The organism is Polaromonas sp. OV174, assembly GCF_900112285.1.
In the GTDB taxonomy this organism is placed as follows: Bacteria; Pseudomonadota; Gammaproteobacteria; order Burkholderiales; family Burkholderiaceae_C; genus Polaromonas.
This window is the reverse complement of the sequence record NZ_FOKZ01000017.1, coordinates 1-57,671: the sequence shown is the minus strand read 5'-3', so window position 1 is coordinate 57,671 and position 57,671 is coordinate 1. Positions and strand designations below refer to the sequence as shown.

At 61.2% G+C, this 57,671-nt stretch carries 45 protein-coding genes and 6 tRNA genes (1 of these 51 running past the window's edge); 31 read left to right on the top strand and 20 right to left on the bottom strand.

Annotation, left to right across the window (positions count from 1 at the left end):
* A protein-coding gene (locus tag BM160_RS15320; RefSeq protein WP_092007047.1) for a transporter substrate-binding domain-containing protein crosses the window boundary here: on the top strand, positions 1 to 516 show its 3' portion. The gene continues 369 nt to the left of window position 1, outside the view; 516 of the gene's 885 nt are visible here — the last part of the coding sequence; its start codon lies off the left edge, out of view; it ends in the stop codon at positions 514 to 516.
* Between the two features lie 101 nt (positions 517 to 617).
* Here BM160_RS15320 and BM160_RS15315 read toward each other — a convergent pair whose 3' ends face one another.
* The 3 genes from BM160_RS15315 to BM160_RS15305 are packed head-to-tail and all read right to left on the bottom strand — an operon-like array spanning position 618 to position 3,147.
* Positions 618 to 1,022 (bottom strand): RNA-binding S4 domain-containing protein, encoded by a 405-nt coding sequence (locus BM160_RS15315; protein ID WP_092007046.1) that lies wholly within the window; start codon positions 1,020 to 1,022, stop codon positions 618 to 620.
* Positions 1,022 to 2,458 (bottom strand): sensor histidine kinase, encoded by a 1,437-nt coding sequence (locus BM160_RS15310; RefSeq protein ID WP_092007045.1) that lies wholly within the window; start codon positions 2,456 to 2,458, stop codon positions 1,022 to 1,024. The genes BM160_RS15315 and BM160_RS15310 overlap by 1 nt, the downstream gene beginning before the upstream one ends.
* Positions 2,455 to 3,147, bottom strand: coding sequence for a response regulator transcription factor (locus tag BM160_RS15305; protein WP_255368937.1), 693 nt, complete (start codon positions 3,145 to 3,147; stop codon positions 2,455 to 2,457). The genes BM160_RS15310 and BM160_RS15305 overlap by 4 nt, the downstream gene beginning before the upstream one ends.
* 98 nt (positions 3,148 to 3,245) lie before the next feature.
* Between BM160_RS15305 and BM160_RS15300 the strand changes: the two genes are divergently transcribed.
* From BM160_RS15300 to gudD, 7 genes are all read left to right on the top strand, one after another.
* The gene (locus tag BM160_RS15300; protein WP_092007044.1) at positions 3,246 to 4,205 is read left to right on the top strand and encodes a Bug family tripartite tricarboxylate transporter substrate binding protein; all 960 of its coding nucleotides are present in this window, start codon (positions 3,246 to 3,248) and stop codon (positions 4,203 to 4,205) included.
* Between the two features lie 94 nt (positions 4,206 to 4,299).
* A complete protein-coding gene (locus tag BM160_RS15295; protein ID WP_092007043.1) occupies positions 4,300 to 4,848 on the top strand; it encodes a tripartite tricarboxylate transporter TctB family protein in 549 nt (182 codons plus the stop codon).
* A 91-nt stretch (positions 4,849 to 4,939) separates the two neighbouring features.
* Positions 4,940 to 6,445, top strand: coding sequence for a tripartite tricarboxylate transporter permease (locus BM160_RS15290; protein WP_092007042.1), 1,506 nt, complete (start codon positions 4,940 to 4,942; stop codon positions 6,443 to 6,445).
* A gap of 27 nt (positions 6,446 to 6,472) precedes the next feature.
* Positions 6,473 to 7,474 (top strand): Bug family tripartite tricarboxylate transporter substrate binding protein, encoded by a 1,002-nt coding sequence (locus tag BM160_RS15285; protein WP_092007041.1) that lies wholly within the window; start codon positions 6,473 to 6,475, stop codon positions 7,472 to 7,474.
* A gap of 37 nt (positions 7,475 to 7,511) precedes the next feature.
* Complete coding sequence (locus BM160_RS15280) at positions 7,512 to 8,558, top strand: LacI family DNA-binding transcriptional regulator (RefSeq protein ID WP_092007040.1); 1,047 nt, start codon at positions 7,512 to 7,514, stop codon at positions 8,556 to 8,558.
* A gap of 150 nt (positions 8,559 to 8,708) precedes the next feature.
* Entirely contained in the window at positions 8,709 to 9,665 is a 957-nt protein-coding gene (locus tag BM160_RS15275; protein ID WP_092007039.1) for a Bug family tripartite tricarboxylate transporter substrate binding protein, read from the top strand.
* A gap of 26 nt (positions 9,666 to 9,691) precedes the next feature.
* A complete protein-coding gene (gene gudD, locus BM160_RS15270; RefSeq protein WP_092007038.1) occupies positions 9,692 to 11,017 on the top strand; it encodes a glucarate dehydratase in 1,326 nt (441 codons plus the stop codon).
* Between the two features lie 51 nt (positions 11,018 to 11,068).
* On the opposite strand, the gene hemH is transcribed toward gudD, so the two are convergent.
* Complete coding sequence (gene hemH, locus BM160_RS15265) at positions 11,069 to 12,166, bottom strand: ferrochelatase (RefSeq protein ID WP_092007037.1); 1,098 nt, start codon at positions 12,164 to 12,166, stop codon at positions 11,069 to 11,071.
* Between the two features lie 19 nt (positions 12,167 to 12,185).
* Here hemH and BM160_RS15260 point away from each other — a divergent pair, with 19 nt between their 5' ends.
* Both BM160_RS15260 and BM160_RS15255 read left to right on the top strand, forming a co-directional pair.
* A complete protein-coding gene (locus BM160_RS15260) occupies positions 12,186 to 12,881 on the top strand; it encodes an HAD family hydrolase (RefSeq protein WP_092007036.1) in 696 nt (231 codons plus the stop codon).
* A 29-nt stretch (positions 12,882 to 12,910) separates the two neighbouring features.
* On the top strand, positions 12,911 to 13,543 hold the full coding sequence (locus BM160_RS15255) for a glutathione S-transferase family protein (RefSeq protein WP_092007035.1): 633 nt from the start codon (positions 12,911 to 12,913) through the stop codon (positions 13,541 to 13,543).
* 51 nt (positions 13,544 to 13,594) lie between these two features.
* Here BM160_RS15255 and hpnE read toward each other — a convergent pair whose 3' ends face one another.
* From hpnE to BM160_RS15220, 7 genes are all read right to left on the bottom strand, one after another.
* Entirely contained in the window at positions 13,595 to 14,881 is a 1,287-nt protein-coding gene (gene hpnE, locus BM160_RS15250; protein ID WP_092007034.1) for a hydroxysqualene dehydroxylase HpnE, read from the bottom strand.
* Positions 14,882 to 15,020: 139 nt separating this feature from the next.
* Positions 15,021 to 15,872: a presqualene diphosphate synthase HpnD gene (gene hpnD / locus BM160_RS15245; RefSeq protein WP_092007033.1), complete on the bottom strand. Its 852-nt coding sequence runs from the start codon at positions 15,870 to 15,872 to the stop codon at positions 15,021 to 15,023.
* A gap of 94 nt (positions 15,873 to 15,966) precedes the next feature.
* Positions 15,967 to 16,782 carry an amino acid ABC transporter substrate-binding protein gene (locus BM160_RS15240; RefSeq protein WP_092007032.1) on the bottom strand — a complete coding sequence of 272 codons (816 nt, stop codon included), beginning with the start codon at positions 16,780 to 16,782 and terminating at the stop codon, positions 15,967 to 15,969.
* Positions 16,783 to 16,939: 157 nt separating this feature from the next.
* Entirely contained in the window at positions 16,940 to 18,328 is a 1,389-nt protein-coding gene (locus BM160_RS15235) for an L-serine ammonia-lyase (protein WP_092007031.1), read from the bottom strand.
* A 70-nt stretch (positions 18,329 to 18,398) separates the two neighbouring features.
* The gene (locus BM160_RS15230; RefSeq protein ID WP_092007030.1) at positions 18,399 to 19,382 is read right to left on the bottom strand and encodes an ABC transporter substrate-binding protein; all 984 of its coding nucleotides are present in this window, start codon (positions 19,380 to 19,382) and stop codon (positions 18,399 to 18,401) included.
* Between the two features lie 25 nt (positions 19,383 to 19,407).
* Positions 19,408 to 21,054, bottom strand: coding sequence for an ABC transporter permease (locus tag BM160_RS15225; protein WP_092007029.1), 1,647 nt, complete (start codon positions 21,052 to 21,054; stop codon positions 19,408 to 19,410).
* An 11-nt stretch (positions 21,055 to 21,065) separates the two neighbouring features.
* Positions 21,066 to 22,148, bottom strand: coding sequence for an ABC transporter ATP-binding protein (locus BM160_RS15220; protein ID WP_092007028.1), 1,083 nt, complete (start codon positions 22,146 to 22,148; stop codon positions 21,066 to 21,068).
* A gap of 277 nt (positions 22,149 to 22,425) precedes the next feature.
* On the opposite strand from BM160_RS15220, the gene BM160_RS15215 reads away from it, so the two are divergent.
* Together BM160_RS15215 and serB are read left to right on the top strand one after the other, a co-directional pair.
* A complete protein-coding gene (locus BM160_RS15215; RefSeq protein ID WP_092007027.1) occupies positions 22,426 to 23,331 on the top strand; it encodes a LysR substrate-binding domain-containing protein in 906 nt (301 codons plus the stop codon).
* The gene (gene serB / locus BM160_RS15210; protein WP_092007026.1) at positions 23,328 to 24,059 is read left to right on the top strand and encodes a phosphoserine phosphatase SerB; all 732 of its coding nucleotides are present in this window, start codon (positions 23,328 to 23,330) and stop codon (positions 24,057 to 24,059) included. Before BM160_RS15215 ends, serB begins: the two co-directional genes overlap by 4 nt.
* 22 nt (positions 24,060 to 24,081) lie before the next feature.
* Here the strand turns inward: serB and hpnC are convergent, their stop codons facing one another.
* The gene (hpnC, locus tag BM160_RS15205; RefSeq protein ID WP_255368934.1) at positions 24,082 to 24,927 is read right to left on the bottom strand and encodes a squalene synthase HpnC; all 846 of its coding nucleotides are present in this window, start codon (positions 24,925 to 24,927) and stop codon (positions 24,082 to 24,084) included.
* 129 nt (positions 24,928 to 25,056) lie between these two features.
* On the opposite strand from hpnC, the gene BM160_RS15200 reads away from it, so the two are divergent.
* The 13 genes from BM160_RS15200 (at position 25,057) to BM160_RS15140 (ending at position 37,273) form a co-directional block, all read left to right on the top strand.
* On the top strand, positions 25,057 to 26,223 hold the full coding sequence (locus tag BM160_RS15200; protein ID WP_092007024.1) for an efflux RND transporter periplasmic adaptor subunit: 1,167 nt from the start codon (positions 25,057 to 25,059) through the stop codon (positions 26,221 to 26,223).
* A gap of 7 nt (positions 26,224 to 26,230) precedes the next feature.
* Positions 26,231 to 29,431, top strand: a complete 3,201-nt coding sequence (locus tag BM160_RS15195; protein ID WP_092007023.1) for an efflux RND transporter permease subunit — start codon at positions 26,231 to 26,233, stop codon at positions 29,429 to 29,431.
* A 122-nt stretch (positions 29,432 to 29,553) separates the two neighbouring features.
* Positions 29,554 to 29,640: transfer RNA gene (locus BM160_RS15190), tRNA-Leu, on the top strand.
* Positions 29,641 to 29,757: 117 nt separating this feature from the next.
* On the top strand, positions 29,758 to 31,068 hold the full coding sequence (gene tig, locus BM160_RS15185; protein ID WP_092007022.1) for a trigger factor: 1,311 nt from the start codon (positions 29,758 to 29,760) through the stop codon (positions 31,066 to 31,068).
* Between the two features lie 91 nt (positions 31,069 to 31,159).
* The gene (clpP, locus tag BM160_RS15180; protein WP_092007021.1) at positions 31,160 to 31,816 is read left to right on the top strand and encodes an ATP-dependent Clp endopeptidase proteolytic subunit ClpP; all 657 of its coding nucleotides are present in this window, start codon (positions 31,160 to 31,162) and stop codon (positions 31,814 to 31,816) included.
* Positions 31,817 to 31,937: 121 nt separating this feature from the next.
* Positions 31,938 to 33,203 carry an ATP-dependent Clp protease ATP-binding subunit ClpX gene (gene clpX / locus BM160_RS15175; RefSeq protein ID WP_092007020.1) on the top strand — a complete coding sequence of 422 codons (1,266 nt, stop codon included), beginning with the start codon at positions 31,938 to 31,940 and terminating at the stop codon, positions 33,201 to 33,203.
* Positions 33,204 to 33,320: 117 nt separating this feature from the next.
* Positions 33,321 to 35,744 carry an endopeptidase La gene (gene lon, locus BM160_RS15170; protein ID WP_092007019.1) on the top strand — a complete coding sequence of 808 codons (2,424 nt, stop codon included), beginning with the start codon at positions 33,321 to 33,323 and terminating at the stop codon, positions 35,742 to 35,744.
* Between the two features lie 66 nt (positions 35,745 to 35,810).
* Positions 35,811 to 35,886 (top strand) — tRNA-Gly (locus BM160_RS15165).
* Between the two features lie 90 nt (positions 35,887 to 35,976).
* Positions 35,977 to 36,050 (top strand) — tRNA-Cys (locus BM160_RS15160).
* Between the two features lie 134 nt (positions 36,051 to 36,184).
* Positions 36,185 to 36,260 (top strand) — tRNA-Gly (locus BM160_RS15155).
* Between the two features lie 87 nt (positions 36,261 to 36,347).
* Positions 36,348 to 36,421, top strand: a tRNA-Cys gene (locus BM160_RS15150).
* A gap of 67 nt (positions 36,422 to 36,488) precedes the next feature.
* Positions 36,489 to 36,581 (top strand) — tRNA-Leu (locus tag BM160_RS15145).
* A gap of 56 nt (positions 36,582 to 36,637) precedes the next feature.
* Positions 36,638 to 37,273 (top strand): DUF6806 family protein, encoded by a 636-nt coding sequence (locus tag BM160_RS15140; protein ID WP_092007018.1) that lies wholly within the window; start codon positions 36,638 to 36,640, stop codon positions 37,271 to 37,273.
* On the opposite strand, the gene BM160_RS15135 is transcribed toward BM160_RS15140, so the two are convergent.
* On the bottom strand, positions 37,270 to 37,941 hold the full coding sequence (locus tag BM160_RS15135) for a TetR family transcriptional regulator (RefSeq protein ID WP_092007017.1): 672 nt from the start codon (positions 37,939 to 37,941) through the stop codon (positions 37,270 to 37,272). The genes BM160_RS15140 and BM160_RS15135 overlap by 4 nt on opposite strands.
* A gap of 174 nt (positions 37,942 to 38,115) precedes the next feature.
* Here BM160_RS15135 and BM160_RS15130 point away from each other — a divergent pair, with 174 nt between their 5' ends.
* Genes BM160_RS15130 through BM160_RS15120 form a run of 3 tightly spaced genes read left to right on the top strand, consistent with a single transcriptional unit; the run spans position 38,116 to position 43,996 of the window.
* On the top strand, positions 38,116 to 39,369 hold the full coding sequence (locus BM160_RS15130) for an efflux RND transporter periplasmic adaptor subunit (protein ID WP_092007016.1): 1,254 nt from the start codon (positions 38,116 to 38,118) through the stop codon (positions 39,367 to 39,369).
* A gap of 12 nt (positions 39,370 to 39,381) precedes the next feature.
* Positions 39,382 to 42,561, top strand: a complete 3,180-nt coding sequence (locus tag BM160_RS15125; protein WP_092007015.1) for an efflux RND transporter permease subunit — start codon at positions 39,382 to 39,384, stop codon at positions 42,559 to 42,561.
* Entirely contained in the window at positions 42,554 to 43,996 is a 1,443-nt protein-coding gene (locus tag BM160_RS15120) for an efflux transporter outer membrane subunit (protein WP_092007014.1), read from the top strand. Before BM160_RS15125 ends, BM160_RS15120 begins: the two co-directional genes overlap by 8 nt.
* 137 nt (positions 43,997 to 44,133) lie before the next feature.
* Here the strand turns inward: BM160_RS15120 and murI are convergent, their stop codons facing one another.
* Together murI and BM160_RS15110 are read right to left on the bottom strand one after the other, a co-directional pair.
* Positions 44,134 to 44,958, bottom strand: coding sequence for a glutamate racemase (gene murI / locus BM160_RS15115; RefSeq protein WP_092007013.1), 825 nt, complete (start codon positions 44,956 to 44,958; stop codon positions 44,134 to 44,136).
* Positions 44,959 to 45,142: 184 nt separating this feature from the next.
* On the bottom strand, positions 45,143 to 46,705 hold the full coding sequence (locus tag BM160_RS15110) for a fumarate hydratase (RefSeq protein ID WP_092007012.1): 1,563 nt from the start codon (positions 46,703 to 46,705) through the stop codon (positions 45,143 to 45,145).
* A 358-nt stretch (positions 46,706 to 47,063) separates the two neighbouring features.
* Between BM160_RS15110 and BM160_RS15105 the strand changes: the two genes are divergently transcribed.
* The gene (locus tag BM160_RS15105) at positions 47,064 to 48,791 is read left to right on the top strand and encodes an ABC transporter ATP-binding protein/permease (RefSeq protein ID WP_092007011.1); all 1,728 of its coding nucleotides are present in this window, start codon (positions 47,064 to 47,066) and stop codon (positions 48,789 to 48,791) included.
* A 181-nt stretch (positions 48,792 to 48,972) separates the two neighbouring features.
* Positions 48,973 to 50,364: a class II fumarate hydratase gene (gene fumC / locus BM160_RS15100; RefSeq protein ID WP_092007010.1), complete on the top strand. Its 1,392-nt coding sequence runs from the start codon at positions 48,973 to 48,975 to the stop codon at positions 50,362 to 50,364.
* Between the two features lie 189 nt (positions 50,365 to 50,553).
* Here the strand turns inward: fumC and proX are convergent, their stop codons facing one another.
* The 4 genes from proX to BM160_RS15080 form a co-directional block, all read right to left on the bottom strand.
* On the bottom strand, positions 50,554 to 51,570 hold the full coding sequence (gene proX, locus BM160_RS15095; protein ID WP_092007009.1) for a glycine betaine/L-proline ABC transporter substrate-binding protein ProX: 1,017 nt from the start codon (positions 51,568 to 51,570) through the stop codon (positions 50,554 to 50,556).
* Between the two features lie 39 nt (positions 51,571 to 51,609).
* Positions 51,610 to 52,851, bottom strand: a complete 1,242-nt coding sequence (gene proW, locus BM160_RS15090) for a glycine betaine/L-proline ABC transporter permease ProW (protein WP_092007008.1) — start codon at positions 52,849 to 52,851, stop codon at positions 51,610 to 51,612.
* A gap of 19 nt (positions 52,852 to 52,870) precedes the next feature.
* On the bottom strand, positions 52,871 to 54,133 hold the full coding sequence (gene proV, locus BM160_RS15085; RefSeq protein ID WP_092007077.1) for a glycine betaine/L-proline ABC transporter ATP-binding protein ProV: 1,263 nt from the start codon (positions 54,131 to 54,133) through the stop codon (positions 52,871 to 52,873).
* A gap of 443 nt (positions 54,134 to 54,576) precedes the next feature.
* On the bottom strand, positions 54,577 to 55,179 hold the full coding sequence (locus BM160_RS15080) for a YqhA family protein (protein WP_092007007.1): 603 nt from the start codon (positions 55,177 to 55,179) through the stop codon (positions 54,577 to 54,579).
* Between the two features lie 149 nt (positions 55,180 to 55,328).
* Here BM160_RS15080 and acs point away from each other — a divergent pair, with 149 nt between their 5' ends.
* Positions 55,329 to 57,323: an acetate--CoA ligase gene (gene acs / locus BM160_RS15075; protein ID WP_092007006.1), complete on the top strand. Its 1,995-nt coding sequence runs from the start codon at positions 55,329 to 55,331 to the stop codon at positions 57,321 to 57,323.
* A gap of 47 nt (positions 57,324 to 57,370) precedes the next feature.
* Here acs and BM160_RS15070 read toward each other — a convergent pair.
* Positions 57,371 to 57,671: integrase core domain-containing protein (locus tag BM160_RS15070; protein ID WP_143093269.1), on the bottom strand; the 301-nt coding region annotated here is incomplete at its 5' end.

The window sequence follows — 57,671 nt, the reverse complement described above, 5'->3', positions numbered from 1 at the left end:
TACACCGGCACGCGTTTGCTGACCAAAAAGACTTCTGGCGTCAAAAACTACGCCGACCTGGCCAAGAAAACCGTCGCCACCACCACCGGTACCACCAACGCACAGGTGATCCGCAAATACAGTGCCGATAAAAACCTCGACATGCAAATCATCCTGGGCAAAGACCATGACGATTCGCTGCTGCTGGTGGAAAGCGGCCGCGCCCTGGCTTTTGCCATGGACGACATCCTCTTGTTCGGCCTGATGGCCAACTCCAAGGACCCGGCCTCGCTGCAGGTGGTGGGTGACTCGCTGCAAGTCGAGCCCTACGCCTGCATGTTGCGCAAGGGCGACCCGGAATTCAAGGCGCTGGTCGATGGCACCATCTCGCGCCTGATGAAGTCGGGTGAGTTCACCAAGATGTATACCAAGTGGTTCATGTCACCGATTCCGCCCAAAGGCGTGAACCTGAATCTGCCCATGAGCGAGCAACTCAAGGCCAACTTGAAAGAGCTGAGCGACAAGCCGGCCATGTAAACGCAGCTCGGCGGTGGCTGGGGGCGTTTTTGAAAATTTGAATCAAATCGGCCCCTAGCCCAATAACCACGTCCACCGCCTGCTATTGAAATGGGAGCTGTCTAGTGATCTATCGAGGCGCTCCAGCGACTGTTCCAGGCCTTGTCCAGGCTGCGGCGGTCACGCTTGGTGGGTCGGCCGTGCTCCAGGCTGCTGGCCGGCTCGCTGTTCAACTGGCGTTGCTCGGCGGCCTGCGCCCTGAGCGCCAGGCTGGCTTCGGTTTCTTCGTAGAGCTGCTGTGCCACCGGTGCGGCGCCGCGCTGGCTGCTGATGCCGCGCACCACCAGCGTGCGTAGCAGCGGGCCCTGCCGCAGGCTCACCGTGTCGCCCGCCTTGACCTCGCGGGCAGGCTTGGCCTCCAGGTCGTTGATGCGTACCCGACCCTTGTTGATTTCTTCCACGGCGAGCGAGCGCGTTTTGTAAAAGCGGGCGGCCCACAGCCACTTGTCTATGCGTAATTTATCCATCAGCTGTCATTGTGAACCAGTGGCAAACGCACGGTGGCGTCCAGGCCTGTGACATGGCCCCGATGCAGCCGGTTTTCCAGCGAGATGCTGCCATTGAGCGCCAAGGTGATTTCCCGGCAAATGGCCAGACCCAGGCCTGAGCCGTGGCGCACATTGCCGGCCGAAAAAGGCTGATACAGGCGCGCCGCCAGTTCCGCCGAAATGCCGGGGCCGCCATCGCTGATGGTTAGGGCGGCGTAGTTGGCATCGCAGACGATGCGCACCGACAGCGTAGCGCCGGCCGGCGTGTGTTTGATGGCGTTGTGCAGCAGGTTGCGCGCCAGCTCGCCCAGCATCCATTCATGCGAACGAATCGGGGCGGGGGCGGTTTCAATCTCGAAATCCAGGTCTTTTTCGGCAATCAGCGGCGACAGGTCAAGCGCTACCGAGCGCAGCACCTGCGCCAGATCAATCAGTGGCAGGTCGGCCTGTTGGCGCAGCTGCTCCACCTTGGCCAGCGCCAGCATCTGGTTGGCCAGCAAGGTGGCGCGGTCCACGGTCTGCCGGATGTCGACCAGGGCTTCGCGCGCATCCATGTCGCCGCGCAGCGCCGACTGCACTTGCACCTTCAGCACGGCCAGCGGTGTGCGCAACTGGTGCGCGGCATCGCGCACAAAGCGGTTTTGGTTATCTAGCAGGTGGTTGAGCCGGCCCATCACGGCGTTGGTGGCGTCTACCAGCGGCAGCAATTCACGCGGCGCATCGGGTGCGCTCAGGGCCGTCAGGTCGCCTTCGGGGCGTGTCTGCAACTCGGCGCTGAGGCGCCGCACCGGCCGGGTCGCACGCTGCACCACCACGACCACCACCAGCGCAATCACGGCCAGCAGCATGGCTTGCCGCCACAAGGTATCGACCAGGATTTTGCGTGCCAGAGTTTTGCGCAGCTCCAGCGTTTCCGCCACCTGGATCACCGCGATGGCACGCCCCCCGGGGCTGGCCACCGGCTGCAGCAGCACGGCCACGCGCACGGCGTCGCCATCAAACTCGTCGTCGTAAAAGTCCACCAGCGCCGCGTAAGGCGGTTTGGCCGGGATGCTGCCGCGCCAGAAGGGCAGCTGCGCAAAGCCCGAGACCAAGTCGCCCTTGAGGCTGGACACCCGGTAAAACAGCCGGCTCTGGTTGTCGGCCTCGAAGGCTTCCAGCGCTGCATAGGGCACGGTCACGCGCAGCTCTGACTGATCGTCGTAGCCGCTCACGTCGAGTTCTTCGCCTATCGATTTGGCCGAGGCCAGAAGGGTTCTGTCATAGGCAGTGTTGACGGCGCCCAGCGTCTGGCTATAGAGGCTGATGGTGTTGATGATGACCAGCAGACCCACCGGCAGCAGTATGCCCAGCAATAAATAGCGTCTAAGGGAGATGGCTTGGCTGGGCGTCTGTGGCGGCTCACTGCGGCTCATGCATCTACCTTCAGCAAATAGCCCAGGCCGCGCAAGGTGACCAGGGTGACGCCGGTATGCGAGAGTTTTTTGCGCAGCCGGTAGACCACCACTTCCACCGCCTCGTATTGCACGTCGGTCTCGCCGGGAAACACCAGCTCGAACAGCCGCTCCTTGGATACCGCATGGCCGGGCTTGACGATCAGGGTCTGCAGCAAGGCCAGCTCGCGCGGCGTGAGTTCCAGCACCTGGTCGCGGTGGTAAATCGCGCCGCTCTCTTTTTCATAGCGAAGATCGCCCACTAGCTGCTGGCTAGGTCCGGTTTCCGTGCTTGGTGCGGCGCGTCGGCGGCTGAGGGCGCGCAGCCTGGCCTCCAGTTCGTCGAGGTCAAAGGGTTTGGGCAGGTAGTCGTCGGCCCCCAGGTTCAGGCCCATGATTCGGTCGCCCACGGTGCCGCGCGCCGTCAGGATCAGCACCGGCGTGAGCAGGCCCTGGCGCCGCGCCAGCTCCAGCACCTGCAGGCCGTCCAGGCCGGGCAGGCTGAGGTCGAGCACCACCACATCGGGCTGGGCCGTGCTCCATTGCGCCACGGCCTGCCGGCCATCGGTGCAGCCCACCACCTCCATGCCGCGCCGGCTCAGGGCGCGCTGCAGGGCGGTTTGCATGGAAGCATCGTCTTCGATCAGCAGCAATTTCAGGGTCGGCGTCATGGGCAGGACATTAGCACTTTCCCCAATGCATTTGGACAGCCGTTTGACAGCAAGGCGGTGCATCATCGGTGGGTTATTACACCCATAAGGAGACACTCATGCGTCGCGATACCTTTTTGAAATCCATGGCGGCCCTGGCCGCTGGGGGCGCCTTGCCCCTGTCGGCCTTTGCTGCGGCCAATGTCAAGATGATGATTCCGGCCAATCCCGGCGGCGGCTGGGACACCACCGGCCGTGCCCTGGGCAAGGCCATGATGGATTCCGGTGCGGCTTCTACCGTGACCTATGACAACAAAGGCGGCGCCGCCGGTGCGCTGGGTCTGGCCCAGTTTGTCAACGGCAGCAAGGGCGACGGCAACGCTTTGATGGTGATGGGCGCCGTGATGCTGGGTGGCCTGATCACCGGCAAGCCGCCCGTGAGCTTGAGCCAGGCAACGCCCATCGCGCGCCTGTCCAGCGAGTACAACGTGTTCGTGCTGCCCGCCAACTCGCCCTTCAAGAGCATGGCGGAGGTGATCGCGCAGCTCAAGAAAGACCCCGGCAGCGTGAAATGGGGCGGCGGCTCGCGCGGCTCCACCGAGCACATTGCCGCGGCCATGATCGCGCGTGAAGCCGGCGTTGATCCAGCCAAGATCAACTATGTGGCCTTCCGCGGCGGCGGCGAGGCCACCGCCGCTATTTTGGGCGGCAACGTCACGGTGGGCGGCAGCGGCTACAGCGAGTTTTCCGAATACATCAGCGCCGGCAAGATGAAGGCGCTGGCCGTCACTTCCGATGCTCGTCTGCCCGGCGTGAACATTCCAACCCTCAAGGAGCAGGGCATCAATGTGGTGATCGGCAACTGGCGCGGCGTCTATGGCGCACCCGGCATCTCTGCCGAGCAGCGCAAGACGCTGACCGACATGATTCTCAAGGCCCTCAAGTCCAAGAGCTGGATTGAAGCCTCGCAGAAAAACAACTGGACTCCCGCCGTATTGACCGGCCCGGCCTTTGACAAGTTTGTCGACGACGACTTTGCCAGCCTGCGCGCCACCATGGTCAAGTCCGGCATGGTCTGAGGCCCCGACCCTCGTGCAAGCACGGCGCGCTGCCCTCCACGGGAAGGCAGCGCGCCGTTTTCATGTTTATCGCTAAGTTCCCGGGAGCACCACAATGACAACTCCAGATCCCCTGGCTTATCACCCACCAGCCGCCTCTCCTGTGGCGGTCGTCTGGCCGCAAACCCTGGTCGGCGCCGGCGTGCTGCTGACCGGCCTGGCGCTGGCCTTTGGCGCCATCAGCATTTCTTCCGAGGCCGGTTATGGCGGCGTCGGGCCTAACTTTCTGCCCTGGCTGGTGTCCGTCGTGCTGACGGTTTGCGGCGGATGGATCATCTGGGAAGCGCGTAGCGGCGGCTTTCGCGAGCTTGACGCGCCTTCCGGTGCGACGCGGGCCTACTGGCCGGGCTTTGTCTGGGTCTCGGCGGGCTTGCTGCTCAACGCGGCGCTGATCACCACGATAGGCTTTATTTTCAGCTGCACGCTGTGCTACCTGCTGGCTGTGCAGGGCCTGAGGCGCGCCAGCGGCCAGCCGTCGGGCGCGCTTGGCACCTGGGGCCTTGACCTCATGACCGGGCTGTTGATTTCAGCGCCGGTGTTCTGGATGTTTACGCAATTCCTGGCCATCAACCTGCCGGGCCTGACATCAACCGGGTGGCTCTAAAACTATGTGCCCTCACGCTCGTCACTATGTATATTCGCTGCCTCTCGAGGGGGCGCAAACCTCCTACGAGGCGGTCCGTCAGGAGTCTTAAATGGATATCTTCAACGCATTGATGCATGGCTTCGCGCTCGCGATCACGCCTGCGAATCTTCTGTGGTGCCTGGTGGGTTGCGCCCTGGGCACGGCCGTCGGCGTGCTGCCCGGCATCGGCCCGGCGGTGGCGGTGGCCATGCTGCTGCCGATCACGGCCAAGGTCGACGTCACGGCCTCGATGATTTTTTTCTCGGGTATTTACTACGGCGCCATGTACGGCGGCTCGACCACCTCCATCCTGCTGAACACGCCGGGCGAAACCGCCAGCATGGTCACGGCCATGGAGGGCAACAAGATGGCCAAGAGCGGCCGCGCCGGCGCCGCGCTGGCGACCGCTGCCATAGGTTCCTTTGTGGCGGGCACCATCGCCACGGTCATCGTGACCTTGTTCGCGCCTTTTGTGGCCGAATTTGCCGTCAAGCTGGGCCCGCCCGAGTATTTCCTGCTGATGCTGCTGGCCTTCACCACGGTCAGCGCGGTGCTGGGCAAAAGCACGCTGCGCGGCATGACGGCCTTGTTCGTCGGCCTGGCGGCGGGCTGCGTCGGCCTCGACCAGATTTCGGGCCAGGGTCGCTACACCGGCGGTATTCCGGAATTGCTGGACGGCATTGAAATCGTGCTGGTGGCGGTCGGTCTGTTCGCGGTGGCGGAAGTGCTGTATGCCGTGCTGTATGAGGGCCGGGTGGTGGAGCAGCAGAACAAGCTCAGCCGGGTGCACATGACGGCGCGCGACTGGAAGCGCTCGATTCCCGCCTGGCTGCGCGGCACCGCCATCGGCGCGCCTTTTGGCTGCATTCCGGCGGGCGGCACCGAGATACCGACCTTCCTGAGCTATGCAGTGGAAAAAAAGCTGACCAAGGACCCAAAGGACAAGGCGGAGTTTGGCACCAGCGGCGCCATTGAAGGCGTGGCCGGACCTGAGGCGGCCAACAATGCCACGGTGACGGCGGCGCTGATTCCCCTGCTCACGCTGGGCATCCCGACGTCCAACACCACGGCCATCCTGCTGGGCGCTTTCCAGAACTACGGCATCCAGCCCGGACCGCAGCTGTTCACCACCTCTGCCGCCCTGGTGTGGGCGCTGATTGCCTCGCTCTATATCGGTAATGTGATGCTGCTGGTGCTGAACCTGCCCATGGTCGGCCTCTGGGTCAAGCTGCTGAAGATCCCCAAGCCACAGCTGTATGCGGGCATCCTGATCTTCGCGACGGTGGGTGCTTATGGCATGCGCCAGAGTGCGTTTGATTTGTTCCTGCTCTATGCCATTGGCCTGCTCGGTGTGCTGATGCGCCGCTTCGACTTTCCGACCGCCCCTGTGGTGGTGGGCATGATCCTGGGCCCGCTGGCGGAAGCGCAACTGCGCAATGCCATGTCTATAGGCGAGGGCAGCGCCATGGTGTTCTTCCAGCGCCCCATGTCGATCACGCTGGTGGTGATTGTGGTGGCCGTGTTGGTGTTGCCGCGGCTGGCCAAGCGCTGGTCTGCCCGCAAAGCCATTGCCTGATATTTGCAATCAACAAGATAGGACAACATGTTGAACATCAAACGACGCAACGTATTGGGTGGCTTGGGCGTGGCAAGCTTGGGCGGCGCCATCGCTTCGCCGCTGTGGGCACAAACAGCCGCAAAAAACAGCAAGGTGAGCCGGCTGGCGCCCAGGCTGCGCATGGTGATTCCGGCCAATGCCGGCGGTGGCTGGGACCAGACCGGCCGTGCCTTGGGCGCGGCGCTAATTGGTGCGGGTGCGACCGATGAGATCGACTATGAAAACAAGGGCGGCAAGGGCGGCACCCTTGGACTGGCTTATTACGCCGAAAAGTACAGCAACGATCCCAACACCTTGTTGATGGGTGGCATGGTCATGGTGGGGGCGGTTGCGCTGCAAAAGCCTGTCGTTGACATGAAGCACATTCAGCCGGTGGCGCGTCTGACCAGCGACTATCTGGTTGTGGTGGTGGCCGCCGACTCGCCGATTAAAAGCATCAAGGAGCTGGCGGAGCGCATGCGGGCCAATCCCAAGGAGACGCCCATCGCCGGCGGTTCGGCCGGAGGTGTCGACCATGTGTTTGCCGGTGTATTCACGCGCGGCGCGCGCAGCAAGCCCGACGAATTGGTCTACCTGCCTTTTGCCGGCGGCGCCGAGGTGGTGAAGGCCGTGCTCAGCGGCAAGGCGGTGGCCGGCATTTCTGGCTACAGCGAGTTCAGCGAGGATCTGGCCAGCGGCAAATTGCGCGCCATCGGCGTGTCGTCAAAACGTTCGGTTTTCGGCATTCCTGCGATTCGCGAACAGGGTGTGGACGTGGACATGGCCAACTGGCGCGGCGTGTTCACCGGCCAGGGCGTGACGGCTGCGCGCCAGGCCGAGATGGTGGAAGTCGTGAAGGCCGCCACCGCCCACGCTTCCTGGTTGAAGGCGCTGAAGCAAAACCGCTGGGAGTCATCCTGGCTGTCTGGCCCCAGCTTCAACAGCTTTATTGACTTTGACATGACAACCTCCCAGGTGATGGTGCATCTGCTCAAACTGAAAGCCTGAGTCAGGACTCGTTTTTGGTAGCGTTACCATAGCGGGGATGAGCGATCCGCATTCGAAACCACAAGCCGCCTTGGCCGCCGCGCCGCGCCGCCGTCCTCAAAGCGTGACCGTGAGTGACGTGGCGCGCCTCGCCGGTGTCTCAGCAATGACGGTGTCGCGTGCTGTCAACACGCCGGATCAGGTGCCTGCTGCGACCTTGATGAAGGTGCAGGAGGCGGTTGCCAAGACCGGTTATGTTCCCAATCTGCTGGCCGGCGGTCTGCGCTCGAACAAGAGCCGCCTGGTGGCCGCGCTGGTGCCTACACTGGCCGGCCCGGTGTTCATGGAAACCATTCAGGCCTTGACGGCCGCTCTGGCAGAGCAGGGTTATCAGTTGATGCTGGGCCAAAGCGGTTACGAGAATTCGCGTGAAGACGATTTGCTCGGCGCCATCATAGGCCGCCGCCCCGACGGTATTGTGCTGACGGGCATCATGCATTCCCCTGAAGGCCGGCGGCGTTTGCTGGCCGCAGGCATCCCTGTCGTTGAAACCTGGGACCTCACGCCCACGCCTATCGATATGCTGGTCGGCTTTTCGCACACCGAGGTCGGCCGCAGCGTCTGCGACTACCTGCATGCGCGTGGGCGCCGGCGCCTGGCCGTCATCGGCGGGGACGACGAGCGCTCGCACCGTCGCAATCAGGCTTTCGTTGAGGCCGCAGCCCGGCTGGGCATAGCTCCGCCACCGATTCACTTGGTGCCTGCGCCTACCTCGCTGGGTAGCGGACGCAGCGGCTTGCGCGCGCTGCTGGCGGAACACCCGGACATCGATGCGATTTTTTGCAGCTCCGATCTACTGGCGCTGGGCGTGTTGATCGAGGCGCAGGCGCAAGGCATTGAGGTGCCGGGGCAGCTGGCCGTCATGGGGTTTGGTGATTTGCCATTGGCCCGTGACCTGCACCCTGCGCTGACGACGGTTCGTATTGACGGCACCCGCATTGGGCGTCAGGCCGCGCGCTACATCGTGGATTGCGCCCAAGGCCGCCCACCCGAGTCGCGCGTGATGGACTTGGGTTTTTCCATCATCGAGCGCGCCAGTGTCTGAATACCTTGGCTCGCTAGGTATTTTCCCCAGGTAATTTCCCGTTGACAGCAGAATTGGTAACGTTAACATTCTATTTCGTTAACGTTACCAGCATTGATCTTGATAGTGGCGTTTTTCACGCCCGTTTCAACCACCCTAGGAGATGCCTCAATGAAAAAACTGCTGTGCACCATCACCACGGCCTTGGCCCTGACCGCACCGGCTTTCGCCTGGCCCGACAAACCCGTCACCATGGTGGTGCCGTTTCCTCCCGGGGGCTCTACCGACATGATTGCCCGTACCCTGGCGCTCCAGTTGGGGACTAAGTTCGGCCAGACTTTCATCGTCGATAACAAGGCCGGGGCCACCGGCACCATTGGCGCTACGCAAGTCAAGCGTGCCCCAGCCGATGGCTACACCCTGTTGGTGTCTTCGCTGGGCCCTTTTGTCATTGCGCCTCACCTGATGAAGGGCGTGCAGTACGACCCGTCCAAGGATTTTGATTTGATTACCGTCGCCGTGCAGGCGCCCAACGTGCTGGTGGTGCCCGCGGCGTCACCCTTGAAGAGCGTTGCCGATGTGCTGGCGAAGATGAAGAAGGAGCCCGGCAAGATGAGCTTTGCCTCTTCCGGCAATGGCTCCTCGGACCATCTGACGGCAGAACTTTTCTGGCAGCAGACAAAAACCACGGCCCTGCATATTCCCTACAAAGGCGGCGCACCGGCCATCGCTGATCTGCTGGGAGGACAGGTGGACGCTTCCTTCCAGAACATCAACGCGATTCTCACGCAGGTCAATGGTGGCAAATTGCGCGCGCTGGCTGTCACCGGAGACAAGCGTTCCACGCTGATGCCTCAGGTGCCTACGCTGGCCGAAGCGGGTGTCAAGAATGTGGATGTGTATTCGTGGCAAGCCATTGCGGCGCCCAAGGGACTGCCCGCCGACGTGCGCAGCAAGCTGCATTCAGCCATCGTGGCCGCGCTCAACGATCCGCAGGTCAAGCCCAAGCTCATAGACCTGGGCTTCGAGATTGTCGCCAATACGCCTGAGCAGTTCGCCAGCTTTCAGGTCGCGGAGTTCGCCCGCTGGAAGCAGGTCATAGAGGCCGGCAACATCAAAGCAGACTAAACCAGCCGATAGAGTAAAGAGCAACCATGTCAACCCCTTTGGTCACAGGCCTTCAAGTTATCCCTGTCGCCGGTCGCGACAGCATGCTGCTGAACCTCAGCGGTGCGCATGGGCCATTTTTCACGCGCAACATCGTCATCATCACGGACAGCTCTGGCCACACCGGCGTCGGGGAGGTGCCCGGTGGCGAGAAGATCCGCCAAACCATAGAAGATGCGCGCTCGCTGGTACTGGGGCAGCCGATTGGCAACTACCTTGCCATCCTGCAGCAAGCACGTGAGCGCTTTGCCGATCGCGATGTCGGGGGCCGAGGCCTGCAGACTTTCGATCTACGCATCGCCATCCATGCGGTGACGGCGCTGGAGTCGGCGCTGCTCGATCTGCTGGGCCAGCACCTTGAAGTGCCGGTGGCGGCCTTGCTCGGTGAAGGCCAGCAACGGGACAAGGTTGAAATGCTGGGCTATCTGTTTTTCATTGGCGACCGCAGCAAGACCGATCTGGCCTATGTGACGGATCCCGAGGCAGCCGATGCCTGGTCAAGGCTGCGCCATGAAGTGGCGCTCACGCCGGAGTCCATGGTGCGCCTGGCTGAGGCCGCTTACGAGCGCTATGGCTTTAACGACTTCAAGCTCAAAGGCGGCGTGCTGCGCGGCGAGGACGAAGTGGCGGCCGTGACCGCCATTCATGAACGCTTCCCCAAGGCCAGGGTCACGCTGGATCCCAATGGCGGCTGGCTGCTCAAAGATGCGATTCGCCTGATGCGGGATGCGCGCGACGTGGTGGCCTATGCCGAAGATCCCTGCGGCGCGGAGGATGGCTTTTCGGGCCGCGAGGTCATGGCGGAATTCCGCCGCGCCACCGGCTTGCCCACGGCCACCAACATGATTGCCACCGATTGGCGCCAGATGTCGCACGCCCTGTCGCTGCAGTCCGTCGATATTCCCCTGGCCGACCCGCATTTCTGGACCATGGCGGGGTCGGTGCGTGTGGCCCAGGTGTGCCGGGACTGGGGTCTGACCTGGGGTTCACACTCGAATAATCACTTCGATGTTTCTCTGGCCATGTTCACGCATGTGGGGGCAGCCGCGCCTGGTCGCGTCACGGCGATTGACACGCACTGGATCTGGCAGGACGGACAGCGCCTCACCAAGGAGCCGCTGCAGATCAAGGGCGGCTTTGTCGAGGTGCCCAAAAAGCCCGGTCTGGGCATTGAGCTGGACATGGCCGAGGTCGAAAAAGCCCACCAGCTCTACAAGCAGCACGGCCTGGGTTCACGAGACGACGCCATGGCGATGCAGTACCTGATCCCCGGCTGGAAGTTCGATCCCAAAGGCCCTTGCCTGGTGCGTTAGAGCGCGTCGTTCCTGGTGGCCGGTCTGAATGGCACCGGCACCGCCTGTGAGCTATTGCGCTGCCCCAAGCGCCTGTGCTGCGGCGCGTGAGGCGGCCAGTGACTCTGGGTCGGCCGCGGTCGTGGTCGGCCAAGCGCCCAGGTGCTGGATGCTCAGGTCGGCCAGCGCGGCCAGCCACACCGGGCTGTCGTTCAGGCATTCGATGTAATTGAATTGCTGGCCGCCCGCCTGCAAAAAGGCGTGGCGCGCTTCCATGGCAATTTCTTCCAGCGTCTCCAGGCAATCGCCGGTAAAGCCGGGGCAGACCACGTCCACGTTTTTGACGCCGGCTTGTGCCAGTGCCACCAGCGTCGGCTCGGTGTAGGGTTGCAGCCACTTGGCCTTGCCAAAGCGCGACTGGAAAGTCACTTGGTAGCGGTCTTTGGCCAGCCCGAGTTTCTCCGCCAGCAGGCGTGCGGTCTTCTGGCACTCGCAGTGGTAGGGGTCGCCCAACTTCAGCGTGCGTTCGGGCACTCCGTGAAAGCTCATGACCAACTGCGCGGCCTGGCCATTTTTCTGCCAATGCCGGCGAATCCTGTCGGCCAGTGCGTTGATGTAGCCCGGCTCATCGTGGTAATGATTGATGAAGCGGAATTCGGGAATCCGGCGTATCCGTGCGGCCCAGCCGTAGACGGCGTCAAACACGCTGGCGGTGGTGGTGCCGCTGTATTGGGGATAGGCCGGCAGGATGAGGATGCGCGTCACACCATCGGCCTTGAGTTGATCCAGCTGCGAAGCGATGGACGGGTTGCCGTAGCGCATGGCCATGCGGACCTCCACCTTGTGGCCGCGCACCGCCAGGTAGCCGCTCAGCATGGTGGCCTGTTTTTGCGTCCAGACCTTGAGCGGCGAGCCCTCGGGGGTCCAGATGCTGGCGTATTTGGCGGCGGATTTTTTGGGTCGTATGCGCAAGATGATGCCGTGCAATATCAGCCACCAGATCGGCTTGGGAATTTCGACCACGCGTGGGTCGCTGAGGAATTCGGCCAGGTAGCGGCGCAGCGCTGGGGCGCTGGCTTCATCGGGGGTCCCGAGATTGCAAAGCAAGATGGCGGTGGTGGCTTGCGCAGGCGCGCCGTGGGTGAATAAAGGCTCGGAGGCAAAAGACATGGGTTATTCTCGCCTACCTATGCTTGATCTGACCATTATCAAAGCCATCACACTGGATCTTGACGATACCTTGTGGCCGATTTGGCCCGCCATAGAGCGGGCCGAGAAGGCGCTGGAGCACTGGCTGAGCCGACAGGCGCCCATGACTGCCGCGTTGTTCGCCAATCAATCGGCCAGGCATGAAATTCGTGCGCAAGTACTGCGTTCGCGGCCCGAGCTCAAGCACGACCTGAGCGCCATTCGCCGCGAGGCGATTCGCGTTGCCCTCTACCGCTCCGGTGAGGACCCCTTGCTGGCCGAGGCGGGCTTCGATGTTTTTTATGCCGAACGGAATCGGGTGACCTTGTTTGACGATGCGTTGCAGTCGCTGGCATTTTTGGCCAGCCGTTTTCCCTTGATCGCCTTGTCCAACGGCAGTGCGGACATACGGCGCATAGGCATTGAATCGTATTTTCGGGCCAGCATCAGCGCCCCGCAGTTTGGCGTGGCCAAGCCCGACCCGCGTATTTTCCTTGCCGCCGCCAGCGCTGCCGAGGTGTTGCCGTCCGAGGTGCTGCATGTGGGCGACGATGCCATGCTGGACGTACTGGGCGCTCTCAACTGCGGCATGCAGACGGTCTGGGTCAACCGCTCCGAACACCTGTGGGCTCATCCCGATGAACCGCATGAAACTGTGAGCACGCTGGTAGAGTTGTGCGAGTTGTTCCCCGCCTGAGTGCGGCCTACTTTTTCTGAAGGCTTTCCATGACACTCAAAATCTATGGCACGGCGGCTTCGCGTGCGGCACGGCCTCTGTGGGTGGCGCAGGAGCTGGGCCTGGCCTACGAGCATATTCCCCTGCCTTACCTGGGCGGGGCCACGCGCACGCCGGAATTTTTGCTACTCAATCCCAATGGCCGCATTCCCGTGATTGACGACGAGGGCGTGCTGGTCTGGGAATCCATGGCTTGTACGCTGTACCTGGCCGAGCGCTTCAAAAGCAGCAATATGCCCTCGCTGGCGGCAGAAAATCATGCCGAGCAGGCCGAAATCCTGCGCTGGAGTTTTTGGGCCATGACCGAGTGTGAAAAAGACGCCCTGGCGTTTTTGATGCACCGCGTGCTGATGCCGGTTGAGCGTCGCAAGAGCCAGCTGGCCGACGAGGCCCAGCGGCGTTTGGCTGGCCCCTTGAGCGTGCTGGAGCAGCATTTGCAAAGCCGCAGCTATCTGGCCGGTGAGCGCTTTACCGTGGCCGATATCTGCGTGGCGTCGGTGCTGGCCTGGGTGGAAGGTGCGAGCGAACTGATGACGCAGTGCCCACGGGTCGCCGAATGGTTGCAGCGTTGCCTGGCCAGGCCAGCCTTCCTGGAAGTCAGAAATATGGCGAAAAGTGCCTGAAGCGCTTTATTGACGGGCGCAGCGCGCTATCTATTTGATAGTTTTCGGCCGTCAGTCGGTTTGGTGCAGGCCCCGGGCGGCTTGCAGCCCAGAGCGGATCGCGCCCTCCAGTGTGGCGGGATATGGCCCGTCTATGTAGTCACCGCAGGCCAGCAGGCCAGGCGCGATGTGAGCCAGCGGGCGCTGCAAGCCCGGGCTGCAGGCAAAGGTGGCGCGCTTTTCCACAATCGTCTGCACCGGCTGCAAGTCAGTCAGCCCGAGTTGCCCTTTGGCCTGCGCCAGCACTTGTTGCGTCAGCGTGGCGCTGTCGCCCGTGCTGGCACTGATGACAAAGGCCAACAAACCGGCGGGGCCGCCCAGCAGGCCGCGGTCAAAGATAAACTGGGCCGGCTCGGCGGCGTTGGCCCGCAGCGCCAGCATGGGCTGGTGCAGGCGAGCCTGTGGCGCATGAAGATAAACCGTGCTCAAGGCCTCGTGCCGCAAGCCGCTTGCCTGCATCAGCCAGGCGTCGGCGGCCACGCCGCTGCCTGCCACCAGGCGCGCCGCCTCCTTGGGCGCACAAGCCAGCACCACGGCATCAAAGGCAAGATCGGCATCGCTATCGGTGCTGAGCCGCCAGCCGGCGTTGGTGGGCGCCATGGCTTGCACGCGTACGCCCAGTTGCGGCGCGCTGCCTTGTGCGCTCAGCCAGGCCAGCGCGGCATCGGGCAGCAGGGCGCTCAGGTCGGCGCGTGGCAGCAGCAGGTTGGAGCCGCCGCTTTGCGCAAACAGGGCATCGTGCATGACGCGCAAAAACACCTGGCCGCTGGCCCGCTCGGGCGGGGTGTTGAGCGCCGACACACAGAGCGGTTCGATCAGCGCGGCCATGGCCGTGGCCGTTAGTCCTTGGCACAGATCAGTCACCGACTGAGCCGCATCGCACTGAAAGCGCCTGAGCTGCCAGCCCAGTGCTACCTTGAGCAGCGACAGCCGATCGGCCCAGGACCAGCCGCGTGCGCCCAGGATGCCGGCAAAGGCATCCAGCGGCGCCGGCCACTGCGGCAGCTTGAGGCCGCTGCCGTCGGGAAACTGCATGGTCAGCGGCAGGCGCAGCAAGCTAGCTTCCACATCAACGCCCAAGTCGCGCATCAAGCGCAGGCTTTCCGCGTAGGCGCCAATCAGGATGTGCTGGCCGTTGTCCAGCGCCACCGGTTGACCGGCCACTGTGGCCATGACGCGTCTGGCCCGGCCGCCGGCGGTGCGGGCGCTTTCAAACAAGGTAGCCTGGTGACCGAGTCGCGTGGCTTCGACGGCGGCGGCGCAGCCGGCCCAACCGGCACCTATGACGGCGACTCTCACGTTGCAAGCCGTGGAGTGGCCGCACACGCCATCAGCTGGCCTTGGCCTAAGCGCGGTGCTGGCAAGCCGGCGCCGCGGAACTGGCTTGGCCAGGCCGCAGGCGCAGCGAACCACACGAAGTGGGGCGCGTGGGGGCTCACTAAATCGTTCCGAAAGCCTGGGTTTTCCAGGCCAGCCAGAACTTGCGCAGTGGCGTGAGGCTGACGCGCTGGTGCAGCACCTGGTAGTTGTCGGCGGCAATTTCGCGCAGCAAGGTGCGGTAGATGCTGGCCATCATGAGGCCTGGCTTTTGCGCCCGGCGATCGGCTTCGGGCAGCAGGGCCAGCGCCTCGTCGTAAAGCGCCAGCGCGCGCTCGGTCTGGAACTGCATCAGTGCGGTGAAGCGATCCGAATACTGGCGCTTCAGGATTTCATGCGCCTTCACGTCAAACTGCTGCAGCTCATTGACAGGCAGGTAGATGCGCCCGCGCATGGCGTCTTCGCCGACGTCACGAATGATGTTGGTGAGCTGAAAGGCCAGGCCCAGCTTGTGGGCGTAGGCCGTGGTGGCCTCGTCGGTCTGGCCGAAAATGCGCGCCGCCACTTCGCCGACGATGCCCGCCACCAGGTGGCAGTAGCGCGTGAGGCCGGGGAAGTCGAGGTAGCGGTTTTGTTCCAGGTCCATCTGGCAGCCTTCGATGACGGCCTGCAGGTGACGTGCCTCGATGCCGTAGGTCGCCGCCAAGGGCATCAGCGCCCGCATCACCGGATGCGTGGGCTGGCCGGCATAGGACTTGAGCACCTCGCCTTGCCACCAGGCCAGCTTGGTGCGGGCGACGCCGGTGTCGCTTATTTCATCGACGACATCGTCAATTTCGCGGCAAAAGGCATAAAAAGCGGTGATGGCGGCGCGCCGCTCTTTGGGTAAAAACAGGAAGGCGTAATAAAAACTGCTGCCTGAAGCGGCAGCTTTTTCCTGAACGTAGGTTTCCGGGGTGTTCGTGGGACGCATGCGCCGATTGTCCCATGGGACTTGGGGGCGGCCGCCAGCACATCAACACATTGATGCGCTGCACCATCGGGCCGCCGCGCTGCAGCTGAAGCCCTTATCCCGGCACAAAGTCGGAGGGATATTTCCAGAAGTCCTTCAACAGGTAGCTGGGCGGCAATTGCAGGCTTTGACCCTTGGGCGGGATGGGCTGCATAAACCATTTGTCATAGATGGGGTAGATGTCGCGCGACATGATCAGCCGGCGCATTTCCCGGTCAACCAAGCGTTTGAGTGGCAGGTCGTCCTTGGCGAACATGATCGCCAGGGCATCGGTGGTCAGAAACTTTCCGACAACTTTCAAGGCCTTGGGGTCTGGCCGATTCGCGGCCAGGCTGTAGAGCTGGATGTCGTCCATGGCAAAGGCATCCGCCTTGCCGCTTTCGACCATTTCGACGGCGGCGGTATGGGTCGGTGCCGGCAGGATGGTCATGCCGTGCAGCAGCTCCCGGTTCTTTTGTTCAAGAATCTGCAATCCGGTGGCGCCTACCGTAGACACCACGCGCTTGCCTTTGAGATCCTCCAACGAGTCGATGTTGCTCGTTGCCTTCACCAGGTAGCGAATACCCGTGATGAAGTGGGGGATGGTGAAGCTCACTTTTTCCCGGCGCTCGGCATTGTTGATGGTCGAGCTGCACTGTAAGTCTGCGCGACCCTCGACGATGCTGGGAATCCGTTGCGCCGCGCTCACGGGCAGATACGACACCTGCATATTGGGCAGCTTCAGCTCCTTGCGCAGCACGTCGGCAAGTTGCAGGCACAAGTCAATCGCGTAACCCACAGGTTCCTTGCCGGACGCCATGTAGGAAAAAGGGATGGAGGATTCACGAAAGGCGATGACCAGTGGCCCACCGGCCCGCAGCTTGTCGAGCACCCGGCTGGGGGCTTCATTCCCCCGCGCCGCTGGCTGGGAATGCGCAGGAAAGTACAAGCAAGCTGCGAGAAGAAAGATGGATGGGCCACGTAGGAACAACTGAAGTCTCCAGTAATAAATGATTTAAAAGTCTAGGGTGCACTCGATCGGCGCCTTGCTAGCATTCGACAATATTGACGGCCAGCCCGCCGCGCGAGGTTTCCTTGTATTTTGTCTTCATGTCGGCGCCGGTCTGCATCATGGTCTTGATGACCTTGTCCAGCGAGACCACATGGGTTCCGTTGCCTCGCAAGGCCATGCGTGCGGCGTTGATGGCTTTGATGGCGCCCATGGCGTTGCGCTCTATGCAGGGAATCTGCACCAGACCGCTGATCGGGTCGCAGGTCATGCCCAGGTTGTGCTCCATACCGATTTCGGCCGCGTTTTCCACCTGCGCGGGGCTGCCGCCCATGACGGCCGCCAGCGCCCCCGCGGCCATCGAGCAGGCGACGCCGACTTCGCCCTGACAGCCGACTTCGGCGCCCGACAGCGAGCCGTTCTTCTTGTAAATGATGCCTATGGCCGCCGCCGTCAGCAAAAAGTCGATGATGTGGTCCTCGCTGGCGCCAGCCACAAAGCGCTGCTGGTAATGCAGCACGGCGGGGATGACACCGGCCGCGCCGTTGGTCGGGGCCGTGACCACGCGGCCGCCTACGGCGTTTTCTTCGTTGACGGCAATGGCGTACAGATTGACCCAGTCCATGGCGGCCAGCGGATCGAGCGGCGCATTCTTGTCGGGGTTCTGCAGTTGTTGGTACAGACCGGCCGCGCGGCGCTGGACCTGCATGCGGCCCGGCAAGTGGCCGCTGCTGGCACAGCCGCGCTGCACCGCACCGGCCATGGTCTGCCAGATGGCCAGCAACTGGCGGCGCAGCTCGGGCAGCGTGCGCCACTGCTTTTCGTTCTCCAGCATCAGCGCCGCAATGGACATCTGGTGACGGCTGCATTGCGCCAGCAGGTCGGCGCCGGTGTCGAAGGGGTAGGGCAGCTCGACGGCAGTCGGCAAGGCCAGGCTGGTTTCGTTCAGCACGCGCTGGCCGTCGGCGTCGACCACAAAACCGCCGCCGACGGAGAAATACTCAGCGCTGGCCAACTCCGCGCCGGCCGCGTCCAGTGCCACGAAGCGCATGCCATTGGGGTGAAAGGGCAGGCTTTTGCGCAGGAAGAGCATGTGCTCTTTCTCCCGGAAAGCGATGGGTTGGATGTCTAGCAGGCGCAATTGCTGGGTTTCGCGGATGCTGGCCAGGGCCGGTTCGATCGCGTTCGGGTCAATCTGGTCCGGCTGATGGCCGGCCAGGCCCAGCATGATGGCCCGGTCGGTGCCGTGACCGCGGCCGGTGGCGCTCAGTGAGCCGTACAGCTCGGTGACAAGGGTGGCGGTGGCTGGCAACAGGCCCGCCGCTCGCAGTTTGCAGGCAAACTGCCGGGCCGCAATCATGGGGCCTACGGTGTGCGAGCTGGAGGGGCCGATACCGATCTTGAACAGATCAAAAGCGCTGACGGACATGGCGAAACCTATTAAAAAGGCCTGACCACTGGGCAGTGATCAGGCCGGAACAGTGGGTAATAGGTGAAGCTTAGCGCGTCTTGTTGACGGCGAGGTTCCACAAGGCCACCAACTGCTCATATTCGGCAGAGGCCGCTTCCTGGTTGAGCGGGAAAACCTTGATGGACTTCAGGTCGGGCAGCGAGGTCAGCTTGGACACGGCGATGTCTGTGCGCGTGGGGCGGCGGAAGTTCTTCACCAGTTGCGCCTCTTGCGCCTCTTTGCTCATCAGGCCGTTGTACAGCGCCTTGGCGGCGTCCATGTTCTTGGCGCCCTTGACGATGAACATGCCCTCGGGCGCCAGGTAGCTGCCTTCGCTCGGGTAGACCAGCTTGATTTCCTTCTGGCCGCCGGCCACATATTCTTGCGCGGCGTATTCGATGGTCAGGCCGACCGGGTATTCGCCCGCGGCCACGCCCTTGTAGGTGGTGCCCGAGGATGACGTGACGACGGCGTTGGCGGCGATTTTTTCCAGCCCGTCCTTGCCGAACTGCTTGAGCAGGCCGTAGACCAGCATGTAGGCGGTAGCGCTCTTGCTCGGATCGGTGATGGCGAACTTGCCTTTCCACTCGGGCTTCATCAGGTCGGACCAGGTCTTGGGCGCGGCCAGGCCCTTGAGCTGGCGTTCATTGACCATCAGCACCATCACGTGCAGATTGGTGCCCACCCACAGGTTGCCCGGGCCGCGGAATTCAGCCGGAATGGCGGCCAGCTCGGGCGCCTGGTAGGGTTCCAGCAAATCCTTGTACGCGCCCAGCGTGCCAAAGCCGCCGCTCCACAGCACGTCGCCGCGCGGGCTTTTGGACTCGGCCTGGATGCGCTTCATCAGCGAGCCCGTGCCGCCCGTGACCTGCTGCACGTTGAGCGAGGGCGACTTCTTTTTGACCACGTTGAGCGCGGTCTCTATGGTTTCGGTGTTGTTCGAGGAGTACAGCACCACGGTTTGAGCCTGCGCCAGGCTGGCCACCAGGCCGGCGGCGGCCAGCGTGCATTGCAAAAAGGACTTGATGTTCATTGAGAGCCTCTTGGGTTGAAAAAAATTACTTGCTGGAGAAAAGATTGATGCGAAAGACCTTGATAGACACCACGATGGGCAGCAGGATCACGCTGACCAGGGCCGCACCATAGGCCGATGCGAGGCCCAGGCGTCCGCCATCGACCTGGCGGAAGATGGCAATGGGCATGGTTTCCAGCCCGCCGGTATAGACCACCACCGAAGCCGACAGCTCGGAGATGGTGGTGACCCACATCAGGATGGCGGCCGATATCAGCGAAGCCTTCATGGCCGGCAAAATCACCTTGAAAAAAGTCATCAGCGGTGACACGCCCAGGCTGATGGAGGCCTCTTCGATGGAGTCGGGAATGTTGAACAGCGTGGACGAGGCATTGCGCACCGCAAAGGGCAGGCGGCGCACCGTGTAGCACAGCACCATGATGCCCGAGCTGCCGGCCAGCACCAGCCAGCCGGTGTTGAAGGTCTGCACCAGGGCAATACCCAGCACCGTGCCGGAAATGGTTAGCGGCAGCACCACGATGTAGTCCAGTGCCTGGGTGAAGATATTCTTCTTCTTGATGGTCAGATAGCTCACCAGCACGGCAAAGGCCACGCCGGTCAGCGTCGCCATGGAGGCGAACTTCAGCGAGTTCAGTATGGGCTCGGGCGCGCCGTGCAGGGCGCGTTGCAGGCTGGACAGAGACCACTGGCCCCAGCGCATGACGGGGCCGCTGGTTTCGGTGAACGCCGCCACGAACACGATGATCAGCGGCAACATCGACAGCAGGATCACCAGGCCCACCGCGGTGGTGTAGAGCAAGGCGGCGCCTGAGCGCACGCGGATAGGCGCCGGTGCGCGGCCTTGCGTCATGGTGTAGATCTTGCGCTCGACCACGCGTTTTTGCAGGAAGAGCACCACGGCGACGATGCCTATGGAGACCACCGACATGGCGCTTTGCAGCATGGGGCTGCCGCCCATTTCGCTGACAAAGGTGTTGTAAGTCATGACCGAGAGCAGCGGCACCCGGCTGCCCAGCAGCATGGAGAGCGCGAAATTGCCCACCACCAGGGTGAAGACCACCAGCGCGTTCACCAGCACCGCCGGCAGTATGACCGGCACCAGCACGCGGAACTTGGTCACCAGTGGCGAGGTGCCCAGACTCAGGCCGGCTTCTTCCAGCTGACTGTCAACTCCGCGCAGCGCGGCCAGCACACCCAGGTAGATATAGGTGTAGTAGACCAGCGTCATGGAAAATACCATACCGGTCCAGCCGTAAAACGTCGGCAGCTCAACCCCCAAGTCGGCCATGACGTTGGTGATCAGCCCATTGTTGCCCAGCAGCAGCAGCCAGGACTGGCCCACGATGATCTCGGGGATGACGATGGTCATGATGGGCAGGACGGCGACCAGGTTTTTCAGCGGAAACTCGTAGCGCGCCACCATGTAGGCAAAGGGCACGCCCACGGCCACGGTGCAGGCGGTAACCGCCACGCCCAGCACCAGCGTGTTGCGAAAGGCCTGCACATACTGGCTGTCATTGAGCAGGCTGATGAAGCCGGCCAGCGAGAAGGCGCCAGAGTCGTCTTGCACGCTGTTGATGAACAGCATGCCCAGGGGATAAAACACAAAAAAGAGAAGCAGGACCAGGCTGAGCAGCGTCAGAAAGCCCCAGGGCCACCAGTTGATTTTCATGGCGCTCTTTCTTAGACGGAAACGATGCGGCTGTCGGCCGGCACCAGTACTTGCACGGCGTCACCGGCCTGAAAGTCGGCCACGGTATTGCCAGCATGCAGTTCCACCCGGATTTCGGACTGGTCGTGCAGCTTGATGCGGTAAGCGGTCTTGAAACCCAGGTACTGGCGGCGCAGCACATGGCCGGAAATGGTGTTGGGCACATGCGGCGCCGGCGCCATCAGCGACAGGTCTTCCGGGCGTGCGATCAACATGCCTTGTTCGCCCAGGGTGTCGCTGCCTTGCACGCCGTCAAAGGGGCGGCCACCGAGGTGAAAGCGCACATGGCGGGAGCCGCCGCCGCCCTCGGCCCGCAGCCGCTCGGCCGGCACCGCAATCACATTGGCCGAGCCGATGAAGTCGGCCACATAGGCATTGACCGGCGTGCCATAGAGTTCTTCCGGCGTGCCCAGCTGAGCAATATTGCCGCGGTCCATGATGGCGATGCGGTCCGACATGGCCAGCGCTTCTTCCTGGTCGTGGGTGACAAACACGGTGGTGATGCCGGCCTCGCGCACCAGGTCCAGAATCACGTCGCGCATCTGCAGGCGCATCTTGGCGTCCAGGTTGGACAGCGGCTCGTCCATCAACAGCACGCGCGGGCGAATCACCAGCGCCCTGGCCAGGGCCACGCGCTGGCGCTGGCCGCCGCTCATCTGCGCCGGGTAGCGCTCGGCCAGCGCCAGCAGGCTGACCTTGTCCAGCGCCTCGTTGACCCGGCGCTTGATCTCGTCCTTGCTCACCTGGCGGGCGCGCAGGCCGTAGGCGACGTTGTCAAAGGCCGACTTGTCGGGAAACAGGGCGTAGTCCTGGAACACCATGCCGATGTCGCGGTGATGGGTGGACACCCGCGTCACATCGTCCTTGTCGAACAGGATGCGCCCGCCATCGGGGTTGTTGAAGCCGGCAATGCAGCGCAGCAAGGTGGTCTTGCCGCAGCCGCTGGGGCCCAGCAGCGTATAGAAAGCGCCGTCCGGAATATGCAGGGAAAGGTTTTGCAAAACCGTTTGACCGGCAAACTGCTTCACGATGTTGTCTATGGTGATGGACGCCATGTTGATCTCTAGGGATAAATATGGCGCTGATGATAGGAGTCACCCCATTCCTGCACCAGCCGTTTTTTATAGGGCTTGTGGTTAGTTTTTCTAAGAGCTTGCTGGTCTAAGATGAGCCGCAATTTATGGAGCAGGCCGCTTCTATCCAAAGAGGCGGTTTTAATAACAACGATTCAACCGAGACCCGCAAGACGCATGAGAGGACAACACTGCCAGACTGACAGAGCAAGCTGCCGCAGCGTTTGGAGCCTGGCACGCATGGGGGCTGGCGTCTGATATGGTGCGGCGCCTTCCGCCCCTGAAAGCCCTGCGCGTTTTTGAAGCCGCGGCGCGTCATGCCAATTTCACGGCCGCCGCCGAAGAACTGAGCATTACCCATAGTGCGATCAGCCAGCAGATACGGCTGCTTGAGGACTACATAGGCCAGCCGCTGTTCACGCGCGAGGCCCGCGGTGTCACCTTGATGCCGCACGCCCGCGACTACTTCACCGAAGTGCAGGCCAGCCTGGATCGCATCGCCAGCGCCACCACGAGCCTGAAGTCACCGAATCAGCGCCGCTGCCTGCGCGTGTGCACCACACCTTCATTGGCGATGAAGTGGCTGATCCCCAGGCTGGCGGGTTTTCAGACCCAGGTGCCGGACGTCGATGTGCAGCTGTCCACCGTGAGCCGGCAGTTTTTCGAGCATGCCGAGGCCGGCAGCGATGTGCTGATTCGCCGCATGCCGCTGCAGCGCCCCGATTACAGCTGCGTGCGCTGCCTGGATGACTACCTGGTGCCGGTGGCCTCGCCACGTTTTATTGAGCGCCACCGCATTTATGCCGTGGCCGATTGCCTGGCCCACCCCTTGCTGCAGGCGGCCAGCGGCATGGACAACTGGCCGCGCTGGTTCGAGCTGGCCGGCGTGCAAGTGCCGTCGCAGTTGCCGGGCCCGGTTTTTGACCATCAGTTTTTGTGCCTGCAGGCCGCCATGAACGACCTGGGCCTGGCCCTGGCGCCCTGGTGCTTGCTGGAAGAAGACATACGGGCCGACCGTTTGCGCCCACTGTTTGCCCGGCCGCGCTTACCGGGCCCGGGGATTTACGCGCTTTACCGCAACGAAAGCCCGGTATCCGGCCTGGCGCGGCAATTCATCGACTGGCTGGGCCGGCAAGGCCACGCAGCAACAGGAACTGAGACATGACACAAGCATTAGACATTCATGGCAGCGGCATTGCGCCTACCGACCTGCAACTGCGCGGTGTGGCGCCTGGCTTGCGCCTGGCCGATTTCCGCCTGATCGCCTTTGACATGGACTCGACCCTGATCAACATCGAGACCCTGGACGAGGTGGCCGAGGCCGCCGGCTGCAAGGCCGAGATGGTCGCCATCACAGAGGCCGCCATGCGTGGCGACATCAGCGACTACAAGGCCAGCCTGCGCCAGCGCGTGGCCTTGCTGCGTGGTGTGCCGCTGTCGGCTTTGCAGGATGTGTATGAGCAAAAGCTGCGCCTGAACCCCGGCGTTGAGACGCTGATTGCCGCCTGCAAGCGTGCCGGCCTGCGCTGCATTTTGCTGAGCGGCGGCTTTACGTTTTTCACCGACCGCCTGCAGCAGCGCCTGGGGCTGGGCGACACGCGCTCCAACGTGCTGGAGATTGAAGGCGGCCGCCTGACCGGGCGTATGCTGCCCCAGCCCTGGGGCGATATTTGCGATGGCGAGCAAAAGAAAATCAAGCTGCTGGAATGCTGCGATGCCCTGGGCATCACGCCGGCCCAGGCGATTGCCGTGGGCGACGGGGCCAACGACCTGCCTATGCTGCAGGCGGCCGGCCTGTCGGTGGCCTATCACGCCAAGCCAGTGGTGCGGCAGCAAGCCATGGTGGCCATCAACGAGGGCGGGCTGGACCGGCTGCTGGAAGTCTTGCGCTAAGTCGATCGGCGGGGCTGGGCGCCTACATCCACAGGGCGCGCCAGCCCATCACGGCCACATCCCAGGGGCCGAGCTTGGGGCGTTTCTTCAGGGTGTTAAAGCCCTGCGCCTCTATCTTGTCCAGGATGCGCAGGCCGCCTTGCACCACCAGGCGCAACTCCCAGCCGCCGCGGCCCGGCACCTTTTTCACCAGTTTTGAGCCTTTTAGCATGCTAGCCCTTGCTGCATGTGCGCTATCAGCTATCAAATTAATAGTGTTGGGATGGCTATCCAGCGCCAACAGCTGGGCCTCGGTGACGCCGTGCCGGCCCCAGGCATCGGCAGGCAGGTAGATGCGGCCGCGCGGAATGTCCACGCTCAGGTCTTGCCAGAAATTGATCAGCTGCAGCGCGCTGCAGATGCAGTCACTTTCTTGCAGCGATTCAGCGTCCTGCACGCCATACAGATGCAGCAGCAGCCGGCCCACGGGGTTGGCCGAGCGCCGGCAGTAGTCCAGCAGCTCCGCTTCGCTGGCATAGCGCTGCTTGACCACATCCTGCTCGAAGGCGCTGAGCAGGTCGGCCAGCAAATTCACGGGCAGAGCGTGCTGCCTGATCATCGGGGCGAGTCGCCCGAACACGCCGGCCCAGCGCGGCGAGGGCGCTTGGCCGCTGGCCGTCGCCATCAGGTCGGCGCGGTAGGCGGCGAGCTCGTCCAGCCGCGTCTGGGGCGGCGCATCGCCTTCATCGGCAATGTCGTCGGCGGTGCGGGCGAACCAGTAAATGGCGCTAATTGCCGGGCGCAGGCGCGGCGGGCAGAGCAGGGAGGCCACCGGAAAATTTTCGTAATGACTGACGCCTTGTGCGAGCGGGGAGGGGCCTTGATTCATGGCGTGGATTGTCGCTTGACAAGGTTTTCCATTTCCCATAGATTACTAACCCATTAGTCAGTAACCGATATTTTCCTGCTGCCTCGCGTTGCCTTGCCCGCGTTCATTCGAACTTTTTCCAATCTGATCATGAAAAAAACCGTTTTGTCTCTGGCGAGCATCGCCATGTTGCTGGCCGCCTGTTCCCGTTCGGCGCCGCCGGAAGAACCGATCCGGGCCGTGAAAGTGATCACCATTGGCAGCCAGGCGTTTTCCTCCAGTCACGAATACGCCGGTGAAGTGCGGGCCCGGGTCGAGTCCCGGCTGGGTTTTCGGATAGGCGGCAAGATCGTCAAGCGCCAGGCCGAGCTGGGCCAGCAGGTCAAGGCCGGGCAGGTGCTGGCTCAGCTTGATCCGCAGGATTACCGGCTGGCCTTTGAGGCCGCCCGTGCCCAGGTTGCTGTTGCTGTCACCAGCCGTGACTTGGCCGCTGCTGATTTCAAGCGCTACCAAGCACTGAAAAACCAGAACTTCATCAGCGGCGCCGAGCTGGAACGCCGCGAGGCGGCCTTGAAATCCGCTCAATCACAGCTGGCGCAAGCGCGCTCACAGCTGGCGGTGCAGGGCAATCAGGCGGATTACACGGTGCTGAAAGCCGATGTCTCTGGCGTTGTGACGGCCGTGGATGCCGAGCCAGGTCAGGTGGTGGCCGCCGGTGCGCCTGTGCTCAGGATTGCGGCCGACGGGGTGCGCGACGTGGTGTTTTCGGTGCCGGAAGACAAGGTGGCAGGCTTGGCGGTTGGCGCGCCGGTCAAGATTCGGGTCTGGGCCCAAGGCGCTGAGCTGAGCGGCAAGGTGCGCGAGGTGGCCGCCAGCAGCGACCCGGTGACGCGAACTTACGCGGTCAAGGTGTCGGTCGATGCGGCCGAGCCGCCGGCGCTGGGCGCCACGGTCTATGTGATTGCCGAAGGTGCGGCGGCGGGGCAGCCGGTCATCAAGCTGCCAACCACGGCCTTGCGCCAGGAGGGGCAAGCCACGGCGGTGTGGCTGCTCGACAAGTCCAGCATGACGCTGAAGTCGCAGCCCATCCAGATTGCCACGGCGGACGGTAATGAGGTGGTGGTGGCCTCTGGCCTGCAGCCGGGCATGCAGGTCGTCAGCGCCGGCGTGCATGTGCTGTCGCCGGGGCAAAAAGTCAGTGTTTATCAGTCAAATACGTCTGTAGCCCAATCTGGACAAGCGCAGACAGCTCCTGATGTTGTAGCAAATAAGGCTTCGGCGGCGTCGGCTCCCGCCTCGTCCTCCCCTGCGAAGTGAGCGCGGCATGACGCAGACAACGAACGATCAGGCCTCTAGCCCCCACCCGTCGCCTTCGGCGCGTTTCAACCTGTCGCGCTGGGCGCTGGAGCATCCGGCCTTGACCCGCTACCTGCTGGTGGTGCTGGTCGTGCTGGGCTTTGCGGCCTATTTTCAGCTCGGGCAGGACGAAGACCCGCCCTTCACCTTTCGCGCCATGGTGGTGCGTACCTATTGGCCGGGCGCCACCGCGCAACAAGTGGCCGAGCAGGTAACCGACAAGCTGGAGCGCACGCTGCAGGAGGTGCCTTACGCCGACAAGATACGCAGCTATTCCAAGCCGGGCGAGTCGCAGATCATTTTCCAGATCAAGGATTCGTCCCCGCCCGGCGAGGTGCCCAATGTCTGGTATTCGGTGCGCAAGAAAATTGGCGACATGCGCGGCACGCTGCCGGGTGGCGTGCAGGGGCCGTTTTTCAATGACGACTTCGGCGATGTTTACGGTGTGATTTACGCGCTGGAGTCGGACGGTTTCGATTACGCCGAAGTCAAAGTCTTTGCCGATGCGATACGCCAGCAATTGCTGCGCGTGCCGGACGTGTCAAAGGTCGAGTTGTTTGGCGTGCAGGACGAGAAAATCTTTATCGAGCTGTCGCAAAAACGCCTGGCCCAGTTGGGGCTGGACCTGAATCAGGTGCTGGCCCAACTGGGCCAGCAAAACGCGATCGAGTCGGCCGGGGCGGTGCAGACGCCGCTGGATGTGGTGCAAGTGCGGGTGGCTGGCCAGTTCGAGGCGCTGGAGCAGTTGCGCGCCATGCCGATTCGCGGCAGTTCGGGCAAGCAACTGCGGCTGGGTGACATTGCCGAGATCAAACGCGGCTATGTCGATCCGCCCTCGGTCAAGGTGCACCATCAGGGCAAGGAAGTGATCGCGCTGGGTATCGCCATGACCAAGGGTGGCGACATCATCGCCATGGGCAAGGCGCTGCAGCAGCTGACGGATGGCCTGGAGAAAACGCTGCCGGCCGGCATCAAGCTGGTCTCCATGCAAAACCAGCCCAAGGCGGTGGCCAGTTCGGTGAACGAGTTTGTCGGGGTGCTGATAGAGGCCGTGCTGATCGTGCTGGCGGTCAGTTTTATCAGCCTGGGTCTGCACAAGCGCGCGCATGCAGGCCCTGGGCAGTTGCCGCTATGGAAGCGTTACTACGTCGACATGCGGCCAGGCCTGGTGGTGGGCATCACGATTCCGCTGGTGCTGAGTCTGACTTTTCTGGCGATGTGGTATCTCAATATTGGCCTGCACAAGATTTCTCTGGGCTCGCTGATCATCGCCCTGGGCCTGCTGGTCGATGACGCCATCATTGCGGTGGAGATGATGGTGCGCAAAATGGAGGAGGGCTATGACAAGGTGCGCGCCGCCACCTTTGCCTATGAAATCACCGCCATGCCCATGCTGACCGGCACGCTGATCACCGCCGCCGGCTTTTTGCCGATTGGCCTGGCCAAATCCACCACCGGCGAATACACCTATGCGATTTTTGCCGTGACGGTGGTCGCGCTGGTGCTCAGCTGGATCGTTTCGGTCTACTTTGTGCCCTACCTCGGAACCTTGCTGCTCAAGGTTCCGCCGCATGTGATGGAAGTGCAAGCCGGTCTTGACCAGCCGCACGAGATGTTCAACAGCCCGTTTTACAACCGCTTTCGCCGCACCGTGAACTGGTGTGTCGAACACCGCTGGCTGACGATTGGCGCCACGGTGCTGATTTTTGCCCTTGGCATCGTCGGCATGGGCAAGGTGCAGCAGCAGTTTTTCCCGGATTCCAGCCGTCCGGAAATCATGGTCGATATCTGGTTTCCCGAAGGCACCTCCTTTGCCGCCAACGAGGCGACCGCCAAACGCGTCGAGCAACGCCTGATGCAGGAGGCTGGCGTGGCGTCCGTCAGCACCTGGCTGGGCTCGGGCGTGCCGCGTTTTTACCTGCCGCTGGACCAGGTGTTTCCGCAGACCAATGTGTCGCAGATGATTGTGCTGCCCAAGGACCTGGCGGTGCGCGAATCCCTGCGCATCAAGCTGCCGGCCTTGCTGGCCACCGAGTTTCCCGAGGTCAGGGGCCGGGTCAAGCTTTTGCCCAACGGGCCGCCCGTGCCTTATCCGGTGCAGTTCCGGGTGGTGGGCCTAGACCCGCTGGTGTTGCGCGAGCGCGCCGACGAGGTCAAGGCGGTGATGCGGCAAAGCGCCAACACGCGGGGCGTGAACGACAACTGGAACGAGTCGGTTAAGGTACTGCGTTTGGCGGTCGACCAATCCAAGGCGCGTGCGCTGGGTGTAAGCAGCCAGTCGATTGCGCAGGCCTCGCGCACGCTTTTGGCGGGCACGCCGGTGGGGCAGTACCGCGAGGGCGACAAGCTGATCGATATCGTGCTGCGCCAGCCGCTCGATGAGCGCAATACCATCACCGATATCGGCAATGCCTATTTGCCCACCGCGTCTGGCCAATCGATTCCCTTGACCCAGATCGCCAAGCCGGTATTTGCCTGGGAGCCCGGTGTGATGTGGCGCGAGAACCGTGACTACGCCATCACGGTGCAGAGCGACATCGTCGAGGGCTTGCAGGGCGCCACCGTGACGCAGCAGTTGCTGCCGCAACTCAAGGCGCTCGAAAAGAAATGGCATGACAGCGGCATGACGGACTATCGCATCCAGGTGGCGGGCGCGGTGGAGGAAAGCAGCAAGGGCTCGGCGTCCATCGCCGCCGGCATCCCCATCATGCTGTTTCTGACTTTCACACTGCTGATGCTGCAGCTGCACAGCTTCAGCCGTGCCATGCTGGTGTTTCTGACCGGGCCGCTTGGCATTGCCGGTGTGGCGGCTGCGCTGCTGTTGCTGGGTCGACCCTTTGGCTTTGTGGCCCTGCTGGGCGTGATTGCGCTGATGGGCATGATTCAGCGCAATTCCGTGATCCTGATTGACCAGATCGAGCAAGACCGGGCCAGGGGCGTGCCGGCCTGGGATGCGATTGTCGAGTCCGCCGTGCGCCGCCTGAGGCCGATTGTGTTGACCGCGGCGGCGGCGGTGCTGGCGATGATTCCGCTGTCGCGCAGCGTGTTCTGGGGCCCCATGGCCGTGGCCATCATGGGCGGCCTGATTGTGGCGACGGTGCTCACCTTGCTGGCCTTGCCAGCCATGTATGCGGCCTGGTTTCGCATCAAGCGCGTAACGCCGGGGTGACAGAAATCTCGTCCTGCTGTAGCCAGGCCGGAAAAAATCGCGGTCGATACAGGTTAAAATAGAGAGTTGACCGATTTCAAACGGGATTCTGATTGCTTCGGATTCCCGTTTTTATTTCAGGCGCGCGGGTGGCGAAATTGGTAGACGCACCAGGTTTAGGTCCTGACGCCAGCAATGGTGTGGGGGTTCGAGTCCCCCCCCGCGCACCAACTCTGAGGCTTGAGGGCGGCAAGTGCCGCCCTCAACGCCATCAGGTGTGGCTGAATCACCGCAGCATGTCAGGTGCAAGCCCTGTCTTGAATACTTTTGATTTTTAGGAAACCATCATGGCCGTGACTGTTGAAACCCTTGAAAAGCTCGAGCGCAAAATGACGTTGACGCTGCCCGTCAATACCATTCAGTCGGAAGTTGATTCCCGCCTGAAGAAGTTGGCTCGCACGGTGAAAATGGACGGTTTCCGTCCCGGTAAAGTGCCCATGAACGTGGTGGCTCAGCGTTATGGCTACTCGGTGCACTACGAAGTCATGAACGACAAGGTCGGCGAGGCGTTTGCCGTGGCCGCCAACGAGGCCAAACTGCGCGTTGCCGGCCAGCCCCGCATCAGCGAAAAAGAAGGTTCGCCAGAAGGCGAGCTGCTTTTTGATGCCGTGTTTGAAGTCTATCCAGAAGTCAAGATCGCCGATCTGACGAACGCCGAAGTCGAAAAAGTCAGCGCTGAAGTCAGCGATGCCGCCATCGACAAAACGCTGGATATCCTGCGCAAGCAGCGCCGTACCTTTGCTCAGCGCGCAGCCGATGCGCCAGCGCAAGACGGTGACCGCGTCACCATCGACTTCGAAGGCAAGATCGACGGCGAAACCTTTGCCGGCGGCAAGGCCGAGGCGTTCCAGTTCCTGGTTGGCGAAGGCCAGATGCTGAAGGAATTTGAAGATGCCGTGCGCGGCATGAAGAGCGGTGAGAGCAAGACCTTCCCGCTGAGCTTTCCCGCCGATTACCACGGCAAGGACGTGGCCGGCAAACAGGCCGACTTCCTGGTGACGGTGAACAAAATCGAAGCCGCCCACCTGCCAGAAGTCAATGAAGCACTGGCCAAGTCCCTGGGCATTGCGGATGCGACGGTCGAAGGCCTGCGTTCCGACATCAAGAAAAACTTGGAGCGTGAAGTCAAGTTCCGTCTGTTGGCCCGCAACAAGAATGCCGTGATGGACGCTCTGGTGGCCAATGCCGAGCTCGATTTGCCCAATTCAAGCGTGCAGGCCGAACTGGACCGCATGATTGAAGGCGCTCGCGCCGACTTGAAGCAGCGCGGCATCAAGGACGCCGACAAGGCTCCGATTCCCGACGATATCTTCCGCCCGCAAGCTGAAAAACGCGTTCGTCTGGGCCTGGTGGTGGCCGAACTGGTGCGCGCCAACGAACTGCAAGCTAAGCCAGAGCAACTCAAGGCACACATCGAAGAGCTGGCCGCCAGCTACGAAAAACCGCAAGACGTGGTGCGCTGGTACCTGAGCGACAACCGTCGCATGGCCGAAGTGGAAGCCGTGGTTATTGAAAACAATGTGACCGACTTCGTCCTGAGCAAGGCCAAGGTTACCGAAAAGACCATCTCCTTCGATGAGTTGATGGGTCAGAACTGAACGACTAGCTTCTCCTGAAGCTTGGGGCTTGTGCTTTGCAGTACAGGCCCCAATTTATTTTGGGTACAGTACAAACATCTCTGGAGAAAACATGATGGTTCGAAATAGTATTTATGGGGGCGCCTACGGCAACCCGCAAGCGGCTAGCCAGGAAACGCAAGGCCTGGGCATGGTGCCCATGGTGATCGAGCAATCCGGCCGGGGCGAGCGTTCGTACGATATTTATTCGCGTTTGCTGAAAGAGCGCGTCATTTTCCTGGTCGGACCGGTCAATGACCAGACCGCCAATCTGGTGGTGGCGCAGTTGCTGTTCCTGGAAAGCGAAAATCCTGACAAGGATATTTCTTTCTATATCAACTCGCCCGGTGGCTCGGTCACGGCTGGCATGGCGATTTACGACACCATGCAGTTCATCAAGCCGGATGTCTCTACCCTCTGTGTGGGTATGGCGGCTAGCATGGGAGCTTTTTTGCTGTCGGCAGGCACCAAGGGCAAGCGCTTTACGCTGCCCAATTCGCGCGTGATGATTCACCAGCCTTCCGGCGGTGCGCAAGGTCAGGCGACAGACATAGAAATTCACGCCCGTGACATTTTGAAAACACGTGATCAGCTCAATCGCATCCTGGCCGCCAACACCGGCCAGACGGTCGAGAAAATTGAGCGCGATACCGAGCGTGACTATTTCATGTTTGCCGATGAGGCCAAGGAATACGGCTTGGTGGATCAGGTCATTTCCAAGCGTCCTTGATCAAAACATCGTAGCTCGAAGTTGCACGGCAACAGCGGCGTTTTCTGCAGCAGAAACGCCGTTTTTTTATTGGTTATCATTAGCCAACAGTTCCTCCAGTCACGTTAAAGGCATCCCTCCCATGGCCGAGAAAAAAGGCTCCTCCAGCGAAAAAACCTTGTACTGCACGTTTTGCGGTAAAAGTCAGCATGAGGTTAAAAAACTGATCGCGGGCCCATCGGTTTTTATCTGTGACGAGTGCATAGATCTCTGCAACGAAATCATTCGCGACGAACTGCCCGCGGGCATTGACGTCAGCGAGACGCGCAGTGATTTGCCGACACCGTCAGAGATCAAGTTGACGCTGGACGGCTACGTGATTGGTCAGGAACCGGCCAAGCGTACGCTGGCCGTTGCCGTGTACAACCATTACAAGCGTTTGCGTCACAAGGAAATCGCCAAAAAAGACGAGGTAGAACTGACCAAGAGCAATATCTTGCTGATTGGCCCCACGGGGTCTGGTAAAACCCTGCTGGCACAGACCTTGGCTCGCACGCTTAACGTGCCTTTCGTGATGGCCGATGCGACCACTTTGACCGAGGCCGGTTATGTGGGTGAGGACGTCGAAAACATCATCCAGAAATTGCTGCAAAGTTGTAATTACGAAGTCGAACGCGCTCAGCAGGGGATTGTCTACATTGATGAAATCGACAAGATTTCTCGTAAATCCGACAACCCATCCATCACCCGCGACGTCTCGGGAGAAGGCGTGCAGCAGGCGCTGCTCAAGTTGATGGAAGGCACGATGGCATCGGTGCCGCCGCAGGGTGGCCGCAAGCATCCGAACCAGGATTTCCTGCAGGTCGATACCACCAATATCCTGTTCATTTGCGGTGGTGCTTTTTCAGGGCTGGAAAAAGTCATTGAAAATCGTACCGAGGCTTCGGGCATTGGCTTTGGCGCTGCCGTCAAAAGCAAAAAAGCACGTAGCTTGACCGAGGCGTTCAAGGATGTCGAGCCCGAAGATCTGATCAAGTTTGGCCTGATTCCCGAGTTGGTTGGCCGCATGCCGGTGATCGCTACGCTGGCCGAACTGAGCGAAGATGCGTTGGTGCAAATTCTGACGGAACCGAAAAATGCTGTGGTCAAGCAGTTCAGCAAGCTGCTTGCCATGGAAGGTGTTGATCTGGAGATTCGGCCTTCCGCTTTGAAGGCCATTGCCCGCAAGGCTCTGGCCCGTAAAACAGGTGCGCGCGGCCTGCGTTCCATCCTGGAACAGTCGTTGATTGACACTATGTTCGACCTGCCCAATGCCAGCAATGTCGACAAAGTGGTGGTGGATGAATCCACGATTGAAGAAAACAAAGCACCGCTGCTTGTCTACCGCGAAACCGCAAAGAAAGCCTGAACGTCAGCAGGGGGCGCTCAGGGGTGCTTGAAAAGCAGCTCCTGCGCCCCATGTCTGAGTTAATTATGCTCCGCCTGACCATGAAAACGGTCAGGGCGTCTTACGTTTAAGGTTTATATGTCCGGACAAACTACACTGCCTCCCACCCCCATCGAGTTGCCACTCTTGCCTTTGCGGGATGTGGTGGTCTTTCCGCATATGGTGATCCCTCTGTTTGTGGGTCGGCCCAAGAGCATCAAGGCGCTGGAGTCGGCTATGGAAGCGGAGCGCCGCATCATGCTGGTGGCGCAAAAAGCTGCAGCCAAGGATGAGCCTTCGGTTGAGGATATGTTTGAGGTTGGCTGTGTCGCCACTATCCTTCAACTACTCAAGCTGCCAGATGGCACGGTCAAGGTTTTGGTTGAAGGTCAGCAGCGCGCCCGAGTCAATAAAATTGAAGATGGTGAGCAGCACTTTTCCGCCAATGTCACGCCGGTTGAGCCGGCAGCGGTAATTGCTGGTGATAAGGGTAGCGAAATCGAGGCCTTGCGCCGTGCCGTGATGCAGCAGTTTGATCACTATGTCAAACTGAATAAAAAAATCCCGCCGGAAATCCTGACCTCCATCTCCAGTATTGACGATGCAGGCCGCTTGGCCGATACGATCGCCGCCCATTTGCCGCTCAAGCTCGATGCCAAACAGGTGATTCTGGATCTCGACAACGTCAAAGTTCGGCTCGAAAACCTTTACGAGCAGCTGGAACGTGAGGTTGACATTCTCAATGTTGATAAAAAAATCCGCGGCCGCGTCAAGCGCCAGATGGAAAAAAACCAGCGTGATTTCTACCTGAACGAGCAGGTGAAAGCGATCCAGAAAGAGCTGGGCGAGGGTGAAGAAGGCGCGGACATCGAAGAGATCGAGAAGAAGATCAAGAGCGCCAAGATGCCGCAAGAGGCTCGTAAAAAGGCTGAGAGCGAACTTAAAAAACTCAAGCTGATGTCACCAATGTCGGCCGAAGCCACGGTGGTGCGCAGCTATATAGATGTGCTGACGGGTTTGCCGTGGAGCAAGAAAACCAAGATCAAACATGATCTTGTCAATGCCGAAAACGTGTTGAATGAAGACCACTTTGGTTTGGAAAAAGTCAAAGACCGCATCGTGGAATATCTCGCGGTGCAGCAACGCGTGGACAAGCTCAAGGCCCCGATCCTTTGCTTGGTAGGCCCTCCGGGCGTGGGTAAGACTTCATTGGGGCAATCGATAGCCAAGGCGACGGGCCGCAAATACGTGCGTATGGCTTTAGGGGGCATGCGGGACGAGGCGGAAATTCGCGGCCATCGCCGCACCTACATCGGCGCCTTGCCGGGCAAGGTGCTGCAAAGTCTGACCAAAGCAGGCACGCGCAATCCGCTGTTCTTGCTGGATGAGATCGATAAGCTGGGAACGGACTTCCGCGGAGACCCTTCCAGTGCACTGCTTGAGGTGCTGGATCCGGAACAAAACCATACCTTTGGCGATCATTACGTCGAAGTCGATTTCGATTTGAGTGACGTGATGTTTGTGGCGACGTCGAATTCGATGAATATTCCGCCAGCCTTGCTGGACCGCATGGAGGTTATCCGGCTTTCAGGGTATACCGAGGACGAGAAAACCAGCATTGCCATGCGTTACCTGCTGCCCAAGCAGGTCAAGAACAACGGCGTGAAGGATGAAGAGCTCGAGGTGCAGGAGCAGGCTGTGCGCGACATCGTGCGCTACTACACCCGTGAAGCGGGGGTGCGCTCCTTGGAGCGAGAGCTCTCGAAAATTTGCCGCAAGGTTGTCAAAGGCATTCAGCTCAAAAAAATGACGCCTAGAGTGGTGGTCACGCCCGACAACCTCAATGATTTCCTGGGTGTTCGTAAGTTCGATTACGGCCGTGCCGAACAGAAAAACCAGGTGGGCCAGGTGGTTGGTCTGGCATGGACCGAAGTTGGCGGCGATTTACTGACGATCGAGGCTGCCGTCATGCCTGGCAAAGGCGTGATTACCCGTACGGGGTCTCTGGGCGATGTCATGAAGGAGTCGGTTGAGGCCGCTCGTACAGTGGTTCGCAGCCGCGCCAAACTTCTGGGCATCAAGGATGAGATGTTTGAGAAACGTGACATCCACATCCACGTGCCGGATGGCGCAACACCGAAAGACGGGCCGAGCGCAGGGGCGGCTATGACGACGGCGTTTGTCTCGGCCTTGACGGGTATTCCAGTGCGTGGGGATGTCGCCATGACGGGTGAAATTACCCTGCGCGGTGAGGTGACGGGGATTGGCGGCTTGAAGGAGAAATTGCTGGCTGCCTTGCGTGGCGGAATCAAGACAGTGTTGATCCCAGAGGACAATGCCAAAGACCTGCAGGAGATCCCGGACAACGTTAAGAGTGGGCTGGAGATCGTGCCAGTGAAATGGATAGACCAAGTTTTGCAGGTCGCATTGGAGCGTCAACCTGTTCCACTGACGGATGAAGAAGCCGCCGTGGCCGCTAGTGCTGCTGTTCCTGTGACTGTCGCTGGGACGATCACACATTAATAAGCAAAAGTTTTTGAGGCTTCTTAAAAAGTCAAAAAAACCGCGCTATAATTAGAATCTGTAAACGCGGGAGTAGCTCAGTTGGTAGAGCGCAACCTTGCCAAGGTTGAGGTCGAGAGTTCGAGACTCTTCTCCCGCTCCAATTCAAAGGGCAGCACTTCAAAATGCTGCCCTTTTTTATTAGAGTAATCGATGCGGCCATAATAAGTCGGTATCGATGTGAATGGAATAAGGCGCGGTAACAAAGCGGTTATGTACCGGATTGCAAATCCGGCTAGCCCGGTTCGACTCCGGGCCGCGCCTCCAGTTTGTTTTTTTGAGAGCCCATCGAACTAAGGATGGAAGAAATCGGTAGTGCCGTTATATTTCCAAGAAGAATGCAGAAATTTGCAATCTTCCAAGAAATTGGAAATAAAAGCAGTATAATTCAATTTGAAATCGCGGGAGTAGCTCAGTTGGTAGAGCGCAACCTTGCCAAGGTTGAGGTCGAGAGTTCGAGACTCTTCTCCCGCTCCAATTTAAAGGGCAGCACTTCAAAATGCTGCCCTTTTTTATTAGAGTAATCGATGCGGCTATAAGTCGACATCGCTGCAAACAGAACATGGCGCGGTAACAAAGCGGTTATGTACCGGATTGCAAATCCGGCTAGCCCGGTTCGACTCCGGGCCGCGCCTCCATCTGCTTATTGTCATTCGCCCCAGAAATGGGGCTTTTTTGTTTGACAATACGCTGTATTGCATTTTGGCCTGAGTGGTGAAATAGGTAGACACAGCGGACTTAAAATCCGCCGCTTCGTGAATAGCGGGCGTACCGGTTCGATTCCGGTCTCAGGCACCACCGTCGTCAAGCGCTGCGCCGGGCGTTTCCCGTTCAAACTGGGTAAGATAAATTCCATGTCCCGCTACAACACTCCCTTTGAAATTCATGTCCATGGCGAAGTCTCTCTGCGCGCGGACGTTACCTTTGAGCAATTGCAGGAGGCTTTGAAGCCGCTGTGGAAGTATGCGGGTGCAAAATCTCTGGCTGCAGGCGCTGCAAGTGCTTACGAAGAGGAGCCAGGCATCAAATTTGATGTCCACAAGCATTTGCTCAAGATGTGCTGGACGGTGTCGGGTGACGAGGATTTCCGTCAAACGGTAGATGAAATGTGCATGGGCTTGAATGAGTTGGCCGAGCTGGGTGCACCCATTGAAGTAACGTTTTACGATTCGGATTTCGATGATGAGGAAGAGGGCTCAGGCGGCGATGAGGCCCGTGATGACTTTGTCGTGTATTTTGTTGGCCCCACGCCGGCCGCCATCATGCAGGTTCAGCGGGATTTGCTGGTGCAGGACATGATAGGCCTGATGGAGCGGCATTTTGATGCTGCCGAACTGGGCGAGGTCGTTGTGGCTGTCGATAAATTGTTTGAGCGCCGCTTTGATGCACTGGTCAATTCCATGCAACTCGGCAAGCCACCGCGTGGCCAGGGTGGATCATCGGGCGGGTCTGGACATGGCGGCGGGCGCAAACCCCGACATTTGCACTAGTGTGCTTTGGGCTGGCTTTTCGGTGAAGCGGAAATGTCCTGCTCATCGGTAAAGCCGAGGCCGCGAAGATAGACATTCATGGCGCATTGACCAACAGCCAGAAGGTCAAAGACGCCCGGGTCGAGCAGCCAGCTTTGAATCAGACCAACAATCAGCGCATGTAGTCCCCGCGCCGCGACTGCGGCGGTCACCGGTAGCGAAACATGCATCTGACGGGCGCCCGCATGCATGCGCTGCTCAATCCGATTTACAAAACCATTGCACACCGCCAAGTGGCGAAGGCGCACAGCCTGCAGCTCCTCTACGTATTCCACTTTGTGCGTTGCGACTTCAAAGACGCGACGCGTTTGCGCATCGGTAACGATCTGCCTGAGCGCATCGATGGTGGTGAGCCGTATCCGGTGCAGCGGGTTGATGTCATCGGTGCTGTCGTCGTCCTTATGGTCCAGCGCCTCCTCCATCGGCAGTGTGACGCGTTCCATCATGGCATTGAAAAGGGCTGCCTTGTCTTTGAAATGCCAGTAAACAGCGCCGCGTGTGGCCCCAGCCCGTTTGGCAATATCTTGCAGACTGGTGCGAGACACCCCTTGCTCCTGAAACAAGCACTCGGCCGCATCCAGCAGCCGGTTACGGGTTGCCAGCGCTTCTTCTTTGGTTCGACGAGCCAATGGAGTCTCCTATTTTTGATTTTGAGCTAATTTTTATACATTCACAAATGTATGTAAACTATAGCATCAGCAAAAACCCTTGCTTTTCGGTTTTCGTTGTCGGTAAAGAGGCTTGTTTCTCATGACCGATAGCGCGTTACCATTCGTCATTCCCCCAAAAAATCGAGGACCAGCATGCCTATGTCTAGCGTTGCCCATACTTTTTTGCCGCCCAAATTCATGCGCCGTCAGTCGCTTGTGGGCGTTGCCGTACTTTCTCTCTTTTTGGCTGGGTGCGGCAAGGGTGGCGGAGCTCCTGCCGGTGCAGCGCCACCACCCGTGCAGGTGGGTGTGGTCGCGGTGACGCAGGGCGATGTCGGTCTGGTGACTGAGTTGCCGGGCCGCCTGGAGGCATCGCGCATTGCACAGGTCAGGGCACGAGCTGCTGGCATTTTGCAGAAGCGTCTGTTTCGCGAGGGCAGTGATGTGAAGGCGGGGCAGCCCTTGTTCAGCATTGATGCTGCGCCTTACGCAGCCGCTGTTGCCAGCGCCAAAGCGGGTCAGGCACGGGCCGAGGCTAATCTGGCGCAGGCCACCGCTCTGGCCGAACGCTACAAGCCGCTGGTCGAGGCCAATGCGGTCAGCAAGCAGGAATATGCCAATGCCGTAGCGGCACAGAAGCAAGCGGAAGCCGATGTGGCAGTGGGTAAAGCCAGTGTCCAGACGGCGAATATCAATTTGAGTTATGCCGCAGTAACCGCGCCTATCTCGGGTCGCATCGGTCGGTCGTTGGTGACTGAAGGTGCCCTGGTGGGGCAGGGTGAGGCGACGCAACTTGCCGTGATTCAGCAGATTAACCCGATGTACGTCAACTTCACGCAATCCGCATCGGACGTGATGAAGCTGCGCGCCGCGATGGCGGGCGGCCAGTTCAAACGTGCCACCGGTGGAGATTCTGCGAGCGTGCGCATTGTGCTGGAAGACGGAACAGAATACTCGCGCCCTGGTCGCTTGCTGTTTTCAGATCTGACTGTCGACGCGACAACAGGCCAGATCACCTTGCGGGCGGAAGTACCCAATCCCGACGGGCAGTTGTTGCCAGGTCTTTATGTGCGTGTGCGTCTGGAGCAGGCGCAAGCGACCAATGCTATGACCTTGCCGCAGCAGGCCGTCACGCGTACGGCGCAGGGTGACACCGTCATGGTGGTCGATGCCGATGGCAAGGTGTCTTCGCGAAACATCAAGATCGGTAGCTCCAAAGGCACGCAGTGGGTCGTTCTGGACGGCCTGAAGGCAGGCGAGCAGGTCATGGTCGATGGCTTCCAGAAGCTGCAGATGATTCCACCGGGAACCCCCGTGAAGGCCGTGCCTTGGACGCCGGCAGGCGCTGCTGCGCCAGCGGCATCCGCAAGTTCTGCCGCTCCCGCTGCTTCAGCGGCTGCGAAGTAAGGAGCGCACTTCATGGCCAAATTTTTTATTGATCGGCCGATCTTTGCGTGGGTACTGGCGCTGTTCATCATTGTTCTTGGCAGCGTGGCTGTCACGCAGCTGCCCATTGCCCAATATCCACCAGTAGCGCCGCCCACCATCGTGGTGTCCGCCGCGTATCCAGGCGCCTCTGCCAAAACGTTGGAAGACAGCGTTTTGAGTGTGATTGAGCGCGAAATGAACGGCTCTCCGGGTCTGATTTACATGGAGTCGGTGGCGCAGGCCAACGGCACCGGCAACATCACGCTGAGCTTCCAGCCCGGTACCAATGCCGAGCTGGCGCAGGTGGACGTGCAAAACCGTCTCTCCCGTGCTTCGCCCCGCCTGCCCCAGGCGGTGACGCAGCAGGGTGTGCGAGTGGACAAGTCCAACTCGAACTTCTTGCTGTTCACCATGCTGTCCTCGGACGACCCGGCGATTGATCCGGTGGCGCTGGGTGACTACGCCGCGCGTAACGTGGTTCCGGAACTGCAGCGTCTGCCCGGCATTGGCCAGGCCCAGTTGTTTGGTACCGAGCGTGCCATGCGGATATGGATTGACCCTGCCAAGCTCTCCGGGTTTTCTCTGGCCGTTTCCGATGTGAACAACGCCATTCGAAGCCAGAATGCGCAAATTGCCTCCGGCTCGATTGGTGACTTACCCAATGTGGCCGGGCAAGGCATTTCTGCCACGGTGATTGTCAATGGTCAGCTCTCCAGTGTTGAGCAGTTTGAGAACATCATCTTGCGCGCCAATACGGATGGTTCCACGGTGCGCCTCAAAGATGTCGCCCGGGTGGAACTGGGCGCACAAGCTTATGCGACCTCGGCCCGCCTCAATGGCAAGCCCGCCATCGGTATCGGCCTGCAGCTCGCCCCCGGCGGCAACGCTCTGGCCGCAGCCAAGGCCGTGCGTGCCAAGATGGAGGAGGTCAAGCCCTTTTTCCCCAAGGGCATGAGCTATTCCATTCCTTACGACAGTTCGCGTTTTGTCAGTATTTCCATCAAACAGGTGGCGGAGACGCTGGTTGAGGCTGTGGTGCTGGTGTTCCTGGTGATGTTTCTGTTTTTGCAGAACTGGCGCTATACCGTCATCCCGACTATCGTGGTGCCTATCGCCTTGTTGGGGACTTTCGCCACGCTGCTGGCGCTCGGTTTCTCCATCAACGTGTTGACTATGTTCGGCATGGTTCTGGTGATTGGTATCGTGGTGGACGATGCCATCGTGGTGGTCGAGAACGTCGAACGCATCATGAGCGAAGAAGGCTTGTCGCCGCTCGAGGCGACGCGCAAGGCCATGGGCCAGATTTCCGGCGCCATCATTGGCGTGACCGTGGTGCTGATTTCGGTGTTTGTGCCCCTGGCTTTCTTTGCCGGCTCGGTCGGCAATATTTATCGCCAGTTTTCCGCCGTCATGGTGGCCTCGATTGGCTTTTCGGCCTTCCTGGCGCTTTCGCTGACGCCGGCGCTGTGCGCCACGCTGCTCAAGCCGGTGGAAGCGGGTCACCACCACGCGAAAACCGGCTTTTTTGGCTGGTTTAACCGCGGCTTTTCGCGCTCTGCAAAGAGCTACGAAGGCCTGGTCGCACGCTTGCTCAAACGCGCCGGGCGCTACATGGTGATCTATGTCGCCATCATCGGTGTGGTGGCGCTGGTTTACACCCGCTTGCCTACCTCCTTCCTGCCCGGCGAAGATCAGGGCACATTGCTGGTGAATGTCCAGCTGCCTCCGGGCGCTACGCTGGAGCGCACCACCCAGGTCATGCAGCAGGTTGAGGGTTTCATGCTCAAGCAGCCTGAAGTCGAGAGCATGGTCGGCGTGCTGGGCTTTAGCTTTTCCGGGCAGGGGCAAAACGCCGGCCTGGCTTTCGTGACGCTGAAAGACTGGTCTGAGCGCAAGGAGCCGAGCCAGAAGGCTGATGCCCTGGCGGGGCGAGCCTTTGGCGCGCTGTCTGGCGTACGCGATGCGTTTATCTACCCCTTGAGCCCGCCACCGATTCCCGAGCTGGGCAATGCCAGCGGCTTTACCTTCCGCTTGCAGGATAAAACCGGCGCTGGCGGTGAAGCCTTGCTGGCGGCTCGCAATCAGTTGCTGGGTCTGGCGGCAAAGAGCAAGGTGCTGACACAGGTGCGCCCCGATGGCCTGGAAGATGCGCCCCAGCTGCAGATCGAGATTGACCGGGACAAGGCCAATGCGCTTGGCGTGAGTTTTGACGCCATCAATTCGGCGCTGTCGACCAGTCTCGGCTCCAGCTATGTCAATGATTTTCCAAATCAGGGCCGCTTGCAGCGTGTCGTGGTGCAGGCCGATGCGCCCGCCCGCATGCAGCCGGACGACCTGCTGCAGCTCAATGCAAGCAACGTGAAAGGGCAGGCCGTGCCATTCTCGACCTTTGCCACGACGCGCTGGGTCAAGGGACCGATGCAGACGGTTCGCTACAACGGCTATCCCGCCATGCGCATCAGCGGTGGTGCGGCAGCGGGTTACAGCACCGGTGCGGCCATGGCCGAAATGGAAAAACTCGCGGCCCAGCTGCCCAAAGGCTTTGGCTATGAGTGGACCGGGCAGTCGCGCGAAGAAAAACTGGCGGGTTCGCAGGCCATGATTCTGTATGGCTTCGCTATCCTGGCGGTCTTTTTGTGCCTGGCAGCGCTTTATGAAAGCTGGTCGATTCCGTTGTCGGTGATTCTGGTGGTGCCTCTGGGTGTGCTGGGCGTCCTGTTGGCCACCTTGATGCGCAGCTATTCCAACGACGTGTACTTCCAGGTCGGCTTGATCACCATCATCGGCTTGTCGGCGAAGAATGCTATTTTGATCATCGAATTCGCCAAGGACCTGCAGGCCCAGGGCAAGAGCGTGATCGAGGCGGCACTGATGGCCGCGCATCTGCGATTCAGGCCCATCATCATGACCTCGTTTGCCTTCATGCTGGGCGTGCTGCCGCTGGCAATCGCCAGCGGTGCCAGCTCGGCCAGCCAGCGTGCCATTGGCACCGGCGTGATTGGCGGCATGATCACCGGCACGGTCTTGGCTGTGATATTTGTGCCTATCTTCTTTGTGGTCGTGCGCACTCTTTTCAAAGGCAGCGCACGCCAGCAAAAAATCTACTCCGCCCATGCCCAGGCGGCTGGCATTGAGGCCGAGACAGGAAATGAAAGTAAGTCCCATGAGTAAAAACAAACTTTCCCCATGGCTGGCCGTGAGCGCTGCGGCGCTGCTGGCCGGCTGCTCCATGATTCCAAGCTACGAGCGTCCGGCAGCGCCGGTTGCCGGCAGTTTCCCGACCTACGGCAGCGCGGCTCAGGCGGCAGATGCAACGCCCGCTGCCAGCGTGGCGTGGCAGGACTTCTTTTCAGACGCCAAACTCAAGCGGCTGATAGAGCAGTCACTGCAGAACAACCGCGACCTTCGGGTGGCGGTGCTGAACATCGAAAAGGCCCGTGCCCAGTACCAGATCCGCCGGGCCGATCAGTACCCCAGCGTCAGCGCTGTCATGAACGGATCGCGTGCGCCTGACACCAAAAGCCTGTACACCGCAGGCTTGGCCGTCACGGCCTATGAACTGGACTTTTTCGGCCGCGTCAGCAGCCTGAAAGAGGCCGCGCTGAACCAGTACCTGGCCACGGAAGAGGGCCGCAAGACGGCGCAAATCAGCCTGATTTCGGCGGTCGCCAATACCTATCTGAGCATTCTGGCCGACGAGGAGCTGCTGGAGCTCACGCGCCAGACCCTGGTGACGCGCGAAGAGTCTATGAAGCTGAGCAAGCTGCGTCTGGACAACGGCGTGACCTCGGAGCTGGACTATCGCCAGGCCGAGTCGCTGACCGAGGCGGCCCGCGTCGCCTATGCCCAGCAACAGCGCCAGCGCGCGCTTGACGAAAATGCCCTAGTCCTGCTGGTGGGCCAGCCTGTGGGTGCTGAATTGCCGACGGCGTCCAGCCAGTTCGTGCCGCTGGCCCAGGCGCAACCCATGCGTGATGTGCCGGCCGGGCTACCGTCCGATCTGCTGGTCAACCGTCCCGACATTCGCCAGGCCGAGCAGCTTTTGCTGGCGTCCAATGCCAATATCGGCGCGGCCCGTGCGGCCTTTTTCCCGCGAATTTCGCTGACGGTGGGGGCGGGCAGCGCCAGCAGCCATCTGTCCGACCTGTTCAAAAGTGGCTCCTGGGGCTGGACCCTGGCGCCGCAGCTGGCATTGCCCATTTTTGATGCCGGGCGCAATCAGGCGGGTCTGGATTCCTCCAAGGCTGATCGCGACATAGCAATTGCCCAGTACGAAAAAGCCATACAGACCGGTTTTCGTGAAGTGGCCGATGCGCTGGCGACCCGCGCCACGCTGGTTGACCAACTGGCTTCCCAGGAACGCCAGGCGAGTGCGGAGGCGGCCCGTTTCAAACTGTCCGACCTGCGCTACAAGAATGGCGTGGCCAGCTACCTCGATTTGCTCGATGCCCAGCGCTCGCTGTTCGGCGCCCAGCAGGCCGTGGTGCAAACCCGGCTGGCCCAGTTGCAAAGCCAGGTCACGCTGTACAAGGTGCTGGGCGGCGGCTGGAAAGAGTCCGTGGCGCTCGCAGAAAATCAGCAGACGCAAACCCCGCTCAAGCCTTGATGGCAGCTTCCCCGGTGCTTTGGCGCCGGGGAGCTTGGCCAGCCAAGCGACACCTCACAAGGCTGCTTTAGGCAGCCTTTTTTGTTTTTGATAACAATGATTTATGCCTCTAGCCTAATAGCTACGGTCGAAACAAGCTATTGAATTGATAGCTTTTCAACGCTGGACGACAAACCCAGCCATTGCCCGGCTGCCGCCTGCAGTGCGGCGGGCTGACCGGTCGTGATGAGTCTGAGCTGCGCGTGAGTGGCCGAAGCTCCGGGTGCGTCTTCGCTGCCAACAAGACGCCGAGTCTGGCGCGCCACGGCCTCGCCGCTGTCCACGATGCGAACCTCCGGCCCCAGCAAGGCGCGCAAGTGGCTGCTGGCAAAGGGGTAATGCGTGCAGCCCAGCACCAGCGTGTCTATCTGCCCGTTTTCACTGCCAAACAGGCCCATGGCCGCCGTGTATTGGGCGCAGAGTGCTATTGTTTTTGAAAAGTCACCGGTTTGAGCGCTGCCTTCTATGGCATCGGCCAGACCATCACAGGCTTGCAGCGCCACCTGGGTCAGGCCGGCTTGCGTGTCCAGCAGCGAGCGAAACCTGGCGCTTGCCAGCGTGCCGCGCGTGGCCATCACTCCTATATGGCCGGTCTGGCTGAGCGCCACGGCGGGTTTCAGTGCCGGTTCCACGCCGATGATGGGCAGGCCTGGGTGCTCGGCGCGCAGGCTTTCTATCGCCGCTGCCGTGGCGGTATTGCAGGCCACCACCAGCGCCTTTACGCCTTGCGCTATCAGGTAGTGGGCGATGGCGTGCGAGCGTGCCAGTACATGGGCGTCACCACGCTCGCCGTAGGGCGCGTGGCCGCTGTCGGCGATGTAGATGAAGTCTTGGTGCGGCAGCTCGGCACGCAGCGCTTTCAAAACGCTGAGACCGCCGATGCCGCTGTCAAACACGCCTATGTGGCCCCCACGGTCGCTCACTGCGTGTAGCTCCCGAGGCCTTGCAGGCCGCGGCTCGCGAGACGCTTCGCCGCTGTCGCCTGTCCAAAGCTGCTCAAGCAGCTTTGGAGCCGCAGGCTCCAGCCCCTCGGGGGCCGCTGCGCCTGCGGGCTGGCGGAGCCAGATCTGCGGCCCCGGCTTGAAGGGATCGGCTTCTCGCTGCTGCTCAACCCGCTGCGACCGCAATGCCCTTGAACTCGCCCGTGGCGATCTTCTTTTGCCACTCGGCCGGGCCGGTGTTGTGCACGCTGGTGCCCTGGGCGTCCACCGCCACGGTCACCGGCATGTCAACCACGTCGAACTCGTAAATAGCTTCCATGCCCAGGTCGGCGAAGCCCAGCACCTTGGCGGTCTTGATGGCCTTGGACACCAGGTAGGCGGCGCCGCCCACGGCCATGAGGTAGGCGCTCCGGTGTTTCTTGATGGCTTCAATCGCGACCGGGCCGCGCTCGGACTTGCCAATCATCGAGATCAGGCCGGTCTCGGCCAGCATCATCTCGGTGAAACCGTCCATGCGCGTGGCGGTGGTCGGGCCAGCCGGGCCGACCGCTTCGCCCTTGACCGGATCGACCGGGCCGACGTAGTAAATCACGCGGTTGGTGAAATCGACCGGCAGCTTTTCGCCCCTGGCCAGCATGTCGGCGATGCGCTTGTGCGCGGCGTCGCGGCCGGTCAGCATCTTGCCGTTGAGCAACAGGGTCTGGCCGGGTTTCCAGCTGGCGACTTCTTCCTTGGTCAAGGTGTTGAGGTCGACCTTTTTGCTCTTGACGTAATCCGGTGTCCAGTTGACGTCGGGCCAGGTATCCAGCGATGGCGGGGTCAGGTAGACCGGGCCGCTGCCGTCCATAACGAAGTGGGCGTGGCGGGTGGCGGCGCAGTTGGGGATCATGGCGACCGGCTTGCTGGCCGCGTGCGTCGGGTACATCTTGATCTTGACGTCGAGCACGGTAGTCAGGCCGCCCAGGCCTTGCGCGCCTATGCCCAGCGCGTTGACTTTTTCAAACAGTTCCAGGCGTAGTGCCTCGACCTTGCTCAGTTCGGCGCCGGAGGCGGCCTTGGCCTGCAGCTCGTACATGTCCAGGTCGTCCATCAGGCTTTCCTTGGCCATCAGCACGGATTTTTCGGCGGTGCCGCCAATGCCTATGCCCAGCATGCCGGGCGGGCACCAGCCGGCGCCCATGGTGGGCACGGTCTTCAGCACCCAGTCGACGATGGAGTCGCCGGGGTTGAGCATCACCATCTTGCTCTTGTTCTCGCTGCCGCCGCCCTTGGCCGCGACGGTGATGTCCAGCTTGTTGCCCGGTACGATTTCCGTGAAGATCACGGCCGGTGTGTTGTCCTTGGTGTTCTTGCGGTCGAACTGCGGGTCGGCCACGACCGAGGCGCGCAGCGTGTTGTCGGGGTGGTTGTAGCCCTGGCGTACGCCTTCGTTGATGGCGTCGTCCAGGCTGCCGCTGAAGCCTTCCCAGCGCACGTCCATGCCGACTTTCAGAAATACGTTGACGATGCCGGTGTCCTGGCAGATCGGACGCTGGCCGGTGGCGCTCATCTTGCTGTTGGTCAGGATTTGCGCGATGGCGTCCTTGGCGGCCGGGCTTTGTTCACGCTCGTAGGCACGCGCCAGGTGGGCGATGTAGTCGGCCGGATGGTAGTAGCTGATGAATTGCAGGGCGGCGGCAACGGATTCGATGAGGTCGGCTTGGCGGATAGATGTTGTCGTGGTGGTCATGACGGAGCCTGGCTTGGTGTGGGGGAGTGCGGAAAAGTAAAACCCTGGATTATCCCCCTGTGCGGCAGCCGCAAGCCGTGCCGTCCGGGAAAGGCCATTTGCTATCTTGAAAATTGCTGCGCGTGCAGTTGAGATGACGCCAGAGGCATAAAAGTATAAAACCCAGTGGCACGAGCAGGCGCTGGCCACGGTGCTGAGCAACGCTTGTGCCTGAGCGGGGTGGATCAGGCCACTGCCCATGCGTCGAGACGATGCCGGGCATCGCGCCGGTCTGAGGGCCGGTGTTGGGCAGTCCTTAACAGAGGTAGACTGGCTTTTAAGTCCCCGCCCCATCAAGATCCATCTCGTGGACGGCGCAATGCAAATAGAAGAAACACCCGGTTTCAACGCCCGCCTGTGGCGGCGCTTCGTGACGATAGCACGGCCCTACTGGCTCTCGGATGAACGCTGGCGTGCCCAGGGCATGCTGGCCCTGCTGGTTGTACTACTGCTGGGTCAGACGGCCTTCAATGTGCTATTCAACCAGGAGACGGGCGAATTTACCTCGGCCTTGGCCGCAAGAGACGACGAGCGCTTCTGGGCCTCGATCTGGCGCTACACGGCCATCCTCGTGGCAGCTGTGCCCATCTATGCCTTGTACTTTTATGTGCGCGACACGCTCGGGCTGCGCTGGCGTCGCTGGCTGACGGACAGCTTTCTGGCACGCTATTTCCATCAGCGCGCCTACTACGGGCTCAATACCACCGGCATCGACAATCCTGATCAGCGCATTGCCGAAGACATCAACAGCTTCACCCAGCAGTCGCTGTATTTCTCCATGATCGCATTGGGTTCGGTGATCCAACTGGTCGCCTTTTCCAGCGTGCTGTGGAGCATCTCGCAGGGCTTGGTTTACTTTTTGATCGGCTATGCCGTGTTCAGCACCGTATTCACGGGCGCGGTGTTTGGCAAGCGTCTGATTGGCTTGAATTTTCGCCAGTTGCAACGCGAGGCAGACTTTCGCTTCAGCTTGGTGCGGGTGCGCGAACACGCCGAGCCCATCGCTTTCTACGGTGGTGAGGCACGCGAAATGTCCACGCTGCAGCGCATTTTTGCGGCCGTCTACGCCAACTACCAGAAAGTGCTGCGCTGGCAGTTCAAGCTCAACCTCTTCCAGTACGCCCATAGCTTTCTGACTATCGTGCTGCCCACCGTCATCATTGCGAAAGATGTTCTTTCCGGGACGCTGGAGGTCGGCCGAGCGATCCAGGCCGCAGGCGCCTTCGCGGCCATCCTGAGCGCATTGACTGTGATCGTTGAGCACTTCGAGAGCCTGAGTCGCTTTTCCGCCGGTGTGGACAGGCTGCATGCGTTCTCCGAAGCATTGGGAGGCAAGCCTGGCCAGTCCGCCAGCGCTTCTGACGATAACGCGCAGATTCGCACGGTGCCCGGCTTTGAATTGGCCCTGCATAAGGTGAGCATTTTCACCCCCAACCAAGAGCAGTTACTGGTTCAAGAGGCCACGCTCGCTGTCAACCCTGGTGAAGGATTGCTGATCGTCGGGCCGAGCGGCGCGGGCAAGAGCTCGCTGTTGCGGGTGATTGCCGGACTCTGGAACGTGGGCTCGGGTCAAGTGACTCGCCCATCGGGGGCGGATATGCTGTTTCTGCCCCAGCAACCCTACCTGCCCCTGGGGGATTTGCGCTGCCAGCTCACCTACCCCCAAACGGAACGCAATATCTCGGACGAGGAACTGCTGCTGTGGCTGGAGCGGGTGAACCTGCCGAAGCTGGCGCAGCGCATGGGCGGACTTGGCGCCGAACTGGACTGGGCCAGGGTGTTGTCGGTCGGTGAGCAGCAGCGCTTGGCCTTCGCCCGGGCCTTGCTCGCCAAGCCGCGCTACCTGTTGCTCGACGAGGCCACCAGCGCGTTGGATGAGGCCAACGAGGAGTTGCTGTACGCCCAATTGGCAGGCCTGTCGATCACCCCGATCAGTGTCAGCCACCGTCACGCCATTCTCAGATATCACAGCCTGGTGTTTCAGTTGACCGGTGGCAGCCACTGGACGCTTCACGCGGCCGCAGACTACCGCTGGGTACCCAAATAATTGACGAACAAGTTCTAAGTAATGCCATGCCACACCTTCCTAATTCCTTTGCGCACGGACCGACGCAGTTCAGGCGCCAGAATACTCAGGTCGCCATATGGCTGTGCCCAATCCCCGCTCCACGCCGCATCCAACATTGAGAATTGTTATCATTTAAAAAATTCCAGCCCTCCGTACCACTATGCACATCAACACTCGCTCCGAACGTGACACCTTTGGCCCCATTGACGTGCCGGCCGACAAGCTCTGGGGCGCGCAGACGCAGCGCTCCTTGCAGAATTTCGATATTTCGGGCGAGCGCCAGCCGCGCGAGATCATCCGGGCGCTGGCCCAGGTCAAGCGCTCCTCGGCGCTGGTCAATCGGGCGCTGGGCCTGCAGGATGCGAAAAAAACTGCGGCCATCGTGGCTGCGGCCGATGAAGTCATTGCCGGCCAGCACGCGGACGAGTTTCCGCTGGTGGTCTGGCAGACCGGCTCGGGCACCCAGACCAATATGAACGTCAACGAGGTGCTGGCCAACCGCGCCAGCGAACTGCTGGGCGGCGAGCGCGGCGAGAGCCGGCTGGTGCACCCGAATGACGACGTGAACCGCAGCCAGTCGTCCAATGACGTGTTTCCCACCGCCATGCATGTGGCGGCGGTGGACGCGATCACGCACAAGCTGCTGCCGGCGATGGAGGGTTTGCGGGCGACGCTGGCGCAAAAGGCCAGCGATTTTGATGACATCGTGAAGATAGGCCGCACCCACTTGCAGGACGCCACGCCGCTGACCCTGGGTCAGGAATTTTCCGGCTACGTGGCGCAGCTGGAGCAGGGCGAAAAACATGTGTGCGCCGCGCTACCCCACCTCTACGAGCTGGCTTTGGGCGGCACGGCGGTGGGCACCGGGCTGAATGCTCCCAAGGGCTATGCCAGCCAGGTGGCGGCCGAATTGGCGCACCTGACCGGTCTGCCCTTTGTCAGCGCACCCAACAAGTTCGAGGCCATGGCCTCCTGCGATGCGTTGGTGCATGCGCATGGCGCACTTAAGACGCTGGCCGCCAGCCTGATGAAGATCGCCAACGACGTGCGCTGGCTGGCCAGCGGGCCACGCAGCGGCATCGGCGAGTTGTCGATTCCCGAAAACGAGCCGGGCTCGTCCATCATGCCGGGCAAGGTGAACCCGACACAGAGTGAAGCGCTCACCATGCTCTGCTGCCAGGTGTTTGGCAACGACGTGGCCATCAACTTTGGCGGCGCTTCTGGCAACTTCGAGCTCAACGTGTTCCGCCCCATGGTGGCCCACAACTTCCTGCAAAGCGTGCGCCTGCTGGCCGACGGCATGCGCAGTTTCAACGACCACTGTGCGGTGGGCATAGAGCCCAACCGCGATCGCATCGCCGAGCTGGTGGACCGCTCGCTGATGCTGGTCACGGCGCTGAACCCGCACATCGGTTACGACAAGGCCGCCTTCATCGCCAAGAAGGCGCACAAGGAGGGCAGCAGCCTGCGCGAAGCGGCGATCGCCTCCGGCCATGTGACGGCCGAGCAGTTCGACCAGTGGGTGGTGCCAGCGAACATGACGGGGCGCTGAGGTTGGCGCCCCATTTGCTATCTAATTAATAGCTGTTTGCGCAATGTGGATAAGGGATAAAGGCCTTTTTTATACATAAAAGGCTGAGCACGGCCCGACATCGGACTGACGGGGCTGACGTAAAAACAGCCAGCTATCAAAAAAATAGCTGACTGCGCATAGTGGACGGGCGCTAGCGCCCGATTTGGCTTAAATTTTGGCGGCGGCCATTGCCTGGGCGATCCAGCCATCGAAGGTGGCCTGGTGCGCCTTGATCCAGCCGTCGGTGTGGCGCACGATGTCTTTCTGGCTGTTCTCGCCGTCCTGCATATGCCGGTTTTGCGTGCTGATGTCGCCAATCGGCAGCGCCATGACTTCAAACAGTTTGCCGGCGGCCGGGTTTTGTTCGACGAAAGTCTTGTTGGCCACGATGTACTCGTTGTTCAGCGGAAAGCCATAGTTCTTGCCGTTGGACAGCTGGGTATCTGTGCCGGTCTGCACGCCGGGCATGGCGGAGAAGGGCACTTGCAGCCACACCACGTCCTGGCCCGGGCGCAGCACGTTGCCGAGCCAATAAGGCGTCCACGCGTAGTAGAGGACGGGCTTGCCCTGCTTGAAGCGGCTGACCGTGTCGGCAATCAACGCTGCGTAGTTGCCTTGAACGTAGGTCACGGTATCGCGCAGTTTGAAGGTGGTGAGCTGGTGCTCGATCACGGCTTCACCGCCCCAGCCGGCGCTGGCGCCGACCAGGTCGGCCTTGCCGTCGCCGTTGGTGTCGAACAGCTTGGCCAGCGCCGGATCGGTCAGTTGGCTGATGTCGGTGATTTTGTATTCGTCGGCGGTCTTTTTGTCGATCAGGTAACCCTGCACCGCGCCAGCCGAGTAAACGCCCTTGCGCGACATCTTGGCGTCGCCACCGGCGCTTTTGTAGTACTCGGCGTGGTGAGGATTCCAGTGGTTGGCGATGAAGGTCGCGTCGCCGTTGGCCACGGCAAGGTGCGCGGCCGGGTATTCGACTTCCTTGATGGGCAACACGTCGTAGCCGAGCCTTTCCAGCGCGCGGCTGACCAGCAGGGTCTGGAAGGTTTCCTCGGCGAGGGCGCTTTGCAGTGGCTGCACCTTGATGCCCTTGCCGGGCAGGTCTTGTGCCTGCGCCGCGCCGGCCAGGACTAGCGCGAGGGCGCTGGTGGCGAGCAGGCTACGTGCGAAAAATCGGATTTTGCTCATGGGGTGATGGCTCCTGTTGTTATGAGGACATGCTGGGGCTCACTGGCCCGAGGTCGACAGTTGTGGGGACGGCGCGGCGGCCGTGTCGGCAGCTTGGTTGCCGCGCTGCAGCAGGCGCTGTAGCAGACGCAGCAGCAGCCCGGCCGGACCGGTGTGCCACCAGTGGCGCACGCCGCGGCGCGGCTGGCCCAGCGACTGGGTGATGCGGTCCAGCGTGATGGCGAGCAGCACGATGCCCAGGCCGCCCACGGTGGCCAGGCCCATGTCCAGGCGGCCGATACCGCGCAGCACCATCTGGCCCAGGCCGCCGACGGCGATCATGGAGGCGATCACCACCATGGACAACGACAGCATCAGCGTCTGGTTGATGCCGGCCATGATGGACGGCATGGCCAGCGGTAGCTGCACCTTGGTGAGCATCTGCCAGGGCGAGGCGCCATAGGCGCGCGCCGCCTCGATCAGGTCGGGGCGCACCTGGCGTATGCCCAGGTTGGTCAGGCGCACCAGCGGCGGCAGCGCGAAGATGGTGGTGACTATCACGCCGGGCACGTTGCCGATGCCGAACAGCATCACCACCGGCACCAGGTAGACGAAAGCCGGCGTGGTCTGCATGGCGTCGAGCAGCGGGCGCAGGAGGCGCTGGGCGCGATCGCTGCTGGCCAGCAAAATGCCCAGCGGCAGACCGATGGCCAAACAGAACACCAACGAGGTCAGTACCAGCGAGAGCGTGACCATGGCCTCGGGCCAGATGCCCAGCATGGCCACCAGCAGCAGCGCCAGCACGGTGCCCACGGCCAGCACGCGGCCGGTGAATTGCCAGGCCAGCAGGCCGATGAGCGCGATCATGGCCAGCGCGGGCACGCTTTGCAGCAGGCCCTCGACACTGCCGAGCGTGCTGTCGATGGGGCCGCGAATGGTCTGGAAGAAGGGGCGGAAATTCTCCACCACCCAGCCCAAACCCTGGTTGATCCAGGATTCGATGGGCAGCGAGCCGTCCCACAGCTGCTGCAACTGAAAGCCGTTGACTGCGGCCGAAGGGTCGAGCGTGCTGGCGGCGTCCAGAGCGCTGGCTTGGGCCTCTATCCAGTCGCTGCCCACGCTGGCATTGGCCCAGGGGTCGATGTCTGCGCTGGGCGTGGGCGCCAGGTTGTCCCACGGCGTTGGCTGGGTCGTGACAGCTTGTGCGCTGTTGGCCCAGGGGTTGGTCTCGACCAGGGGCGGCAGCGTTGCCGTGGCATCGGTGCCGGCGGCGAGTTCGGGATTGATCTGCGTATCGTTCATGTGCATCAACCTTGAAAAATCAGTGCGCCGCAGCGGCGGCGGAGCTTGCGGGAGCTGCAGACGTCGTGGACGTGGGCTCTAGCGGCGGTGTGTCGCGGTCGAGAAAGCGCAGCAGTGTGGTCTTGCTGATGGCGCCGCAAAAGCGCCCGCCCTCGGTCAGCACCGGCACGGCGTGCGGTGCATGCGCCACCTGGCCGAACAGCTCGGCCACGGGGGCGTCCACCGCGATCGGCTGAACCCCGCTCAGGTAGGCGTGCTGCAGGCCGAGCGGGCCGACATGGCCGCGCAGCGCCTCGCGCAGCGAGTCGGCCGAGACCATGCCCAGGTATTGCTGCTTGGGGCTGACCACGTAGGCGTATTCGCGGTCCTGCTCTTCGAGCAGTTGCAGGGCCGCGCGCGCGCCGCGCTGGCTGTGTTCGGACACCACGGTGAGCGCCTTGCGCGCGATGTCGCCAGCCTTGAACACCGCCGCCGCGTCCACGCCGCGCACAAAGCTGCGCACATAGTCGTTGGCCGGGTTGCGCAGGATCTCGTCGGGCGTGCCGACCTGCACCACGTGACCGTCTTTCATGATGGCGATGCGGTCGCCGATGCGCATGGCTTCGTCGAGGTCGTGCGAGATGAAAACAATGGTGCGGCGCTTGACCTGTTGCAGGCGCAGCAGTTCCGACTGCATCTCGGTGCGGATGATGGGGTCCAGTGCGGAGAATGCCTCGTCCATCAGCAAGATGGATGGATCGGACGCCAGCGCGCGCGCCAGGCCGACACGCTGCTGCATGCCGCCCGACAACTCGTCCGGATAACTGGCGCCCCAGCCGGCCAGGCCGACTTGCTCCAGCGCCTGCTCGGCCAGCGCATGGCGCTCGGCGCGGCTGACGCCGGCCAGTTCCAGCCCGAAGGCCGTGTTGTCCAGCACGGTGTTGTGCGGCATCAGCGCGAAGGACTGGAACACCATGCTGATGTCTTTGCGGCGCAGGGCGCGCAACTGGCTGTCGCGGAGGGCGCTGATATCGTGGCCGTCGACCAGGATGCGGCCTGCCGTGGGTTCAATCAGCAGGTTGAGCATGCGCACCAGGGTGGATTTGCCCGAGCCCGACAGGCCCATGATGACAAAAATTTCACCGGCGGCTATGGTGAAGCTGGCGTCGAACACGCCTATGGAGTGGCCGGTACGGGCCAGGATGTCCTGTTTGCTCAGGCCCTGGCGAACCAGCTCCATGGCGTGTTCAGGCGCGTCTCCGAAAACCTTGAAGACGTGGTCGATGCGAATTTCTTTTGCCATGCGCTTGGGCTCCTTGTTAATAAGAGTGGACAAAGCGCCGCCATGAATGACGACTGCTGCGAACCGCAGCCGCGCCATCGGCCTTGTGCTCGGGCCAGACGCAGACGGTCCGGCCAAGCCGCAAGGCCGCCGGAAGGCACTGAAGACGACAAAATGACGAAGCCAGAGCCTGTCCAACGTTCAATCCGGATCAGCGCGCCACATCAAGGTGAAGGGGGCTGGTCCGGTGAACGCGACGCGGCATCGGGAGGCCGGTAAACCGGCCCGTTGTCGGGCCTGGGCCCAACGAAGAGGTCTTGCACCGCGACGGGATTCTGGGTGATCCGCGAGTAGTGCAAAACCGGCCAACAACATTACTTGTTGGTCGCTTGAAGCGATTGATTATAACTTTTGAGTCTGATTAAGTCAAGGCTGGCGGGATCGCGCCAGACCGGGCTTGCGCCTTAGTGATCTCGGGCCGCTATGCCGGACATGATTTTGTCGGTATAGGCAATGGCCAGTGCCGAAAGCAGGAAGGCGATATGAATCACCGTTTGTGCGATCAGCACCTTGTCTGAATAATTGTCCGCATTGATGAAGGTTTTCAGCAGGTGAATCGAGCTGATGCCGATAATGGCGGTCGCCAGCTTGACCTTGAGCACCGAAGCGTTCACATGGCTCAGCCATTCGGGCTGGTCGCGATGGCCTTCCAGGTCCATGCGGCTGACAAAGGTTTCGTAGCCGCCCACGATGACCATGATCAAGAGGTTGGAGATCATGACCACGTCTATCAGTGCCAGCACGACCAGCATGATGACGGTTTCATTCAGCGCGGCGACCGGGGTGGAGGTCTTGTAGCCTATGCTGTTGATCAAGGCCTGCAGCGCGGTCTGGCTGCCGAAGGCGGCTTCGATCAGATGCGCCAGCTCCACCAGAAAATGCACCACATAAACCGCCTGCGCCGCAATCAGCCCAAGGTAAAGCGGCAGCTGTAGCCAGCGGCTGGCAAAAATCAGCCTGGGCAGTGGGCGAAGTGGGAGGTTTTGGGTAGGGGTAGGTTCTGACATGATGAGTCGGATGTGAAAGTCGGCTGATTGTAGGGGGCTGTTTGGGGCATTCCTGCCCTCGGAACTTGTATAGTTCAAGCCAGTCAGTGGCCTGTAAGTGCCAGGCCCGAAAGTTCCACGCATTCAATGATCCACAGGAGACACCACCCATGAGCGCCCCCAACTCTGCCATCGAATCCGTGCTGGTTGAAAACCGCGTATTCGCGCCCAGCCCGGCCACCGTGAAGGCGGCCCGCATTTCCGGCATGGGCGCTTACGATGCCATGTGTGCCGAAGCGGACAAGGATTTTGAAGGCTTCTGGGCCAAGCTGGCACGCGAAAACCTGAGCTGGAAAAAGCCATTCAACCAGGTGCTGGATGAGTCGAATGCGCCGTTTTACCAATGGTTTGCCGATGGCGAACTGAACGCCTCCTACAACTGCCTGGACCGCCACCTGGGCACGCCGACTGAAAACAAGAAGGCCATCATTTTCGAGAGCGATGATGGCCAGGTGACCAATGTCACCTACAAGGAGCTGCACGCCAAAGTCAGCCAGTTTGCCAGTGCTCTGAAGGCCATGGGTATCCAGAAGGGCGATCGGGTCGTCATCTACATGCCGATGACGGTGGAGGGCGTGGTTGCCATGCAGGCCTGCGCCCGCATAGGCGCGACGCACTCGGTGGTGTTTGGCGGCTTCTCAGCCAAGAGCCTGCAAGAGCGCATCCAGGATGCCGGCGCGGTTGCCGTCATCACGGCCAACTACCAGCTGCGCGGCGGCAAGGAACTGCCGCTCAAGGCGATTGTGGACGAGGGTATTGCCATGGGCGGCTGCGATTCCGTCAAGAACGTGGTGGTCTATCAGCGTACCCAAACCGCCTGCAACATGGTGGCCGGGCGTGACAGCCTGATGCACGAGGTGACGGCCAAGGCCGATCCCGTGTGCGCGCCGGAATTCGTTGGGGCTGAGCATCCGCTCTTTGTCCTCTACACCTCGGGCTCCACCGGCAAACCCAAGGGCGTGCAGCACAGCACGGGTGGTTATTTGCTGTGGGCCAAGCTGACGATGGACTGGACCTTTGACCTCCAGCCGTCCGATGTGTTCTGGTGTACCGCCGACATCGGCTGGATCACCGGCCACACTTATGTCGCCTATGGGCCGCTGGCGGCCGGCGCCACGCAAATCATCTTCGAGGGCATTCCGACCTTCCCGAATGCCGGCCGCTTCTGGCAGATGATAGAAAAACACAAGGTCAGTATTTTCTACACGGCACCGACAGCCATCCGTTCGCTGATCAAGGCCGCTGAAGCCGATCCCGCCGTGCATCCGGATCGCTCAGATCTGAGTAGCCTGCGCATTCTCGGTTCGGTGGGCGAGCCCATCAATCCGGAAGCCTGGATGTGGTACTACAAAAACATAGGCCGCGAGCGTTGCCCCATTGTGGACACCTTCTGGCAGACCGAAACCGGCGGCCACATGATTACCCCACTGCCAGGCGCAACGCCACTGGTGCCGGGCAGCTGCACCTTGCCGCTACCGGGCATCATGGCCGCCATCGTCGACGAGACCGGCAAGGATGTGCCCAATGGCTCCGGCGGCATGCTGGTCGTCAAACGGCCTTGGCCGGCGATGATTCGCACCATCTGGAACGACCCCGAGCGCTTCAAGAAAAGCTACTTCCCCGAGGAAATGGGCGGCACGATTTACCTGGCCGGCGACGGTGCGGTGCGCAATATCGACAATGGCTATTTCCGCATCACAGGCCGCATCGACGACGTGCTCAACGTGTCAGGTCACCGCATGGGCACCATGGAAATCGAATCGGCGCTGGTGTCTCACCCCATCGTCGCCGAAGCGGCCGTGGTTGGGCGTCCCGATGATCTGACCGGCGAGGCCATCGTGGCCTTTGTGGTGCTCAAGCGCTCGCGCCCTACGGGTGACGAAGCCAAGGCGATTGCCAAGGAACTGCGCGACTGGGTGGGCAAGGAAATCGGGCCGATTGCCAAGCCCAAGGACATCCGCTTTGGTGACAACCTGCCCAAGACGCGCAGCGGAAAAATCATGCGCCGCCTGTTGCGCGGTGTCGCCAAGGGTGAGGCCGTGACGCAAGACACGTCGACACTGGAAAATCCGGCCATACTGGAGCAGCTGTCACAGAATCTGTAAGCGGCCTGTGGATTGCAACCGTGACCCGTCCTGCCATAGGTTGACACCTATGAAGCACAAATAGCCGAGCCGATGAGGCCAGCTAAAGACGCCCGATGAGCCTCATCGGGCGTTTTCAATTGTAGGGATTGGTGCGGCCTTTCCTGGTTATAGATTTGTACGGCCTGCTGAACCATGCGGCTGGCCTGGCTCAGGTCGGCCGGTCGATGCAGCAGGAACTCCATCTTCAGGATTCCGTTAACCCGCTCGGCCAGCGCGTTCTGGTAGCAGTCGTAGCCGTCGGTCATTGAGCACTTGATGCCGTGACGCCGATGGATTTCCTGATAGTCATTTGAGCAATACTGGATG

What these genes read in the sequence shown, in the direction of transcription:
- BM160_RS15280 (WP_092007040.1), top strand. Translation starts at nt 7,512, where the DNA reads ATGAGCGATCCGCATTCGAAACCACAAGCCGCCTTGGCCGCCGCGCCG.
- fumC (WP_092007010.1), top strand. Translation starts at nt 48,973, where the DNA reads ATGCACATCAACACTCGCTCCGAACGTGACACCTTTGGCCCCATTGAC.
- BM160_RS15235 (WP_092007031.1), bottom strand. Translation starts at nt 18,328, where the DNA reads ATGTCCGTCAGCGCTTTTGATCTGTTCAAGATCGGTATCGGCCCCTCC.
- clpX (WP_092007020.1), top strand. Translation starts at nt 31,938, where the DNA reads ATGGCCGAGAAAAAAGGCTCCTCCAGCGAAAAAACCTTGTACTGCACG.
- serB (WP_092007026.1), top strand. Translation starts at nt 23,328, where the DNA reads ATGACACAAGCATTAGACATTCATGGCAGCGGCATTGCGCCTACCGAC.
- clpP (WP_092007021.1), top strand. Translation starts at nt 31,160, where the DNA reads ATGATGGTTCGAAATAGTATTTATGGGGGCGCCTACGGCAACCCGCAA.
- BM160_RS15120 (WP_092007014.1), top strand. Translation starts at nt 42,554, where the DNA reads ATGAGTAAAAACAAACTTTCCCCATGGCTGGCCGTGAGCGCTGCGGCG.
- BM160_RS15140 (WP_092007018.1), top strand. Translation starts at nt 36,638, where the DNA reads ATGTCCCGCTACAACACTCCCTTTGAAATTCATGTCCATGGCGAAGTC.
- BM160_RS15110 (WP_092007012.1), bottom strand. Translation starts at nt 46,705, where the DNA reads ATGACCACCACGACAACATCTATCCGCCAAGCCGACCTCATCGAATCC.
- BM160_RS15105 (WP_092007011.1), top strand. Translation starts at nt 47,064, where the DNA reads ATGCAAATAGAAGAAACACCCGGTTTCAACGCCCGCCTGTGGCGGCGC.
- BM160_RS15195 (WP_092007023.1), top strand. Translation starts at nt 26,231, where the DNA reads ATGACGCAGACAACGAACGATCAGGCCTCTAGCCCCCACCCGTCGCCT.
- BM160_RS15220 (WP_092007028.1), bottom strand. Translation starts at nt 22,148, where the DNA reads ATGGCGTCCATCACCATAGACAACATCGTGAAGCAGTTTGCCGGTCAA.
- BM160_RS15290 (WP_092007042.1), top strand. Translation starts at nt 4,940, where the DNA reads ATGGATATCTTCAACGCATTGATGCATGGCTTCGCGCTCGCGATCACG.
- BM160_RS15305 (WP_255368937.1), bottom strand. Translation starts at nt 3,147, where the DNA reads ATGACGCCGACCCTGAAATTGCTGCTGATCGAAGACGATGCTTCCATG.
- BM160_RS15080 (WP_092007007.1), bottom strand. Translation starts at nt 55,179, where the DNA reads ATGTCAGAACCTACCCCTACCCAAAACCTCCCACTTCGCCCACTGCCC.
- BM160_RS15125 (WP_092007015.1), top strand. Translation starts at nt 39,382, where the DNA reads ATGGCCAAATTTTTTATTGATCGGCCGATCTTTGCGTGGGTACTGGCG.
- acs (WP_092007006.1), top strand. Translation starts at nt 55,329, where the DNA reads ATGAGCGCCCCCAACTCTGCCATCGAATCCGTGCTGGTTGAAAACCGC.
- BM160_RS15275 (WP_092007039.1), top strand. Translation starts at nt 8,709, where the DNA reads ATGAAAAAACTGCTGTGCACCATCACCACGGCCTTGGCCCTGACCGCA.
- BM160_RS15310 (WP_092007045.1), bottom strand. Translation starts at nt 2,458, where the DNA reads ATGAGCCGCAGTGAGCCGCCACAGACGCCCAGCCAAGCCATCTCCCTT.
- BM160_RS15295 (WP_092007043.1), top strand. Translation starts at nt 4,300, where the DNA reads ATGACAACTCCAGATCCCCTGGCTTATCACCCACCAGCCGCCTCTCCT.
- BM160_RS15285 (WP_092007041.1), top strand. Translation starts at nt 6,473, where the DNA reads ATGTTGAACATCAAACGACGCAACGTATTGGGTGGCTTGGGCGTGGCA.
- tig (WP_092007022.1), top strand. Translation starts at nt 29,758, where the DNA reads ATGGCCGTGACTGTTGAAACCCTTGAAAAGCTCGAGCGCAAAATGACG.
- BM160_RS15230 (WP_092007030.1), bottom strand. Translation starts at nt 19,382, where the DNA reads ATGAACATCAAGTCCTTTTTGCAATGCACGCTGGCCGCCGCCGGCCTG.
- BM160_RS15300 (WP_092007044.1), top strand. Translation starts at nt 3,246, where the DNA reads ATGCGTCGCGATACCTTTTTGAAATCCATGGCGGCCCTGGCCGCTGGG.
- proX (WP_092007009.1), bottom strand. Translation starts at nt 51,570, where the DNA reads ATGAGCAAAATCCGATTTTTCGCACGTAGCCTGCTCGCCACCAGCGCC.
- BM160_RS15225 (WP_092007029.1), bottom strand. Translation starts at nt 21,054, where the DNA reads ATGAAAATCAACTGGTGGCCCTGGGGCTTTCTGACGCTGCTCAGCCTG.
- BM160_RS15255 (WP_092007035.1), top strand. Translation starts at nt 12,911, where the DNA reads ATGACACTCAAAATCTATGGCACGGCGGCTTCGCGTGCGGCACGGCCT.
- hpnD (WP_092007033.1), bottom strand. Translation starts at nt 15,872, where the DNA reads ATGCGTCCCACGAACACCCCGGAAACCTACGTTCAGGAAAAAGCTGCC.
- proV (WP_092007077.1), bottom strand. Translation starts at nt 54,133, where the DNA reads ATGGCAAAAGAAATTCGCATCGACCACGTCTTCAAGGTTTTCGGAGAC.
- hpnC (WP_255368934.1), bottom strand. Translation starts at nt 24,927, where the DNA reads ATGAATCAAGGCCCCTCCCCGCTCGCACAAGGCGTCAGTCATTACGAA.
- BM160_RS15215 (WP_092007027.1), top strand. Translation starts at nt 22,426, where the DNA reads ATGGTGCGGCGCCTTCCGCCCCTGAAAGCCCTGCGCGTTTTTGAAGCC.
- proW (WP_092007008.1), bottom strand. Translation starts at nt 52,851, where the DNA reads ATGAACGATACGCAGATCAATCCCGAACTCGCCGCCGGCACCGATGCC.
- BM160_RS15200 (WP_092007024.1), top strand. Translation starts at nt 25,057, where the DNA reads ATGAAAAAAACCGTTTTGTCTCTGGCGAGCATCGCCATGTTGCTGGCC.
- BM160_RS15130 (WP_092007016.1), top strand. Translation starts at nt 38,116, where the DNA reads ATGCCTATGTCTAGCGTTGCCCATACTTTTTTGCCGCCCAAATTCATG.
- BM160_RS15315 (WP_092007046.1), bottom strand. Translation starts at nt 1,022, where the DNA reads ATGGATAAATTACGCATAGACAAGTGGCTGTGGGCCGCCCGCTTTTAC.
- gudD (WP_092007038.1), top strand. Translation starts at nt 9,692, where the DNA reads ATGTCAACCCCTTTGGTCACAGGCCTTCAAGTTATCCCTGTCGCCGGT.
- lon (WP_092007019.1), top strand. Translation starts at nt 33,321, where the DNA reads ATGTCCGGACAAACTACACTGCCTCCCACCCCCATCGAGTTGCCACTC.
- hemH (WP_092007037.1), bottom strand. Translation starts at nt 12,166, where the DNA reads ATGTCTTTTGCCTCCGAGCCTTTATTCACCCACGGCGCGCCTGCGCAA.
- BM160_RS15260 (WP_092007036.1), top strand. Translation starts at nt 12,186, where the DNA reads ATGCTTGATCTGACCATTATCAAAGCCATCACACTGGATCTTGACGAT.